The sequence below is a fragment of the Tenacibaculum mesophilum genome, assembly GCF_003867075.1.
Lineage (GTDB): Bacteria > Bacteroidota > Bacteroidia > Flavobacteriales > Flavobacteriaceae > Polaribacter > Polaribacter mesophilus.
Genome location: NZ_CP032544.1, coordinates 461,373 through 519,043, shown reverse-complemented (window position 1 = coordinate 519,043; position 57,671 = coordinate 461,373). Strand labels below are relative to the sequence as shown.

General features: G+C 31.5%; 49 protein-coding genes (1 of these 49 only partly in view). 28 read left to right on the top strand and 21 right to left on the bottom strand.

Annotated features, from left to right (window positions below; translation table 11 throughout):
- Positions 1–39 precede the first annotated feature (39 nt).
- The gene (locus D6200_RS02480) at positions 40–1,296 is read right to left on the bottom strand and encodes an MATE family efflux transporter (protein WP_073183559.1); all 1,257 of its coding nucleotides are present in this window, start codon (positions 1,294–1,296) and stop codon (positions 40–42) included.
- Between the two features lie 19 nt (positions 1,297–1,315).
- The gene (locus D6200_RS02475; protein ID WP_047788962.1) at positions 1,316–1,594 is read right to left on the bottom strand and encodes an STAS domain-containing protein; all 279 of its coding nucleotides are present in this window, start codon (positions 1,592–1,594) and stop codon (positions 1,316–1,318) included.
- Positions 1,595–1,734: 140 nt separating this feature from the next.
- Between D6200_RS02475 and D6200_RS02470 the strand changes: the two genes are divergently transcribed.
- Positions 1,735–3,807: a tetratricopeptide repeat protein gene (locus D6200_RS02470; RefSeq protein WP_073183561.1), complete on the top strand. Its 2,073-nt coding sequence runs from the start codon at positions 1,735–1,737 to the stop codon at positions 3,805–3,807.
- Between the two features lie 4 nt (positions 3,808–3,811).
- Here D6200_RS02470 and D6200_RS02465 read toward each other — a convergent pair whose 3' ends face one another.
- From D6200_RS02465 to D6200_RS02440, 6 genes are all read right to left on the bottom strand, one after another.
- Positions 3,812–6,406 (bottom strand): T9SS type A sorting domain-containing protein, encoded by a 2,595-nt coding sequence (locus D6200_RS02465; protein WP_073183563.1) that lies wholly within the window; start codon positions 6,404–6,406, stop codon positions 3,812–3,814.
- Positions 6,407–6,520: 114 nt separating this feature from the next.
- A complete protein-coding gene (locus D6200_RS02460) occupies positions 6,521–7,228 on the bottom strand; it encodes a LytR/AlgR family response regulator transcription factor (RefSeq protein ID WP_073183565.1) in 708 nt (235 codons plus the stop codon).
- Between the two features lie 5 nt (positions 7,229–7,233).
- The gene (locus D6200_RS02455; protein ID WP_047788966.1) at positions 7,234–7,551 is read right to left on the bottom strand and encodes an Hpt domain-containing protein; all 318 of its coding nucleotides are present in this window, start codon (positions 7,549–7,551) and stop codon (positions 7,234–7,236) included.
- A gap of 229 nt (positions 7,552–7,780) precedes the next feature.
- Positions 7,781–9,871 carry a PAS domain-containing sensor histidine kinase gene (locus tag D6200_RS02450; protein ID WP_073183568.1) on the bottom strand — a complete coding sequence of 697 codons (2,091 nt, stop codon included), beginning with the start codon at positions 9,869–9,871 and terminating at the stop codon, positions 7,781–7,783.
- Positions 9,871–10,410 (bottom strand): heme NO-binding domain-containing protein, encoded by a 540-nt coding sequence (locus tag D6200_RS02445; protein WP_047788968.1) that lies wholly within the window; start codon positions 10,408–10,410, stop codon positions 9,871–9,873. Before D6200_RS02445 ends, D6200_RS02450 begins: the two co-directional genes overlap by 1 nt.
- Positions 10,410–10,820, bottom strand: a complete 411-nt coding sequence (locus D6200_RS02440) for a response regulator (protein ID WP_047788969.1) — start codon at positions 10,818–10,820, stop codon at positions 10,410–10,412. Before D6200_RS02440 ends, D6200_RS02445 begins: the two co-directional genes overlap by 1 nt.
- A gap of 258 nt (positions 10,821–11,078) precedes the next feature.
- Between D6200_RS02440 and D6200_RS02435 the strand changes: the two genes are divergently transcribed.
- The 3 genes from D6200_RS02435 to D6200_RS02425 are packed head-to-tail and all read left to right on the top strand — an operon-like array spanning position 11,079 to position 14,206.
- The gene (locus D6200_RS02435) at positions 11,079–13,427 is read left to right on the top strand and encodes an FdhF/YdeP family oxidoreductase (RefSeq protein ID WP_073183570.1); all 2,349 of its coding nucleotides are present in this window, start codon (positions 11,079–11,081) and stop codon (positions 13,425–13,427) included.
- Positions 13,428–13,474: 47 nt separating this feature from the next.
- Positions 13,475–13,834, top strand: a complete 360-nt coding sequence (locus tag D6200_RS02430; protein WP_073183572.1) for a hypothetical protein — start codon at positions 13,475–13,477, stop codon at positions 13,832–13,834.
- A 6-nt stretch (positions 13,835–13,840) separates the two neighbouring features.
- Positions 13,841–14,206, top strand: coding sequence for a YchJ family protein (locus tag D6200_RS02425; protein WP_073183574.1), 366 nt, complete (start codon positions 13,841–13,843; stop codon positions 14,204–14,206).
- A gap of 115 nt (positions 14,207–14,321) precedes the next feature.
- Here the strand turns inward: D6200_RS02425 and ilvA are convergent, their stop codons facing one another.
- From ilvA to D6200_RS02395, 6 genes are all read right to left on the bottom strand, one after another.
- A complete protein-coding gene (gene ilvA / locus D6200_RS02420; protein WP_073183576.1) occupies positions 14,322–15,587 on the bottom strand; it encodes a threonine ammonia-lyase IlvA in 1,266 nt (421 codons plus the stop codon).
- Positions 15,588–15,591: 4 nt separating this feature from the next.
- The gene (ilvC, locus tag D6200_RS02415) at positions 15,592–17,094 is read right to left on the bottom strand and encodes a ketol-acid reductoisomerase (RefSeq protein WP_073183578.1); all 1,503 of its coding nucleotides are present in this window, start codon (positions 17,092–17,094) and stop codon (positions 15,592–15,594) included.
- Between the two features lie 24 nt (positions 17,095–17,118).
- On the bottom strand, positions 17,119–17,646 hold the full coding sequence (ilvN, locus tag D6200_RS02410) for an acetolactate synthase small subunit (RefSeq protein WP_047788975.1): 528 nt from the start codon (positions 17,644–17,646) through the stop codon (positions 17,119–17,121).
- A gap of 6 nt (positions 17,647–17,652) precedes the next feature.
- Entirely contained in the window at positions 17,653–19,386 is a 1,734-nt protein-coding gene (gene ilvB, locus D6200_RS02405) for a biosynthetic-type acetolactate synthase large subunit (protein WP_073183581.1), read from the bottom strand.
- Positions 19,387–19,553: 167 nt separating this feature from the next.
- The gene (gene ilvD, locus D6200_RS02400; protein ID WP_073183583.1) at positions 19,554–21,230 is read right to left on the bottom strand and encodes a dihydroxy-acid dehydratase; all 1,677 of its coding nucleotides are present in this window, start codon (positions 21,228–21,230) and stop codon (positions 19,554–19,556) included.
- Position 21,231: 1 nt separating this feature from the next.
- On the bottom strand, positions 21,232–22,119 hold the full coding sequence (locus tag D6200_RS02395; RefSeq protein ID WP_073183585.1) for a branched-chain amino acid transaminase: 888 nt from the start codon (positions 22,117–22,119) through the stop codon (positions 21,232–21,234).
- 903 nt (positions 22,120–23,022) lie between these two features.
- Between D6200_RS02395 and D6200_RS02390 the strand changes: the two genes are divergently transcribed.
- The 14 genes from D6200_RS02390 to D6200_RS02320 all read left to right on the top strand — a co-directional run bounded on the left by D6200_RS02390 (position 23,023) and on the right by D6200_RS02320 (position 38,058).
- The gene (locus tag D6200_RS02390; protein ID WP_073183588.1) at positions 23,023–23,634 is read left to right on the top strand and encodes a GNAT family N-acetyltransferase; all 612 of its coding nucleotides are present in this window, start codon (positions 23,023–23,025) and stop codon (positions 23,632–23,634) included.
- Positions 23,631–24,809: an argininosuccinate synthase gene (locus tag D6200_RS02385; protein WP_073183590.1), complete on the top strand. Its 1,179-nt coding sequence runs from the start codon at positions 23,631–23,633 to the stop codon at positions 24,807–24,809. The genes D6200_RS02390 and D6200_RS02385 overlap by 4 nt, the downstream gene beginning before the upstream one ends.
- 165 nt (positions 24,810–24,974) lie before the next feature.
- A complete protein-coding gene (gene argC / locus D6200_RS02380) occupies positions 24,975–25,952 on the top strand; it encodes an N-acetyl-gamma-glutamyl-phosphate reductase (RefSeq protein WP_073183593.1) in 978 nt (325 codons plus the stop codon).
- Between the two features lie 10 nt (positions 25,953–25,962).
- Entirely contained in the window at positions 25,963–26,760 is a 798-nt protein-coding gene (gene proC / locus D6200_RS02375) for a pyrroline-5-carboxylate reductase (protein WP_073183595.1), read from the top strand.
- The gene (locus D6200_RS02370) at positions 26,760–27,887 is read left to right on the top strand and encodes an aspartate aminotransferase family protein (RefSeq protein WP_073183597.1); all 1,128 of its coding nucleotides are present in this window, start codon (positions 26,760–26,762) and stop codon (positions 27,885–27,887) included. The genes proC and D6200_RS02370 overlap by 1 nt, the downstream gene beginning before the upstream one ends.
- A complete protein-coding gene (locus tag D6200_RS02365; protein WP_073183600.1) occupies positions 27,884–28,822 on the top strand; it encodes a Rossmann-fold NAD(P)-binding domain-containing protein in 939 nt (312 codons plus the stop codon). Before D6200_RS02370 ends, D6200_RS02365 begins: the two co-directional genes overlap by 4 nt.
- Before the next feature lie 317 nt (positions 28,823–29,139).
- Positions 29,140–29,919 carry an acetylglutamate kinase gene (gene argB, locus D6200_RS02360; protein ID WP_083574826.1) on the top strand — a complete coding sequence of 260 codons (780 nt, stop codon included), beginning with the start codon at positions 29,140–29,142 and terminating at the stop codon, positions 29,917–29,919.
- Complete coding sequence (locus tag D6200_RS02355) at positions 29,916–30,974, top strand: M20 family metallo-hydrolase (protein WP_073183605.1); 1,059 nt, start codon at positions 29,916–29,918, stop codon at positions 30,972–30,974. The genes argB and D6200_RS02355 overlap by 4 nt, the downstream gene beginning before the upstream one ends.
- A gap of 369 nt (positions 30,975–31,343) precedes the next feature.
- Entirely contained in the window at positions 31,344–32,615 is a 1,272-nt protein-coding gene (gene argH, locus D6200_RS02350; RefSeq protein WP_073183607.1) for an argininosuccinate lyase, read from the top strand.
- A gap of 207 nt (positions 32,616–32,822) precedes the next feature.
- Positions 32,823–33,278: a hypothetical protein gene (locus D6200_RS02345; protein WP_073183609.1), complete on the top strand. Its 456-nt coding sequence runs from the start codon at positions 32,823–32,825 to the stop codon at positions 33,276–33,278.
- Between the two features lie 216 nt (positions 33,279–33,494).
- Positions 33,495–34,472: a DUF6630 family protein gene (locus D6200_RS15250; protein ID WP_073183611.1), complete on the top strand. Its 978-nt coding sequence runs from the start codon at positions 33,495–33,497 to the stop codon at positions 34,470–34,472.
- Between the two features lie 163 nt (positions 34,473–34,635).
- A complete protein-coding gene (locus D6200_RS02330) occupies positions 34,636–35,679 on the top strand; it encodes a DKNYY domain-containing protein (protein WP_073183614.1) in 1,044 nt (347 codons plus the stop codon).
- A gap of 232 nt (positions 35,680–35,911) precedes the next feature.
- Positions 35,912–36,553 carry a type I methionyl aminopeptidase gene (map, locus tag D6200_RS02325; protein WP_394364655.1) on the top strand — a complete coding sequence of 214 codons (642 nt, stop codon included), beginning with the start codon at positions 35,912–35,914 and terminating at the stop codon, positions 36,551–36,553.
- A gap of 221 nt (positions 36,554–36,774) precedes the next feature.
- A complete protein-coding gene (locus tag D6200_RS02320; protein ID WP_073183616.1) occupies positions 36,775–38,058 on the top strand; it encodes an APC family permease in 1,284 nt (427 codons plus the stop codon).
- A 45-nt stretch (positions 38,059–38,103) separates the two neighbouring features.
- Here the strand turns inward: D6200_RS02320 and D6200_RS02315 are convergent, their stop codons facing one another.
- Together D6200_RS02315 and D6200_RS02310 are read right to left on the bottom strand one after the other, a co-directional pair.
- Complete coding sequence (locus D6200_RS02315; protein ID WP_073183618.1) at positions 38,104–39,138, bottom strand: RluA family pseudouridine synthase; 1,035 nt, start codon at positions 39,136–39,138, stop codon at positions 38,104–38,106.
- 17 nt (positions 39,139–39,155) lie between these two features.
- Complete coding sequence (locus D6200_RS02310; protein ID WP_073183621.1) at positions 39,156–39,737, bottom strand: PASTA domain-containing protein; 582 nt, start codon at positions 39,735–39,737, stop codon at positions 39,156–39,158.
- A 154-nt stretch (positions 39,738–39,891) separates the two neighbouring features.
- On the opposite strand from D6200_RS02310, the gene D6200_RS02305 reads away from it, so the two are divergent.
- The 6 genes from D6200_RS02305 (at position 39,892) to D6200_RS02280 (ending at position 47,046) form a co-directional block, all read left to right on the top strand.
- Entirely contained in the window at positions 39,892–40,875 is a 984-nt protein-coding gene (locus D6200_RS02305) for a D-alanine--D-alanine ligase (RefSeq protein ID WP_073183623.1), read from the top strand.
- Positions 40,875–41,327, top strand: a complete 453-nt coding sequence (coaD, locus tag D6200_RS02300; protein ID WP_047788995.1) for a pantetheine-phosphate adenylyltransferase — start codon at positions 40,875–40,877, stop codon at positions 41,325–41,327. Before D6200_RS02305 ends, coaD begins: the two co-directional genes overlap by 1 nt.
- Positions 41,311–43,095, top strand: a complete 1,785-nt coding sequence (locus D6200_RS02295; RefSeq protein WP_083574820.1) for a M14 family metallopeptidase — start codon at positions 41,311–41,313, stop codon at positions 43,093–43,095. Before coaD ends, D6200_RS02295 begins: the two co-directional genes overlap by 17 nt.
- A 62-nt stretch (positions 43,096–43,157) precedes the next feature.
- Entirely contained in the window at positions 43,158–43,676 is a 519-nt protein-coding gene (locus D6200_RS02290; RefSeq protein WP_073183625.1) for an RNA polymerase sigma factor, read from the top strand.
- 82 nt (positions 43,677–43,758) lie between these two features.
- Complete coding sequence (locus D6200_RS02285) at positions 43,759–44,673, top strand: FecR family protein (RefSeq protein ID WP_073183628.1); 915 nt, start codon at positions 43,759–43,761, stop codon at positions 44,671–44,673.
- Between the two features lie 42 nt (positions 44,674–44,715).
- The gene (locus D6200_RS02280) at positions 44,716–47,046 is read left to right on the top strand and encodes a TonB-dependent receptor plug domain-containing protein (protein ID WP_073183630.1); all 2,331 of its coding nucleotides are present in this window, start codon (positions 44,716–44,718) and stop codon (positions 47,044–47,046) included.
- Positions 47,047–47,087: 41 nt separating this feature from the next.
- Here the strand turns inward: D6200_RS02280 and D6200_RS02275 are convergent, their stop codons facing one another.
- A complete protein-coding gene (locus D6200_RS02275; protein WP_073183632.1) occupies positions 47,088–48,263 on the bottom strand; it encodes a GlmU family protein in 1,176 nt (391 codons plus the stop codon).
- Positions 48,264–48,367: 104 nt separating this feature from the next.
- Between D6200_RS02275 and D6200_RS02270 the strand changes: the two genes are divergently transcribed.
- Together D6200_RS02270 and D6200_RS02265 are read left to right on the top strand one after the other, a co-directional pair.
- A complete protein-coding gene (locus D6200_RS02270; RefSeq protein ID WP_073183634.1) occupies positions 48,368–48,754 on the top strand; it encodes a 6-phosphogluconate dehydrogenase in 387 nt (128 codons plus the stop codon).
- Positions 48,744–49,295, top strand: a complete 552-nt coding sequence (locus D6200_RS02265) for an acyl-CoA thioesterase (RefSeq protein ID WP_047789001.1) — start codon at positions 48,744–48,746, stop codon at positions 49,293–49,295. Before D6200_RS02270 ends, D6200_RS02265 begins: the two co-directional genes overlap by 11 nt.
- 22 nt (positions 49,296–49,317) lie before the next feature.
- Here the strand turns inward: D6200_RS02265 and D6200_RS02260 are convergent, their stop codons facing one another.
- The 3 genes from D6200_RS02260 to rpmH all read right to left on the bottom strand — a co-directional run bounded on the left by D6200_RS02260 (position 49,318) and on the right by rpmH (position 53,101).
- Positions 49,318–49,839: a flavodoxin gene (locus D6200_RS02260; RefSeq protein WP_073183636.1), complete on the bottom strand. Its 522-nt coding sequence runs from the start codon at positions 49,837–49,839 to the stop codon at positions 49,318–49,320.
- Between the two features lie 144 nt (positions 49,840–49,983).
- Positions 49,984–52,836, bottom strand: coding sequence for a carbamoyl-phosphate synthase large subunit (carB, locus tag D6200_RS02255; RefSeq protein ID WP_047789003.1), 2,853 nt, complete (start codon positions 52,834–52,836; stop codon positions 49,984–49,986).
- 103 nt (positions 52,837–52,939) lie between these two features.
- Positions 52,940–53,101, bottom strand: coding sequence for a 50S ribosomal protein L34 (gene rpmH, locus D6200_RS02250; RefSeq protein WP_028891113.1), 162 nt, complete (start codon positions 53,099–53,101; stop codon positions 52,940–52,942).
- A 229-nt stretch (positions 53,102–53,330) separates the two neighbouring features.
- Here rpmH and D6200_RS02245 point away from each other — a divergent pair, with 229 nt between their 5' ends.
- Positions 53,331–54,950 carry a CTP synthase gene (locus D6200_RS02245; RefSeq protein WP_073183637.1) on the top strand — a complete coding sequence of 540 codons (1,620 nt, stop codon included), beginning with the start codon at positions 53,331–53,333 and terminating at the stop codon, positions 54,948–54,950.
- 195 nt (positions 54,951–55,145) lie between these two features.
- A complete protein-coding gene (gene yidC / locus D6200_RS02240; protein ID WP_047789005.1) occupies positions 55,146–57,017 on the top strand; it encodes a membrane protein insertase YidC in 1,872 nt (623 codons plus the stop codon).
- Between the two features lie 250 nt (positions 57,018–57,267).
- On the opposite strand, the gene rocD is transcribed toward yidC, so the two are convergent.
- A protein-coding gene (gene rocD, locus D6200_RS02235; protein WP_073183638.1) for an ornithine--oxo-acid transaminase crosses the window boundary here: on the bottom strand, positions 57,268–57,671 show its 3' end. Its footprint extends 841 nt past the window's final position; only the last 404 of its 1,245 coding nucleotides appear in the window; its start codon lies off the right edge, out of view; its stop codon occupies positions 57,268–57,270.

Here is a 57,671-nt window from a genome sequence, read left to right as displayed (position 1 = left end):
TTTTTTAGTTGAAATACAGATATCTGTAGTTTAATGGTATTAATGTTTAGATGTTGTTGGTTTTTTAGTATCTCTTAAAAGAAAATAACTTAATTGTAAACTTAATAATAGTGTCATTGCTAAAATTTGCATATTTACCACTTGACCTAATGTGTTATGATACAAGACTATAAAGATAATTTGTAGTAACCCAAAAATACCAGATGCTACGACTGGTATGTATTTATCTAAAGATAGATAATAGTATGCAAAAACGTTAGATATTGCAAAAACTCCCGTAGCAAGTGCGTACTTCCATAATAAAGGAGCTATAGCTATATAATCTTTCCCAAATAATATTAATACAACTTCTTTAGGAAAAAGAGAGCATACAGCAACTAATACCACAATTAGCAATGAAATATAACCTACATTTTTTAATAAAATTGAACGTGTGGGTTTGCCTTCCTTTTTTAATTGTACTACTTTTGGTAACAATAACATTACAAACATCCACGTTACAAAATAAACCACCCTACCTATTAAAGCTAGTGAAGCATATAAACCTGCATCATAAGTCTCAAAATAATGTTTTACCAATAAAATATCACTATTGTTAATAATTATTTGAGTAAGCTCATAAAAAACAGTAATTAAAAAAAAGCTACGTATCATTTTTCTTTGAGATACACTTAATTTAATTTCTTTTATTGGTTTTATCTTTTGAATCTTGAAAGGTATTAACCCAAATAAAAAAGAGCAAAAAATACCTATTGCAATAAGTATTGATGAATCTATTTCTAAAAAATATAATAATATTAGTGTAAACACCAGTCTACTTATCATTTCTAATTGATAAGTAACTGCTAAAGCTCCAAATTTTTTTTTACCCTGAAAAAAACCTCTATTAATACTCATTAAAAAGTATAATGGAACCCCTACTCCAAAAATAACGAACATATTAGATGTTGTTGTTTTAAAAAAAAGTTGTAAGTCTTTAGAATAATAAACTATTGCTATACCTAAAACAACTCCAGATATGACAGCTATTCTATTCATCTTATAAATAAACGACTTAAGAATTTTTTGCTCAAATATCACAGAAAATTTTGCTGTAACTAATTGAAAAGTCATAGCGACAAAAGAAAACACTAATAAAAAAGTTATCATAATTGCTGCATCAGCAAACTTTTCTGGCCCAAGAATTCTACCTAGTAATAGGTTATAAATATAATTTCCTCCATTTACTAAAAGAGCACTTATCATAAATAAATGCTCTGAGTTAATTCTATAATTATTTTTTATTATTGCTATCATACTGATTGCTATTTTGTTGTTAAGCTACTTGTGAAGAATAAAAATGATCATAAACTTCTTTGCATCCATACCCTACTACAGAGAACATTTTATGCTGTTTTAATGCAATTGCCATTAATGTTTTAATAGCATTCAAGCCTGTTACTCCAATCTCATTTACGTTATCAATGTTAATTACAACATTTTTACACTTTTCTATACAGTACTCAAAATGAATTATAAAAGATCTAACTGTTGTATTGTTAATTTTTCCGTTTAAATAAAAAGTTCCGTTGTTTTCTGAAATTTGTAAAGCCATGATTTAAAGTTTTTATAGGTTATTAACACTACAAATATCTCCTTAATATCCTCAAAAAAAACAGTTTATCGACGAAAAACAATTTACTTTCGATGAAAGATTAAATACTAATGCTTAACTTGCATTAACAAAAAAATAATATGAAACTTAAATATATTGCCCCTCTAATATTTTTTTTTATTAGTCTACATAGCCTTGCTCAAGACATGCAACAAGGTTACACATATTTAGAGACAGGTAAATACGATAAAGCTCTTGCATTTTTTAAAGAAATTCTTAAAACATACCCAAACAATAAAACTGCAAACTTATGTTATGGAAGAGCCGTTGGATTAAACGGAAATCCAACAAAAGCTGTTTTATTATTTGAAAATTTATTAAAAAAATTTCCTAATGATTTTGAAATTAAGATAAATTATGCAGAATCATTATTATGGGATAACAATTATACCTTTGCTAAAAAATATTATGAACAATTATTAAGAGAAGCTCCAAAAAACTTTACAGTACTTTTAGGTTATGCCAACACCTTATCAAACTTAAAAAAATACAAAGAAGCATTAATTTACATTAACAAAGCATTAATCATTTCCCCAAAAAATAATAATGCTTTATTATCTAAAAAATATATTCATTTAGGTTATGCTAATTTCTTAAAAAATAACCATAAATACACTATTGCTGAAAACTACTTAAAGAAAAACTTACATTTTTTTCCTAATGATAAAGAAACATTACTCAATTTAGCAGAACTATATCTTATTTCCAAACAATTAAAAAAAGCTGAAGAAACATACCTCGCTATTGGTAATAATCCCCAAAATTATTTAATTTCTTTAAATGGTTTATCACTCACAAATCATTTAAATTTTAAAGAAAAGGAGTCCTTAAAAATTAGTGAAAAAGCTATTAAAAATATACATATAACTACCGATGCTAAAACTATAAATCAAACAAAAGAAAGATATATACAAGCTTTGATTTGGAATCAAAAGTATAGTTTGGCTGAAAAAGAAATAAATAAACTGTTAGCTACAAAAGAAACTCCAGAAAACTGGATGCTTTCTTTAAGGGCTACCTTAAATATTTATAAGAGTGATTTTAAAAAAAGTCTTACTGACTATAATACTATTTTAAAAAAAGACACTGCTTCTTTTGACGGTAACCTTGGTAAGGCTAACACATTAAAAACTCTTGGTTATTATAAAAAAGCTTACAATAGTGCATACAGAACTCTACAGATATATAACAACCAAAAAGATGCCTTAAATTTTATAAATAATTTAAATAAAACCTTTACTCCTTTTACAGAAACTAAAGTATTATACTCTTTTGATAATGGTAATAATAACGCTTATTCTTTTTTAACCAACGTTGAGTTTCCAGTAAATACTAAACTTAAATTTTCAGCTAATTATACCTACAGAACAACTAATAATTCTGATACCGAAGATGAGGCTACTTCCAATAACCTTTTACTAGGAGCTTCTTATCAACTTAAAAACAACATTACTCTCAATGGTAGTATTGGAATAACTTCTTCTACCACAAAGGTAAATTCTTACAAACAGTTACTTACAGATGTAAGCTTACACATAAAACCTTTTAAACTTCAAAATTTAAGTTTTGCTTACAAAAGAGAGGTTCAAAATTTTAATGCTGCTTTAATAGCAAAAGAAATTGTTCAAAATAATTTTGTTGTTAATTATAACTTAAATACTAACTTTAATTTGGGATGGTTTACACAATATTATTACACTTCACAAAATGATAATAATAAAAGAGATTTAATTTTTACATCTTTATACTACAATGTATTAAAGAGACCTTATTTAAAGATAGGTCTTAATTATCAATATATTTCTTTTAAAAATCAAGTTCCAATACTGTATTTTAGTCCAGAAGAGTTTAACGCTTCTGAGCTCTTCTTAAACATAATTAAAAATGAAAATGATACTAAAACACATAAATGGTTTTATGAATTAACAGCAGCTGTAGGTTATCAATTTATTGAAAATAACGAAAAACAAAGTACTTACCGTCTTCAAGGTAAAATAGGTTATAAGTTAAATAGAAGAAGTTTTTTGAACGTTTTTGGAAATCAAAGTAATATTGCATCTACTACAGCTGCTGGTTTTGTTTTTTCTGAGGTTGGAATTCGTTTTAAATGGTATTTATTCAAAAAACCTCTTTTTAACAGTCAATTATTTTAATTTTTTATTCTACTAATAATTTAACTGTTTTATACTTTTGTTTTGTTCCTATTATTTTACATAAATATATTCCTGTTTTAAGATCTCCTTTTATAAAAGAAACTATATTCTCTCCTATTTTTGCCTCAAAAGTTATAGTTTTTACTATCCTACCCATTGAGTTATATATATTAATATTAACCAATTCTTCATACTTTGAGTTAAAATAAATTTTAGATACTGTTTTTACAGGATTAGGTACTACTTTAACTTGATTAGTTTGTAAGTTAAAGTTTGACACCTCTAATTTACTATTTTTAGAAAAATAAACATCTTGTAAATTCATTTCTTTAACTACCATACTGCCATCATCTGAAGTCATTGTAAATGTTATTGTAGTTATATCGTTTAATAGTAGTTCTTCTCCATTTTTTGACTTAAATTCTGAAAAAGGAATTTTAAACTCATTTAACTCATCAGTCAATAATATTGTTGTTTTAAATTGATTTTCCCATGATGTTATACTTTTTTTCAATAAAACTATTTCTACATTACCATTACCTCTTGCTTTAAAGTTAAAACTATTGTAGTCAGATAAATCTACAGCGCTAAAACGTGGAGTTAATGCTCTATATGCAGCAAAATAACTTTCTGTTGTTGCCTTTAAGTATATATTCCTCTCTATAGGGAAATCATCTTCACTAAATTTATTTTTATTTTGAAATACGTTATAATCTACTATGGTTGTGTTTTCTTGTGAGTCATCAACCCCCCAAGGACCATCAGACATAAATAAATCATCTGGAGTAGCAATACCATCACCTATTCTAAAACCTATATCAAATAAATTTCCTGTTGGTACTTTTATATTTGTAATATAATTTTCTTCTAAATTTAATGGTTGACTTGCTTTATTAAAAACATCTGTTTCCGTTCTTCTAAACCCTGAGTCAAAAGTTACTTTATCACTCTTATTTGTATTAATTATTTCTAGATCAAGTATTCCATTAACATATTTACCTTTTCTAACAAAAACTGTTGGTGCAGACGATAAATAATAAGCTGAAATTGGTTTTACTACTTCTAATAAATTAATTACTTCATCAGCAAGAAGATATAAATCATCTAACGAGTTTGACCATATTTGAAAATTATAAAAAGTAATATCTTTTTCATATTTATCTAAATTCCAATGGCTTTCTATAGAAAAATGGGTTTCATTATTTGTTGCTTTAGCTGATAAGCTTAACACAAACTCAACTGTATTATCAGCATTTCTTATTAGTGATTTTATAAACTGTTTTCCTTTAATTTCAATTGTTGATACTGAAACTAACTCTGCCCCTAGTAAACGATCACAGATATATTTTGAATGTTCATAAACTCCATTTTCGGTTTTCATTGCTAATATAGAAGCTACAGGAACATCGTTTTTCATATAATCTACTGAATAAATTTCTGTAGCATTTGTAATAGCCAACAGGTCTATTGGTGTTGATTCTATTACATTATCTTCCTTTATTACTTCTAAAGGGATGAAACTTTCTAACATAATTTCTCCTTTTGACCTCTTGCTATACTTTGCTGACTTTTTTAATTTTCTTGCACTTGCTCTATTAAATTTATAATTTACCTTGGTCCTATTGTAGTTCCTCTTATTAATTAATTCAGATAATCTTCCATTACTTTCCAATCCTCCTTCATTACCTCCAGATGTAGGAGCTAACATTACTCCACATACTCCAAAACCTGAACATGACGGATCTTGACAATCTACTAATCCATCTCCATCATCATCAATCCCATTATCACATATTTCTTGTGGCACTGGTGCAGTTGGGCATCTAGCACCATCGTTACTAGCACTTGATGGTCCAAAAGCAAATAAATTTGACTCAATATCGGTAGGCAGCTTTATATCTTGTACATTTTGAATTACGTAAATTGTTCCTGTTTGATTTGCTGATACGTAAAAACGCCCTGATAAATCAAAATATACTGCTCCATAAGTGTAATTTAGCCCTGAAAGAATTGGTACTACTCCTAGTGCTTCAACTTCATAAGTTCTTGGATTTATTCTGTATAAAATATTTGTTTTCTTTTCTACTGCGTATAAATTTCCATCTACCGCATTGAAGGCCCAATCGTGAATGTTGATATTTTGAGATAATGTTTCGGTTTCTAGGTGTTTTTCATATGTTGGCGAGTTAGGGTTTAAATCTATTTTGTAAAAAGTAGTCCCTCCTCCTTTTAAAAAATATACTCCCTCTGAGCTAATATCACCCACATACCTATTATTTGTTGGTAATTCATTTATATATAAAGTTGTTGTTGAAAAATCTTTTCCAATACGAACAATAGTTTTTTCTGGACTAGTTAAAGACCCCCAAATATATCCATCAGTTGGATTATAGGCTGCTGCATTTATGTTTCCTTGGGTAATATCTTCTTTAACTAAATAAGAATTTCCTGATGCTAAATCAATAGAATAAACATCGTTATACTGAAATAAATATGCATCGTATACACAATTGAAAGGCTCTTGTGCTATGCTTGAAAAAGAAAGTAATATTATTTTAATGTATAATATTTTTTTTAATAGTATAGTTTTGTTTTTCATAATATTTTGTGTTTGATATATCACAAAACTATGACTATTAATACTTTAAAAAGTTTACAACACGTTGTATTAGTTATTAGTATAGACGAAATGCATTTTTATTTAGATGGAATGCTACAGTAAATCTAAACGCTTCATTAACTCAGGTCTTTTTGATCTACTTACAGGAACAACATCTTTTTTTATTAAAACACTATTATCTTCTATATCTATAATTTTTTTTAAGTTAATTATATAAGAACGATGTACTTTTAAAAACAATGTATCAGGCAACTTTTCTTCTATTTTTTTTAGTGTGGAGTGTACTATATAATTTTTTTCTTCTGTTTTTATATTTATATAATCTCCTTTAGCCTCTACTAAATATATTGAAGGTAAATCTATTTTAATAAGGCGCCTATCTATATTTATATAAAAATCATTTTTTACTTCAGTAGGTGAAGCTATTTTTTCTAATGGTTTTTCTATATTTTTCTTATGAGCTTTTTCTACTGATTTTTTCAAACGGTTAACATCCAATGGTTTCAATAGATAATCAATTATACATTCATACTCAAAAGCTTCAATTGCAAACTTAGGGTCAGATGTTGTAAGAATAACTAGGGGTGGTGATTTTAGGGTTTTTACAAAATCTAAACCAGTAAAATCAGGCATGTGAATATCTAAAAAAACAAGATCTACCTTGTGCCCTTCATTTAGAAATTTAATTGCTTGTAAAGCATTAGAGAACTCTCCTAACACATTTATAGTACTTATATCATCACACAAAGTTTTGATAATAGTTCTTGCTAACTTTTCATCATCAATAATAATACAATTCATAAAATTTAAATGGTTTTCAAATAATTTGTTATTATAACTAATATTTTTTCGAACTCATCAACTTTATCAATCTTATTATCTCTTAAATTATGTTCAAATTCATTAGCTAATTCATAACTTTTTTCAAGACCTAAAATACTAATTTTATGTTTAATTCTATGAACATTATCTTCTAATTTTTTACAATCTCTCTCCTCTAAGCTCTCGTAATAATCATTTTTTTCTTCTGGAAATTCAGTCTTTATTATATCTATCAATGTATTTTTTATTGACTCATCTCCTCTTGCTAACTCATTAACATAGTTTAAATTCGGGGTTTCCATACTTATTATTTTGGGGGCTTCTACTTTTTATAAAATCTAAAATAATAATTTTATATGAAAACTCATATTAATTTTCGTTTTATCGAAATACAAAAACCTGATTTAAAAACATATACATATATTTAAGTTAGCTACATCAGAGCAAGCTTATGAAGTATTTATAAAAAAAGTTCTTAATTTTCGACGCAAACATCGTAGTATTTACCCTAGTTGCGCTTAATGTAATATTTTATTTTTTTATGGTAAAGTAAAACGTTGTACCGATACCTAATTCACTTTCTAACCACATTGTTCCTCCATACAACTGTACTATTTTCTTTACAATAGAAAGTCCGATACCTGTTGACTCTTTACTTTCTTTTAAAGAATGAAATATTTTAAAAATACGATCATGGTATTTTTTTTCAATTCCAATTCCGTTATCTTGTACTGAAAACTGATAAAATGAAGGTTTTTCTGTAAAGCTTATGTTTATTACTCCTTTTTCTTTATCTGAAAATTTAATTGCATTACTTATTAAATTTTGAAAAAGTTGCTGGTATTTAATAGAGTCTCCTTTTACAGTAGGTAACTCTTCTAGGACATTTATAAAAATGTTTTCAGGTATATATAGTGTTTGAATTAAGTTATTTATGATTATATTTAAATTTACTTCTTCTTTTTCTCTTACCTCTGAGCCTGCGCTAGAATACTCTAGAATACTAGAAATTAAATTCTCCATTGTTTCTAAAGTGTCTCCTATCAAATTAAAGTTTTGAAGTGTAGTATCATCTAATTTACCCTCATTATCTGTTTTTATCCAAGAAACTAAAGCATCAATACTTCTTAATGGAGATTTTAAATCATGAGAAACAACATGTGCGTATTCATTTAGTTCATTATTACTTTTCTCTAATTGTTTTAAAAGTTGTAAATTTTCTTTTTCAGCTTTTTTTCTCTCTCTTAAGTTTATAGCACTCTTTAATTGCATAGATACAAGACTTGCTATATTTTCTAATGTATGTAAGTTTTCTTCTCTGTAATAATTTTTTTCTTCGTGTTCAGAATCAATAACACCTATCACCTTACCTTCACTAATTATAGGAACTGCTATCTCAGAATATCTAACCTTTTCACCAACAACGTATCTATCATCCAAAGAAGTATCGTTTATAATTTCGCCTTTTCCTGTTTTTGCAACACTTCCAATAATACCTTCTCCAATTGATAAAACATCTTTAATTATCTCTCCTCTATCTAGTCCAAAACTATATGAAGCAATCTGTTCTAATGTGTTATTATCATTGTTTAACAAATATATTACACAGTCTTGAGAGTCTAAATATTCAGCTATTTTTTCAGTTACTTCCCAGGCTATTTCATAAATATCATCTTTTCCTAAAATAGATTTAGCCAATTCATTAATCATATCAATAATTAATGCTCTTTCCCTTTGTAATGTTATATCCTCTATGATAGCAACTTGAAATTTTGTTTGTCCTAGAGCATCATTTACAGAGTTTACATTAACTCTAGCCCATAAAATAGAACCATCTTTTCTTTTATATCGTTTATCTATCACATAATTATCTATTTCGTTTCTTTCCATCTTACCTAAATGGTTCATAGACAACGAAACATCATCTTTAAAAGACACTTCTTTAATAGTTAATCCTGCAAACTCCTCTTTAGAATACCCTAAAAGTTCTTCTATAACTTTATTCGTTCTTATAACTTTACCGTCTTTGGCTAATGCTATTCCTAAAGATGAATTTTCAACAATTATATCTAACTCTCTCTTCTGCTCTTCAATTAACTCTGTTGCTCTCTTACTTTCTGAAATGTTTCTAATAATTCCTTGTGCAGCTATTTTTTCATTCTTTTTATTATAAATTATACTGGCATTAATTTGAACCCATTTTACCTTTTTATCCTTACTAATAATTCTGGAAGTGTAGTTTGAAAAAGTACCTGTTTCGTACAGTTTACCAAACGACTCAAAAGCATATACTGTGTCTTCAGGATGTAGTAAAGATTTTACATTTAAATCTTCTTTTGATATATCATAGCCAAAAAGTTCTTTAGCAGCATCGTTCATTGTTAAGACATTCCCCTCTAGATCCATAACTAGGTAAGAGTCGTTAATATTTTCAAAAACTCCTTTTAGTTGTGAAGACTTCTCATTTAATAATTCCTCTAACTTTTCGTTTGTTTTTTTTAGTTTTTCAGAAATTAAAAATAATTCTCTAGATTTATCTTCTAATATTTTTTCAGCTATTTTTCTTGCTGCCTTTTCTCTTTTTAAAGCTCTTTTTAATATCTCTATTTCATTTTGACTCATTAATTTTTATTGATAATAAATTTAACTTCTGTTCCGTCTTCTTTAATCTTTTCTAATATTATTGTTGCACTACTATTAAAATGTTCAAATGTTTTATTCATTAAACCTAATCCGAAATGATGCATTGCTCTATTGGACTTATAAATCATTACTAATGATGTGTCTGTTCTACTTTCAACTATAAAAGTGGGTAATTCTGCATCTGGATAAATTTTTCTCACCTCTACATGAATATGATTTTCTATTGAAGAAAGCATTTCTATGGGGTCATTAAAAGACTCTAAAAGTCCAGAATAACTTTCTTTCAAAACACTAAAAAAATGTTCCGCATAAATAAGTAACAAGTCATCTATAGAAACACCTGTATTCGAGCTTAGGTTTTCAAGTAATTGTAACATTTCAGAAAAACTATAAGTTCCTATAGAAGTATATATCCCATCAGATTCTAACTCTGATTGGGATATAATTTTATCTACCATTTCTAAACCAAATTTTTCTTCTACTAAATCTAAAAACTCTGTAAAAACAATTCCTTTCATTAATTATTTTTTAATTCATTAATAGCCCAATACGACAATGTTATATCTATTTTCGTAATATAATCTTCATACTTTAAAGGCTTTAAAATGTACCCTGAAATACCTATTTTATAACACTCTACAATGTCTTTTTTATTATTAGACGTTGTTAATACAATAACTGGTATGTGCCTAAAATCTTCATTTTTTTTAATTATTGACAAGAACTCAATACCACTTATTTTCGGCATATTCAAATCAAGCAAAATTATATCAGGATCAAATCCTTCATTTAACTTTTCCAGTGCTACATCGGCTGTCTTAGCCTCTATTATTTTATGCTTTAGCTTAAGTAATGAAACTGTCCTATCCATTTTCATTACTTCAATAGTATTATCTTCTATTAAAAGGACATTAAGATTTTTCTTCATTTTGTTTTCTGATATATTTATTAACTATACCAATATTAATGCAAATTCTTAACACTCCATCTAAAAATAGACTACTTATACCTAACTATCGATGAATGAACAAAAAGTATCGATGAACATTTTGAACAATTTTCATACAATATATAAAAAAAATAATACTGTTACAAATTAAGCATTTCTCTTTAGTCTTTTTTTGTTAGTTTTATAAAGACTTATAATGAAACGCTTTTTATTCATAACAACAGTCTATTTATAATTATGGAAAATCAAAATAAAAAAGACAAAAGCAAACAACCTTCTGCAGAACCTCCTTATAAACTATTAAGTTTAAGAACTGGTGCTCCGAAAGATTGGGCTGCGGGTATTCCTGGAGTTACTAACGCTATAAAAAGTTTAATTAAAGATAAAACTCTAACGCGAGGAGGAAAAGCTTTATTTAAAATGAATCAGTTTAATGGTTTTGACTGTCCTAGTTGTGGCTGGCCTGATCCAGATGATGAACGATCACCTATTGCTGAATATTGCGAAAACGGAGTTAAAGCTTTAGCAGAAGAAGCTACTAATAAAAAAATTACTGCTTCCTTCTTTAAACAAAACTCTATTGAAGAATTAACCAACTTGAGTGACTATGAAATAGGTGGTTTAGGGCGACTTTCTGAACCAATGTACTTGCCTAAAAATGGTACACATTATGAACCTATTAGCTGGGACAATGCTTTTGCTAAAATTGCTGAGCACTTAAATAAATTAGAATCTCCAAATAATGCTGCTTTTTATACTTCTGGAAGAACAAGTAACGAAGCTTCTTTTGTATATCAACTTTTTGTACGTGAATTTGGAACAAATAACTTTCCTGATTGTTCCAATATGTGTCACGAAACCTCTGGTTTCACCCTTGCCTCAGTTACAGGGATAGGAAAAGGAACAGCCACTTTAAAAGACTTCTACGATACTGATATCATTATTATTATTGGTCAAAATCCAGGAACGAATTCTCCACGAATGTTAAGCGCTTTAGAAAAAGGGAAAAAGAATGGAGCTAAAATTATTGCTGTTAATCCTCTTCCCGAAGCTGGTTTAATGGGCTTCCGAGATCCTCAAAAAATAAGTGGTATTTTAGGAAAAGGTATCCAACTTGCCGATTTACACCTTCCCGTTAAAATTAATGGAGATTTAGCACTGCTAAAAGCTATCGAACGCTTACTATTTCATTTTGAAAAAGAAACCCCAGGTAAAGTTTTCGATCAAGAATTTATCAAAAATAAAACAGTTGGTTATAACGATTTAATTAAGCAAATTGAAAATTATGACGTAGATGAATTAGCAAGTATATCTGGTGTTCTAAAAAAAGATATTCAAAAAGCTGCTGAAATGTTAGCTTATAAAAACCGAATTATCATTTGTTGGGGAATGGGGCTTACGCAACAACCTAACGGGGTTGATATTTTAAAAGAAGTTCTGAATCTCTTATTTTTAAAAGGAAGTATTGGTAAACCCGGAGCGGGTTCTTGTCCTGTAAGAGGTCATAGTAATGTACAAGGAAACAGAACAATGTTGATTAATAATCATCCTTCCCAAAAACAATTAGATAAACTTAACGAAGTTTTTGGTTTTAACCCGCCAAGAGAGAACGGTTACGATGTAGTTGATACTATAAAAGCAATGAATGAAGGAAAAGTTAAAGTACACTTTAGTATGGGAGGTAATTTCTTGTCTGCTACTCCTGACACCACCTATACTGCAAACGGATTAAGACAACTAGACTTATCTGTTTCTGTTTCTACTAAACTTAATAGAACCCATTTAATTCATGGAAAAGAAGCTTTAATTTTGCCTACTATTTCTAAAAGTGAAATTGATATGATTAATGGTGAGCATCAGTATACAAGTGCTGAAAATGCCATGGGAATCGTAGAGTGGTCTAAAGGAGTATTAAAACCAATATCTGACAAACTTATCAACGAAACTCATATTGTTTGCCGTATTGCAAAAGCTACTTTAGGAAGTAAAAGTGTGGTTGATTGGAATCGTTATATGAATAGTTATGATGCTGTGAGAGATGATATTGAAAAATGTATTCCAGGTTTTGACAATTACAATGTTCGTGTAAAACAAAAAGGCGGATTTTACTTACCTAATGCGGCTCGTGAAGGACGGTTTAAAACAAAAGAGTTTGGAGATCGTGTTCCATTTTCTATAACCACATTACCTAAAAACACATTGGCTGATGATGAGTATTTAATGGCTACGGTAAGAACTCATGACCAGTTCAATACTACTATTTATGGATTAGATGATCGTTATCGCGGAGTTTATAATGAGCGTCGTGTAATTTTTATGAATAAAAAAGATATTGAAAAAGCAGGATTTAATGCAGGTGATAAAGTAGACTTGTACAATTATGATGACAATACAGAGCGTATTGCTCCACTATTTATTATAGTTGAATATCCTATTCCTGAAAAAAACACGGTTACTTATTTTCCGGAAACTAATGTTTTAGTGTCAATTCACAATACTGTTAAAGGTAGTAATATGCCTGCCTCAAAGCATGTAAAAATTAAAATAAAAAAACACAATACTGCTCTTATTAACCAAGAAAAGTAGTTACTTATAATAAACTATCTTAATTTTGCTTAATTATTGAACATTAAATGACAGTAGAAGATTTAGTAGGAACTTATGATATTATAGGCAGTAATCAAGACGAAAGTGATAACACCTACAAAGGTACACTCTCTTTAACTCTTGATAAAGACAACAGAATTATTGCCAAATGGCTTATTAACAAGCAACAAGAACAATTTGGCACTGGTTTCTTTAAAAAAAACATTTTAGTTATTAACTTTAATTACAGAGGCGATGATAACACTATATATAAAGGAGTCGCTGTGTACTCTTGCCTTTCTAAAAATATCTTAGAAGGATTTTGGTCTGAAAAACACGGAAATCCCTTATTTCTAGGAGAAGAACGCTGTTTTAGAATACAAGAACAGCCCGAGTTAATCAATTAAATAAATATGCAGTGTCCATGTAACCCTAATAAAAAATACAGTGATTGCTGTCAAAAAGCACATCAAAATATTCATTCAGCTACCTCAGCTGAAGCTCTAATGCGTTCAAGATATAGTGCTTTTGTTTTAGCAGATATTAATTACCTACAAAAAAGTCACCACAGCAGTACCAGACCTTCTAAGCGAGAAAAGAAAGATATTTTAGCTTGGACAAAAGCTGTTAATTGGATAAAACTAGAAGTGCTACGTACAACAGAAACTACAGTTGAATTCAAAGCTTTTTTTATGGAAAATGGCAGTATCGATGTGATTCACGAAAACTCTGTTTTTTGTAAAGAAAATGACCATTGGGTATATCTTGGTCAAAAATAAGACTGTCAAAAACGTCATTTCAACCAAAGGGAGAAATCTTTTGTTTGTTACTCGTTTTTGAGAGATTCCTCCTCGTCCCTCGTTCGAAATGACACCTTAGACAGTTTTATCTATTTTACACCAAGAACTCAAATAAATTAGGTTTATCATTTAGGTATTCACCATAAAAATTTCGCTGTTTCATTCGATGAATTAATGGCTCTAAATCTTCTTTTTTCTCTAATTCTATACCAACAACAGCAGACCCGTTTTCTCTGTTGGTTTTTTTAGAGTATTCAAAAAAAGTAATATCATCATTCTCGCCTAACACCTCAGCAACAAACTCTTTTAGCGCTCCTGCACGTTGTGGAAAACGGACAATAAAATAGTGCTTTAATTTACTATATAATAACGCACGTTCTTTTATTTCGGCGGTACGGGTAATGTCGTTATTACTTCCGCTAACAACACACACTACATTTTTACCTTTTAATTCTTCTTTATAAAAATCAAGTGCACTAATAGTCAAAGCTCCAGCAGGCTCAACCACTATTGCTTCTTTATTGTACATTTCTAAAATGGTTTGACATACTTTTCCTTCAGGAACAGTAATCATATCCGATAAGTTCTCTCTACAAATTTTATAGGTCAACGCTCCTACTTGCTGTACTGCTGCTCCGTCGACAAACTTATCTATGTTTTCTAACACAACATTTTTGTTTGCTTCTAACGATTTTTTCATAGAAGGTGCTCCTGCTGGCTCTACTCCGATAATTTTTGTTCTTGGAGACAATAACTTAAAAACACTTGATAAACCGGAAGCCAATCCACCACCTCCAACAGGCACAAAAACATAGTCTATTGGTTGTTGTAATTGCTGTAAAATTTCTAGGCCAACGGTTGCTTGTCCTTCAATAATTTTTTCATCATCAAATGGATGTACAAATGTCTTTTGCAAACTATCACATAAAAGTTTTGCAGCCTTGTAAGCATCATCAAATGTATCTCCTATCAATCGAATATCCACAAAATCACCTCCGAACATTTTTACCTGCTCTACCTTCTGTTTGGGTGTAGGTGCAGGCATATAAATAGTTCCGTAGATTTCTTTTTTTCTACATGCTAAGGCTACTCCCTGTGCATGATTTCCTGCACTAGCACACACAATTCCGCTTACTAATTCATTTTTTGTTAAAGAGTTAATTTTATTGTAAGCTCCTCTAATTTTATACGAACGAACTTGCTGCAAATCTTCTCTCTTCAAAAAGATGTTTGCATTAAACTGTTGTGATAAATTAAAATTTTCTTGCAGCGGAGTAACTGCCACGACTTCTTGTAAAGTCGCAGCAGCTTGCTCTATATCTTCTAATTTAGGAAAATAGGTTTCTTTTTGAACTTCCATACGATTATGCTAAAACGGGTTCTTCTTGATTGACGCTTGTTTTGATTACTTTCATCGCAGTCATTGCCTCACGCAACTCTGCTCCAACTTTTTCAATAGGATGGTTGCGAATTACTTTATTCACTTTAATTAATTCAAGATTATCAACTTCGTTCGTGCTACTGTACGCTTTTCCAATAACATCAGTATGTACAGATTTCATAAAATCAGTCAATAATGGTTTTGCAGCATGGTCGAATAAGTAGCATCCGTATTCAGCTGTATCAGAAATAATACGGTTCATTTCAAACAATTTCTTACGTGCTACCGTATTGGCTATTAATGGTAATTCATGTAACGATTCGTAGTATGCCGATGCTGAAATAATTCCTGATTTCACCATCGTTTCAAAAGCTAGCTCAACTCCAGCTTTAACAAAAGCAACTAACAACGTTCCTTTATCAAAATAGACTTGTTCTGAAATTTCTTCAGAAGTCGCAGTAGTTTTTTCAAATTGTGTTTCTCCAGTAGCTGCTCTCCATGTTAATAAATTTACATCATCGTTTGCCCAGTCTTCCATCATGGTTTTTGAAAAATGTCCTGACATGATATCATCCATATGCTTGTTGAATAACGGAGCTAATACTTCTTTTAATTCTTCGGAAAGTTGATAAGCTTTAATTTTTGCAGGATTTGATAAACGATCCATCATATTGGTAATTCCTCCATGTTTTAATGCCTCAGTAATGGTTTCCCATCCGTATTGAATTAACTTAGATGCATAGGTAGGTTCTACTCCTTCTTCAACCATTTTGTTGAAAGATAAAATAGACCCTGTTTGTAACACACCACATAAAATGGTTTGCTCTCCCATTAAGTCCGATTTTACCTCAGCAACAAACGACGATTCCAATACTCCTGCTCTGTGTCCGCCTGTAGCATACGCATAAGCTTTAGCTTGGGCCAATCCTTTGTTTTCTGGGTCGTTTTCAGGGTGTACCGCAATTAAAGTTGGTACTCCAAAACCTCTTAAATATTCTTCTCTTACTTCTGTTCCGGGGCACTTTGGCGCCACCATAATTACGGTTAAATCTTTACGCACTTGCATGCCTTCTTCAACAATATTAAATCCGTGAGAATACGATAGAGTTGCTCCTGATTTCATCAATGGCATCACAGCGTTTACTACCTGTGTATGTTGCTTATCAGGCGTTAAATTACATACCAAATCGGCAGTAGGAATTAATTCTTCATACGTTCCTACTTTAAACCCATTTTCTGTTGCGTTTTTATACGATTGACGTTGCTCTTTAATGGCTGCTTCACGTAAAGCATACGAAATATCTAAACCAGAATCACGCATGTTTAATCCTTGGTTCAATCCTTGTGCTCCACACCCTACAATTACCACTTTTTTATCTTCTAATGCTTCAATTCCTTCTGAAAACTCTTCAGCATTCATAAATCTACATTTTCCTAATTGTTCTAACTGCTCTCTTAATGATAATTGGTTGAAATAATTTTTCATTTCTATTGTATTTGTGTTGTTTGTTTATTGCTGTATTAATTGTAATAGTTGCGATACTGGCATTTCTTCTTTAGTAACCGCAATTCTTCCTGAACGAACAAATTGCTTTATACCATGTTTATCTAATATGTGATAGAGTTCTTCTACTTCTTCTTTACGTCCTGATTTTTCCAAAACAAAAAAGCTTTTATTTACATTAATGACTCTTGATTTACTTTGGTTGATAATAGTTTGAATTTCATCATTATCCGTTAACAAATCGGTACTTAGTTTGAATAAACACGATTCTTGATAAATCGTTTCTTCATCGGTATGATAAAAAGCTTTGATTACCTCTACTTGCTTTTCTATTTGACCAATTATTTTTTTCATTTGTTCCTCTGTAATCTTAACCAAAAGTGTAATTCTCGACACACTTTTAATTTCTGAAGAAGAGCTGTTGATACTCTCAATATTGATATGTCTTCGTTGAAATATTGCTGATATTCTATTTAACAACCCTACGTTATTTTCAGTATATATTGAAATTGTATAAGTGTTTTTTGTACTCATATTTTCTTATTTTAATCGAACATCAGATACTGACGCTCCTGTTGGAATCATTGGAAATACATTATCTTCCTTTTCTACGCAAACCTCAAGGAAATAGGCTTCTTTAGATTGTATCATTTCTTGGACAGCATTCGCCAAATCTTCTCTTTTAGTCACTCTGTTAGCTGCCATATGATACCCTTTAGCAATTGCTATAAAATCAGGATTTGTCATTACTGTAGAAGCATATCTCTTGTCAAAAAATAACTGTTGCCACTGGCGTACCATTCCTAAAAACTCATTGTTAAGCACTACAATTTTTACCGCTGCTTTGGTTTGTAAAATAGTTCCAAGTTCTTGTATGGTCATTTGGTAACCGCCATCACCAATAACAGCAACTACCTCACGCTCTGGGGTTCCCATTTTTGCTCCAATTGCCGCAGGTAAAGCAAAACCCATAGTACCTAATCCACCAGAAGTAATGTTACTTTTCGTTTGATTGAATTCTGCATAACGACTTGCTATCATTTGATGTTGACCAACATCAGTAACTACAATGGCTTTTCCTTCAGAGGCTTCATTTATTTGCTTAATAACCTCTCCCATTGTTAAACCTTCTTTCGTTGGAAACAAATCATTTTTTATCACGTTATCAAACTCTACAGCATCAAGGTTTCTAAATTCTTGTAACCATTCTTTGTGTGAATTCTGTTCTAAAAGAGGAAGTGCTACCGTTAAGGTTTCTTTTACATTTCCTAAAACAGCTACGTCTGTCTTTACATTTTTGTCAACTTCCGCAGGATCTATTTCAAAATGCACCACTTTAGCTTGTTTCGCATAACGGCTTAAATCCCCAGTAACACGATCGTCAAAACGCATTCCAACAGCTATTAATACATCACACTCGTTGGTGAGTTTATTCGGACTGTAATTACCATGCATTCCTACCATTCCAACATGTAAAGGGTGTTTGGTTGGTAAAGCCGATAAGCCTAACAACGTACTTGCCGATGGAATTCCTGCTTTCTCTATAAAAGCTTTAAATTCTTCTTCTGCTTCTCCTAGTATTACTCCTTGTCCCCAAACTACAAATGGTCTTTCCGCATTATTTATCAACTCAACAGCTGCTTCAACACTTTGGATGTTCGTATTCGGAACAGGTTGATAACTTCGCACTGAAGTACATTTTTTATATTCAAAATCAAACTCTTCAAACTGCGCATTTTTAGTAATATCAACCAAAACAGGTCCTGGTCTTCCTGAACGGGCGATGTAAAATGCTTTTGCCATTACTTCGGGGATCTCACTTGCTTTGGTTATCTGATAATTCCACTTCGTTACTGGAGTTGAAATACCTACGATATCTGTTTCTTGAAAAGCATCAGACCCTAATAAGTGTGCTCCTACTTGTCCTGTAATACATACCATTGGCGTAGAATCTATCTGTGCATCGGCAATACCAGTAATTAGGTTAGTTGCCCCTGGACCCGAAGTTGCCATGGCAACTCCTACTTTACCTGTAGCTCGCGCATAGCCTTGTGCTGCATGAGTTGCTCCTTGCTCGTGACGTGTTAATACATGATGTAATTTATCTTGATATTTATACAGCTCATCATATACAGGCATAATAGCTCCTCCTGGATACCCATACAATAAATCGACTCCTTCTGCTAATAAACATCTTACTACAGCTTCTGCACCTGTAATGGTTACTTTTTGTGTGATTTCTTGTTCTGTTTGTTGTTTCGTTTTTGTTTCCATAAACTCAGCTTTATGCTTTTAGCTTTTAGCTATATGCTTAGTTATTTTTATTAAATTTTTAGTGCTACTATATGTAGTCTTGAATCTTAATTCTCTCGTCTTTATCTAAAAATCAAACACCTTTAGGCAAGCCTCAAGAAATTTATCTTCTGGCTATCGCCCTGCGATTAAAATTCGTCGGTTACACATCCGTCAGATGCTGATGCTACTGTTCTTGCATATTTATATAGCACTCCCCTTTTCACTTTTAAAGGTGGAGCTATCCATTCTTGTTTTCTTTTAGTTAACTCTTCTTCTGAAACTTCTAGATTAATCGTATTCGTTTCTGCATTAATGGTTATGGTATCTCCATCTTTTACCAAAGCGATTACACCACCTTCTTGTGCTTCTGGCGTGATATGCCCTACTACAAACCCGTGAGTTCCTCCAGAGAAACGACCATCTGTAATTAGAGCAACATCTTTACCTAACCCTACTCCCATAATAGCGGCTGTTGGCTTTAGCATTTCTGGCATCCCAGGTCCTCCTTTAGGTCCTTCATAACGAATTACGACTACATCTCCTTTTTCAACTTTTCCATCTCGTATCCCATCATTTGCTGCGTATTCGCCTTCAAAAACTTTTGCTTTTCCAGAGAAATACAATCCTTCCTTTCCTGTTATTTTTGCAACAGAACCTTCCTTAGCTAAATTTCCGTAGAGCATTCGTAAATGTCCCGTAGCTTTGATAGGTTGTTCTGTTGGCTTAATTACTTCCTGCCCATCCGTTAAACTTGGAACTGTTGCTAAGTTTTCTGCTACTGTTTTTCCTGTTACGGTTAAACAATCTCCATGTAACAACCCTTTTTCTAGTAAATACTTTAAAACTGCCGGTGTACCACCTACCTTATGCACATCCTCCATCAAGTATTTTCCACTAGGTTTTAAATCGGCTAAGAATGGAGTTTCATCTGAAATACGTTGGAAATCTTCCAAAGTAAATTGTACATCTGCCGCTTTTGCTATAGCTAAAAAGTGTAATACTGCATTGGTAGAACCTCCCATAACCGTTACCAATCGTACTGCGTTTTCCAGCGATTTTTTAGTAACGATGTCTGATGGTTTGATATCTTTTTCTAGTAATACGCGTAACGCTTCACCAGCCTTTACACATTCTTGTTCTTTATCGTTACTTATCGCAGGGTTAGACGAGTTGTAAGGTAAACTCATACCCAAGGCTTCAATTGCTGACGCCATCGTGTTTGCAGTATACATTCCTCCACAAGCTCCAGCTCCTGGACATGCTTTCTCAATAACACTTTGATATTCTTTTTGAGTAATAGTTCCTGCAACTTTCTCTCCCCAAGCTTCAAAAGCTGATACCACATCTAACTTTTTTCCTTCATGACATCCTGAGGCAATGGTTCCTCCATATACTAAAACTGATGGACGATTTAAACGCAACATTGCCATTAAGGCTCCTGGCATGTTCTTATCACAACCCACTACGGTTACCAATCCGTCATACGACATCGCTTGCACTACCGTTTCCATAGAGTCAGCAATTACATCACGAGATGGTAGAGAATAGCGCATCCCTGGAGTTCCCATAGAAATTCCGTCGGAAACGCCTATGGTATTAAATATTAATCCTACTAAATTAGCATTTTCAGTTCCTTCTTTTACCAATTTTGCTAAATCGTTTAGGTGCATATTACACGGATTCCCTTCATATCCTGTACTTGCAATTCCTACCAACGGTTTTTCTAAATCTGATTTCGACAAACCTATAGCATGCAACATAGCTTGTGCTGCTGGTTGCGTATCGTCTTGAGTTACTTGTTTACTAAATTTGTTTAGTTCCATGTTAGCTTGCTTTGCGTTTTTGACGTAAGCCTAATACTTCGTCTTTATATAATTTCATTAGTTTGTGCCCGTGTGATTTTTCCCACGCTAGTGGAAATTGATAGTCGTCTAGCGATTGTAAGCCAACTATCTCGGCTGCAGTTCCTGTAAAAAAACAAGCATCAGCATTTTTTAATTCTTCTAAAGTGAAATGCTTTTCTTCAACAGAGATTCCTTCTTCTTTACATAAATCGATAACCGTAGCACGAGTAATTCCTGCCATGATATGACCTCTAGGTGGCGTGTATAACTTCCCTTCTTTCTGCATAAAAACATTTGCTCCAGAACATTCAGCTACATTGCCGTTCATATCTAATAACAATGCTTCATCATACCCATTATTCTTTGCTTCGTTAGTTGATAATATTGAGTTTGTATAGTGCCCTGTTACTTTTGCTTCTACAAAACATGACTTCGGATTCGGACGCTGAAACGATGATGTTTTTACTCTAAGTAATTTATCTCCCATGTACTTGCCCCACTCCCAACATTGTATTACTAAATTCGTCTCTTTAGAAGTTAACAAACTCATATCTGATCCTGTAGTGACTAACGGACGGATGTATGCGTCTTTTAAACCATTACGTTCCAATAATTCATAAGTAATTTGCGTTAGTTGTTCTTCAGAATACTCCAATTGAATATTCATGACTTCTGCTCCATACTTAAGCCTTTTGTAATGCTCATATGACTTAAAAATTTTAGTTCCTTCGTTGGTATTGTATGCTCTTATACCTTCGAAAACCCCATTTCCATAGTGTAAACTTTGACTATACAAGTTAGCGCTTGCGTCTACGGCTTTGATAAACTCTCCGTTGTAATAGATTACTGTTTCTTCGTTGTAATACATTTTTTCAGTTGTTTTGCTGTTCAAAATTATTTTTCGCTTTTTAATTTACTTTCTTGTTTTGTAAGGCTTTGATGATTTTCACTGACTCCAAAAAACAAGCAAAAAACTCAAAACCAAGCACTTAAAACCAAATCATTATGATATTCACGGAATAAAAAAAGCCTGTATCTAGAGTTAGATACAGGCTTCCTTATAGGCAATAACTATCTGTATCAACTCGGTGGAGAGCTAATAATGACAATAATAATTACCACGATGTTAAAAATTTGATTCATGTTTTTTGCAACTAAAAAAGGCTTCCTAAATTTAGGAAGCCTTCTTGATTAATTTATATGTTAAATATTAAATACCGCTTCCCTATCCTTGTGAAATAATCACAATGACAATAATAATAGAAATGATATTTAATATTTGTTTTTTCATCTGATATCACAAATATTTGAAATTATTTTTTAGTTATCCTAATATTTTTTTGATTTTTTTATTTCTCCCCTTAAAAACACACCTCCTAACCCACTGTTTTACTTAACATTATAAAAGTTTTTATTTTTTATTTAGCATTTATCAAAATTTATTTTATAGATTTGTGCCGTTATGCAAACAAATAAAATATACAACTATATACCCAGTTTTTTAGTGCGGTCTTTCAACCGACGCTAGTCTTCCTTTTGTCCTAAACTGAGTATTGTATAATTTTATTTTCATTCTTTTGATTTCTATAATCTACATTTTTATATCGTTATTAACTCTTGTTATTGTTTTCAATAACATTACTGTTGTACGACCTATTTTTATCCGACGTCGCCCGTAAGGGTACTACTTCATTTTGGGAACCTAGGTGTGTCCGGTTCTTCTTTTTAAACCACCGATTTTTAACAAAATGTTTATCTAAAATCAATTTCAATGAGAGTTGTTATTGCTGATCAATCGCATAGTAAGTATGCTGAAATTATTTGTCAAACTATTGACGAAGCTGCTCTGGTTAGAGGCACAGGAATTGCCAAAAGAAAACCAGAATACATCATTACAAAACTAGAAAATGGTAACGCTGTTATTGCCTTAGATGGCGATCAATTTGCTGGTTTTTGTTATATCGAAGCCTGGAGTCATGGCAAATTTGTAGCCAATTCTGGGTTGATTGTTCACCCAAACTATAGAGGTATTGGTTTAGCCAAACAAATTAAGAAAGTAGTTTTTGAGCATTCTAAAGCTAAATTTCCTAATGCTAAGATATTTAGTATTACTACTGGTTTGGCGGTTATGAAACTCAACAGCGAATTAGGCTATCAACCTGTTACTTTTTCTGAACTTACAGAAGATCAGTCTTTTTGGAATGGTTGTCAGACTTGTAAAAATTACGATGTCTTGCAACGTACACAGCAAAAAATGTGTTTGTGTACCGGTATGTTATTCGATCCTAACAAAAAACCTCAAAACATAAAAGTAAAAGCCAAAGTCTTTCAAAGACTCAAAAGAATTAAGGAAACCATCTTCCTAAAAAAAGACAAAAAATGAAAAAATTAGTAATTGCTTATAGTGGCGGATTAGATACTTCGTACTGTGCGGTAAGCTTATCAAAACAAGGATATGAAGTTCATGCTGTTAGCGTTAATACTGGCGGATTTTCTTCCGAAGAAATTAAAAAGATTGAACACAACGCTTACACAATGGGTCTGACTACCTATAAAAATATCAATGCCGTAACTGATTATTACGATAAAGTAATTAAGTACTTAATTTTTGGTAACGTGTTAAAAAACAATACGTATCCACTTTCGGTAAGTGCTGAAAGAATTATACAAGCTATAGAAATAGTAAACTATGCTAAGAGTATTGGTGCTAGTTATATTGCTCATGGTAGTACAGGTGCTGGGAATGATCAAGTAAGGTTTGATATGATTTTTCAAACCATTGCTCCTGAAATTGAAATCATAACTCCTATAAGAGATTTACAACTTTCAAGACAAGAAGAAATTGAGTACTTAAAAAGTAACGGTATTGATTTGTCTTGGGAAAAAGCTAAATATTCTGTCAACAAAGGTTTATGGGGAACCAGTGTAGGAGGTGAAGAAACCTTAACCTCAGAACATCCGTTACCAGAACACGCCTACCCTTCTCAAGTAACAAAGACAGTACCTGAACAAGTAAAACTCTCTTTTGTAAAAGGTGAATTAATGGCTATCAATGATGACGAAAAAACTCCTGTACAAAACATTGAGCAATTAAATACCATGGCGTCTAAATTCGGAATTGGTAGAGATATTCACGTGGGCGATACTATTGTAGGAATTAAAGGAAGAGTTGGTTTTGAAGCTGCTGCGGCATTAATCACTATTAAAGCACATCACTTACTTGAGAAACACACCTTAACCAAGTGGCAATTACAACACAAAGAGTATTTAGCTAGCTTTTATGGCATGCATTTGCATGAAGGTCAGTATTTAGATCCTGTAATGAGAGATATGGAAGCCTTCTTTACAAATAGCCAAGCAAAGGTAACTGGCGATGTTTTTGTAACGCTGAAACTCTATCATTTTACACTTGATGGAATTGATTCTCCACATGATTTAATGAATGCCAAATTTGGTAGTTACGGTGAACTAAACAAAGGATGGACTGCTGAAGATGCGAAAGGTTTTATCAAAATCTTAGGAAATCAGAATAAAATATACCAACAAGTTAATCAGTAGACAGTAAACAGTGAGTGATTAACAATAAACAGATTGCCACTCTTGAGCTTGTCTTGAGCGACAGTCGAAAGGCTCGCAATGACAAAAACGTCATCATGAGGAGTGATAACGACGTGATGATCTCATGAATGAAAACTCATTCTACTATTTAAAACAACAAACAATATGATACAAGTAGGAATCATCGGAGGTGCTGGTTATACAGCAGGAGAGTTAATTAGACTTTTATTACAACATCCAAAAGCGACTATTAATTTTGTGTATAGCACTTCTAATGCCGGTAATAAAATAGCGAATGTCCATCAGGATTTGGTGGGGAGTACCGATTTAGTATTCACCAATAAAATCAATGCTTCTGTAGACGTACTGTTTTTATGTTTAGGACACGGAAACTCTAAAAAGTTTTTAGAAACACATACCTTTTCAAATCATACTAAGATTATTGATTTAGGAAATGATTTTAGACTAGAAGCTGATAGTACTTTTCAAGGAAAGCAATTTGTATATGGTTTACCTGAGTTTCAAAAGGAAGCTATACAAAACGCTTCTTATATTGCAAATCCAGGGTGTTTTGCTACAGCTATTCAATTAGGGTTGCTTCCACTGGCAGATGCAGGTTTATTACAAAATGATGTACATGTCAATGCGGTTACTGGTGCTACTGGAGCAGGTACTTCATTATCAGCAACCACGCATTTTACATGGAGAGATAATAATTTTTCCTATTACAAACCTTTTACCCATCAGCATTTAGGAGAAATCAGTCAGACCTTGCATACGCTTCAATCTAGTTTTGATTCAGAAGTATTATTTCTCCCTAACAGAGGAGATTTTTCCAGAGGTATTTATGCAACATTATACACAGATTTTGAAGGAAGTTTAGAAGAAGCACAACAACTGTATTCAGGCTACTATAAAGAGGCTCTTTTTACACACGTAGCTGATAATGAATTACACTTAAAACAGGTAGTAAACACCAACAAGTGTTTAATTCATTTGCATAAACACGGAGATAAGCTCCTCATAACAAGCATTATTGATAATTTATTAAAAGGAGCTTCTGGGCAAGCAGTCCAGAATATGAACCTAATGTTTCGTTTTCAAGAGAATACAGGATTACAACTAAAAGCAACATATTTTTAAAATAAAAGACATGAAAATAGCAATTATAGGTACAGGTAACTTAGGAAAATCAATCGCTAAAGGATTGATACAAAACAATTCGTTTTCTCAACTTCTCTTAACCAAGAGAAACATTGAAAAACTTAATGAATTTAAAGAAGTTCCCAACGTTTTCATTAGTTCTAATAACAAGGAAGCAATCACAGCATCTGATGTACTAATTTTTGTAGTACAACCAACACATTTAGAAGCTCTTTTAAAAGAAACTGCTCCCCTATTATCAGACAACCATATAGTAATTTCTACAGTTGCTGGTTTTTCTATTGAAAAAATGGAAGCGCTTATTGGTTCAGATACTACTATTATCAGAGCCATGCCTAATACTGCTATTGCCGTTGGAAAATCGATGACTTGTCTTAGTGGTAATACTCAAAAGAAGGAAGATTTAAAAATAGCTACAACTATTTTCAATCAACTAGGAACTTCTATGATTATTCATGAAGATCAAATGCAAGCAGCCACCGTAATATGTGCTAGTGGAATTGCTTTTTGGATGCGCTTAATACGGGCAACTACACAAGCCGCTATTCAGTTAGGTTTCGATGCAAAAGAAGCACAAGAACTTGCGATGTATACCAGCGAAGGTGCTGCCAACCTACTCATAGCTACAGGAAATCATCCTGAAGAAGAAATCGATAAAGTTACCACTCCAAAAGGCTGTACCATTGAAGGTTTGAATGAAATGGAACACAAAGGTTTAAGTGCCGCCTTAATACAGGGAATGGTAGCCTCTTTTAACAAAATTAATACCATAAAAAAAGAAAACTAATGAGTTTATTTAACGTATATCCTCTATTTGATATTACCCCAGTAACCGCCAACGATGTATATGTGTACGATGATAAAGGCACAGAGTATTTAGATTTATATGGCGGACATGCCGTAATTTCTATTGGGCACTCACACCCTACCTATGTAAAAAACATTAGCCAGCAGGTAGCTAAACTAGGTTTTTATAGCAACGCTATTCAGAATCCGTTACAAGTGGAGTTAGCCTCACAACTAGAAGACATATCGGGTTGTAAAGACTATCAACTATTCTTATGTAATTCTGGAGCTGAAGCCAATGAAAATGCTTTAAAACTAGCTTCTTTTCACACTGGTAAGCAGAAAATAATTGCTTTTAAGAATTCATTTCACGGACGTACTTCAGCTGCAGTAGCAGCAACTGACAATCCTAAGATTGTAGCGCCTATCAATGCGCAGCAAGAGGTTATTTTTTTAGAGTTTGAAGACTTGGAAGGTGTTGAAAAGGCTTTAAAGAACAATGATGTTTGTGCCATTATTATTGAAACCATTCAAGGTATTGGTGGATTAGACGAAGCATCAACTACTTTTTACCAAGGGTTAGAAAAACTATGCAAGCAATACAACACGCTATTAATTGCTGATGAAATTCAGTGTGGTTTTGGTAGAACGGGTGATTTCTTTGCTTTTCAAAAACACGGCATTACTCCGCATATTATTTCCATGGCAAAAGGAATGGGAAACGGATTCCCTGTTGGGGGAATCTTAATTCATCCAAGCATCAAAGCTTCTTATGGTTTGTTAGGAACTACCTTTGGTGGTAATCACTTAGCTTGTGCAGCTTCCTTAGCAGTAATTGAAACCATCAAAAAAGAGCATTTGATGGAAAATGCACAGCAAATTGCTGAGTATTTTATGGAACAAGCAGCTTCTATTCCGCAGATAACAACTGTAAAAGGAAGAGGTCTCATGTTAGGGTTAGAATTCGATTTTCCTATTGCTGAATTAAGAAAGAATCTAATATTCAATCATCACATTTTCACAGGGAGCGCTAAGAATCCTAACTTATTAAGAATTCTTCCGCCATTAACCATTCAGAAGCAACATATCGATGTGTTTTTTGATGCTTTAAAAAAGGAACTGTCATGAAAAAATACACCAGCTTAAACGACATTGAAAACCTTTCAGAAACTATTCAAAAGGCAATTCAATTAAAAGAAAACCCCTATCAGTTTGCTGATTTAGGGCAACATAAAACCTTAGTCATGCTGTTCTTTAATGCTAGTTTGCGTACAAGATTAAGTACCGAAAAAGCGGCTAAAAACTTAGGGATGGAGGTAAGCGTATTAAACATTACCAACGCTTGGAATATGGAGTTTGAAGACGGTACTGTAATGAATTTAAGTACTTCAGAACATATTAAAGAGGCTGCCATGGTAATTTCTCAGTATGCTGATATCATTGCGGTAAGAGCTTTTCCTACGTTGAAAGACAAAGAAAAAGACACCTCTGAAATTGTACTCAACAGTTTTACAAAATACGCTACGGTGCCTATTGTCAATATGGAAAGTGCTACTGACCATCCGTTACAAGCCTTGGCAGATGCGATTACTATTACGGAAACCAAAAAAGTTGATAAACCTAAAGTAGTGTTGTCTTGGGCACCGCACCCAAAAGCATTACCACATTCGGTTGCCAATGCTTTTGTACACCTCATGCACAACATGGAGGTAGAATTTGTTATAACGCATCCCGAAGGTTATGAGCTAGATCCTGAAATCACACAACAGTTTCCTATAGAATACGATCAACAGAAAGCTTTTGAAAATGCCGACTTTATCTATGCTAAAAACTGGAGTTCTTTTAATGAGTATGGTAAAATACTAAATGAAGACCCCAACTGGATGATTACTCAGGAAAAAATAGGCGCTGCTAAATTTATGCACTGCTTACCTATCAGAAGAAATGTGGTAGCGGAAGATGCTGTTTTAGATGGTGAAAATTCTCTTGTGATTGAACAAGCCAACAACAGAACCTTTGCAGCACAGATAGTATTAAAAGAGATTTTAAATCATTTAAGTTGAATTTAAATTTTGACTTGTCAGTTCGAGTGTCGACCGCAGGGAGATGTATCGAGAACTACTTGAAAACGTCTCGATACAATTTTTCTCCCTTTCAGTACTAAAAATCACTCGACGTGACATTTAATTAAAAGAGAATTAAAATATGAAAACTGTCTGTAAAAAAAATAATGAATGAAAAAGCGGAAGTGCTAAGCGTAGCTTTAAGCATGAAGCTTTGAAAATGAGTGGTGCGTAGCAATTTCCTCTTTACAGACTTGATTTTTTGGTTCGTTTTTTATCAAGAAAAAATGAACAATAAATTAAACTTAAAACTAAAAATGAAAACTATAAAGATTGTAAAAATAGGTGGAAACATCATTAATGATGAGAAAGCCTTACATAGTTTCTTAGCTGATTTCGCTCAGTTAAAAGGTCCGAAAATATTGGTACATGGTGGTGGAAAACTAGCTTCTGAATTGGCTAAACAGTTGAATATTCCTGTGACGATGATTGATGGCAGACGTGTAACTGATACACAAACTTTAGATTTAATTACTATGGTATATGCAGGTAAAATCAACAAGCAAATTGTTGCGCAGTTACAAGCAAACAATGCAAATGCTGTGGGATTTACAGGGGCTGACGGAAATACCATTGTATCAACCAAACGTCCTGCTGAACCTATAGATTACGGATTTGCAGGCGACGTTGTTACCGTGAACCCGCAAGTACTAACCGTATTAATTAATAACGAAGTAACGCCTGTGTTTTGTGCCATTACGCACGATGCTAACGGACAGTTATTGAACACAAATGCAGACACCATAGCCTCAGAAATTGCTATAGGTCTCTCTGCTCATTTTAGTACAGAACTATATTACTGTTTTGAAAAATCAGGAGTGCTAAGTGATGTAACCGATGACAACTCTATTATCGAACAAATCACTTCAGAATCCTACACGCAATTAAAAGCTGACGGAGTCATATTTGAAGGAATGCTTCCTAAGTTAGACAATTGCTTTCATGCCCTAAAAAACAATGTTCAAAAAGTACACATAGGTAATACAGCTATGGTATTTAACTCAAAAAACAAACACACCTCATTACAACTATCATGATACAAAGACTTACCACAAAAGCCATCAATCTGTTAAAAAACCTAATAGAAACACCATCTTTTTCTTCGGAAGAAGATGCTACTGCCCTACTGCTAGAAAACTGGTTTAAAGAGTATGATATTCCATACACTAGAACTCAGAATAACGTGTGGTCAGTAAATAAACATTTTGATGCTAACAAACCTACGTTATTACTCAACTCGCACCACGATACCGTAAAACCTAATAACGGCTATACCAAAGAGCCTTTTAAAGCGATTGTAGAAGATGGTAAACTCTACGGATTAGGAAGTAACGATGCTGGCGGATGTTTAGTTTCGTTGTTGGCAACCTACACCCATTTCTACCAGAAAGAAAACTTGACTTATAACCTTGTTTTTGCAGGAACTGCCGAGGAAGAAAGCAGTGGTCCTAACGGTTTAAACGGATTACTAAAAACCTTACCAAAGATTGATGTAGCCATCGTAGGAGAGCCTACTTTAATGAATTTAGCTATTGCTGAAAAAGGTCTAGTCGTTTTTGACGCTGAGGTAAGCGGAACCCCTAGTCATGCAGCACATCCGAACCATGATAATGCTATTTATAACGCTATTGAAATATTACAGTGGTTTAAAGATGTTGAATTTGAAAAAACCTCGGAAACCTTGGGAGACGTAAAACTCACGGTAACACAAATCAATGCAGGGAAACAACACAATGCTGTCCCTTCCGAAGTAAAATTGGTAGTAGATGTTCGTGTAAACGATCAATATACCAATCAGGAAATCAGTGATTTTTTACAAGAACATGCACCTTGTAACATACAACCAAGAAGTTTGAATTTGAATTCATCATCAATACCAAAAGAACACCCTTTGGTACAAGCAGGGTTGGCTTTAGGAAGAACAACCTATGGTTCTCCTACCCTATCTGACCAAGCTGTATTGAGTTGTCCGTCATTAAAATTAGGACCTGGAGACAGCACACGTTCACACACCGCTAATGAGTTTATTTATCTTCAAGAGATTGAGGAAGGAATTGAGTTGTATATAGAATTATTGAATAAAGTATTATAAGTAAGAATTTAAAACATAGAAAAGAGATACAAGACATCTTTTTCTAAAATAACCGTCATTCCGAACGAGGTACGAGGAGGAATCTCAAAAAAATGAGTAACAAACATTCTTGAGATTTCTCCCTCTGGTCGAAATGACAACAAACAATAAAAAGGAACATAGAAAAAAGAGTCAAGAACAAAGACCTATAAACAAGTCTTTGCTCTAACAGCGAAGCGGTCTATTCTCTTGGTTCTAAAATAACCGTCATTCCGAACGATAGAGAGAAACCGTAAGGTTCAGCATAGCTAAATCTCATTAAAAAGAGTAACTCATAACCTTGAGACCTCTCACATACGTTCGAGGTGACACATAAAAAACACTAAGATTATGAAACTTTGGGACAAAGGATTATCCATAGATAAAAAAATAGAACATTTCACTGTTGGAAACGATAGAGAAATAGACATACACATTGCACCGTACGACTTGCAAGCATCATTAGCACATGCAAAAATGCTGGCTTCCATCGGTATTATTACTTCGGAAGAATTAGCACAAGTAACTGCTGGAATTACTACGCTACAACAACAAGTGGCAGAAGGTACTTTTATAATAGATGCTCAATTTGAAGATGTACATTCTAAAATTGAGTTTGAATTAACCAACATGTGCGGTGAAGTTGGTAAGAAAAATCATACCGCACGTTCAAGAAACGATCAGGTTTTAGTAGCGTTACAATTGTATTATAAAGACAATTTACAGTTGATTTCTGATAAAACGAAAACGTTATTCAATACATTATTACAGTTAGCAGAAGAACATAAAACCAAGTTATTACCAGGCTACACCCACTTACAAGTGGCAATGCCTTCTTCTTTCGGATTATGGTTTTCTGCGTATGCTGAATTACTAATTGACGATTTGTACATGGTTAATGCAGCGCTAAAAACGGTAGATCAAAATCCGTTAGGTTCTGCTGCAGGATATGGAAGTTCTTTCCCAATCGATAGAGAATTCACCACCAAAGAACTAGGGTTTGAAACCTTAAAATACAATGCGGTGGCAGCACAAATGAGTAGAGGAAAAAGTGAACGTACACTAACTATGGCATTAGGAAGTGTAAGTAATACATTAGCACGTTTTGCGATGGATATTTGCTTATATATGAGTCAGAATTTTGATTTTATTTCTTTTCCTGATGAATTGACTACAGGTAGTAGCATTATGCCGCATAAAAAGAATCCTGATGTGTTTGAATTGATTAGAGGTAAGTGTAATAAGATTCAAGCGTTGTATACTGAAACTTTGTTAATCACTAACAATTTACCAAGTGGATATCATAGAGATTATCAGTTATTAAAAGAAAATATCATCAATGCTTTTGAAGAGTTAAAAGATGTGTTAGATATTTTTGACTATGCTATTCAGCAAGTTATTGTGAAGGATATTGACCTACAGGATGAAAAGTATAAATACTTATTTACAGTAGATAATATGAATACCTTGGTTGAAAATGGTATGAGTTTTAGAGAGGCTTACCAAAAAATTGGTGACGAAGTTGTCAACGGTACGTATACTCCTGATACTTCTAAAAAACATACGCATGTGGGTAGTATTGATAATTTGTGTTTGGATAAAATACGTGAGAAGCTTGGTTAATGATTAATACTAAAAAGTTGTCACTCCAAACGAGGCTCGAGGAGGAATCTTTACAACTAGATTTGAGTTAATAGTTTTTCATGCAATAATCAGCTTAAAAAACGAAACTAAAATATAAATTCATCTCTATTAAAGAACATATATAAAAAATTATTAGTTTTAGACTAAAAAAATCGTTGCACGTTTGCTACTTCTGAAAACTAATAAATGAATAAAACATTAAAAATAAATTTAATAATTGTACTACTAATAGGTGCGGTACTCTCATTTTTATTATGGCGATTTCTTGGAAAACCTTATTATAAAATAAACCTTATTGGAACTGAATATATAGAGAACTCTGAGGAACTGAGATATGTTAATGAACAACTTAAAGATAACCTATATTTAATTAAAAAATATAAACATTCAAAAGATGCCATGTTAATTGGTTTTGGTGGCGGTGGAAGTAAAACTGAGGATTATTATTCTTACGGTATTGCCGATAAAAACAAAAACATTCTATTGAAACCAAAATATCAATTTCTATATACTAAAACAAATTCACATAAAGAATTAATTATATATGGACTTCCGTATGTAGAAAAAGGAAATGAAAAAATGATGTTTTATAAAATTGTAAACGGACAACTAGAACTGATTAAAGAAGAAAGTAGTTGGTAACAATGTATAGTTTAATTATACTTTTTTAACCCTATATTTTTGTATGTTTTTTATTTAATTTCACCTTGGTTAACGCTTAATAAAAGAGAGAAACAATTAGTTTGGAAAATAAACAACCTTTGTTTTTTCGTTGTACAAAATAAAAACACTTACAAATATCTTAAGAATCATTGTTAATCAACCAAATAAAACTCCTAATAAATAATAAATAGAAATATGGCAAGAATATATTACGATGAAAAAAAACTATACGGAAAACCATTTAAATCAACTACTCTTAACATCAATTCTTTCAAATACATATTTGAAAATACAATTATTGAAAAAAACTTTCCAAAAAAAATAGAGTTTACTAATTCAAAAAAAGAGATTTTTAAAACGTTACTTTTATATACAGACGATATTGAATATGATTCAAGTAAACGTAAAGTTTATATTCCAAATTCAATTATATTTTATGATTATGAAGATTATAACTTCCCTACAGAGTTTTATTTTATTGTTAGAATTGAAAACCAAATTGAAATAAGAAAATGCAATGGTGGTGAAGATATAAAATGGTTTCATATTCCAGATATGCATAAACCTGTATATGATTTAAGAATTATAACTAAAATAGAAGCTACTTTCTCAGAACTCATTAAACTCGTAGAAGAAAATTTAAAAAGAGAAAAAAACTCTAACAAAAAAGTAAACATAAAAAAAGAGCGTCCATCTATAAATAGTATTCAGCGAGAAGCATACAAAGAACTGACTGAAATATGTGTTTTAAACAAAAAAGAATGCGTTTTAAATCATATAAAAAACCTTAAAAACTATGATAATGACAGTGAATATTTTACAACACTTAACTATTTAATAGACCTTTTAGAAGAGGATGATATTTCGTTTATTATAAGATTAGACTGGAAAGCTGATATTAAAGATTTAGAATGGTTTTTAAAATCAACATTAAAAGATAATTTTAACTTATCTATTGACTTACCCAGTCCTAATAATTACAAAAAAAATGCATCTGTTTCTTTTGATAACGTTTTTGAGGATTTCGATAAACCTTTAAGACAAAATAATCTTCAATTAGGGTTTATAGATACTCAATCAGACGAATATGTTTTTATTTTACATAAAATTACAGATAAAAAAAGAATACAAAAACTTATTAAACTTATTGGATACAACTATTACGAAAAATAAAAGTTATTTAAGTTACAAACACTAATTATATAGTTATTTAATGAACTTAATTACAAACTACCCTTATATATCAATAATCATAATTATACTTATTTTGAATTTTATAATTAAAAAAATTACACGAGCTAAACATTCTCCTCTTCTAAAGGCATTCTTATTTATAATGGCAATTATCTCTCAAGCCTGTAGTCCTTTTGCAGGTCCTGTAGATAAATCTATTTCAGATTCCTATTACTATTCAAAATCAAAAAGTAACATCTGTTATTCTCCTATGGGAAATTGGTTTGAATTGGGTAACACTAAAATAAATGCAGATGTTGAGAGCTTCAAAGTCTTAGGAAGAGATTTTGGAAAAGACAAAAATCACCTATATTTTAAAACTCATATTATAGATAATGAAGTAGATGTTTCTACCTTTTATGTCCACAAAGACAATTACATCTGTTTTGATAAAGACCATGTATATTTAGCTGTCAACTATTTACCCCAAGATATTCAAGAGGAAAGTCAAGGAAAAAAACACTTGTGGAAAATAGCTAAAGCTAATCCAAACACATTCCAAAAAATTGATAATGATTGGTCTAAAGACGACAAATTTTATTTTTACAACTATCAGCCTGTAAATGTAGATTATAATTCATTTACAATTATAAATAGTAACTTTGTTAAAGATAAAAATAACGTATACTCATTAAAAAGTTATAAGTTACTAGCTTCTACAATAGATCCAGCTACAACTAAAAAAATCAACAATAGATATATTGCTGATAAAAACAATATTTATGATTTCCAAGAGTATCAAAATGGTAAAATGGTAGACTCTCTAATATCGATACCTTACCAAAACATCAACAATTTAACTGTTTTAAAAGATAAGTTTCTATTATTTGACAATAAGGTTGTTTATGATGGAGTAAAAATTGAGAATGCTAATCCTGCTTCTTTTGAAATAATTCAATTCCCGTATTCTAAAGATAAAAACAACGTGTTCTATCACGGAGATATAATTGAAAAAGCTGACCCAAATACGTTCAGTATATTTAAAACCTCTTTTTATTCAAAAGATAAAAACCATGTATTTGTTTATGGAAAACTATTAAAAGACGCTGATGTGGCTACTTTTGGACCAGTAAATAAAAAACATTCTTTACTGTATAAGGATAAAAATCATACTTATCGAGGAGACCAAATTGTAGAAAACAATTAAACCTACTTCCTTAATAGTAACTATTTGAAAACAAACATAAAATACGAATACACTATACTTTATATTGAGAATATAAAAAAACGGTTAGTTTTAATAAAAAATTGACTTTATCTAAAAGACCATCATAAACCTAATCTACTAAAACCTTATACTTTTTGGTACTTTTATTACTTTATAAAGTTTGCTTATACTTCTTGAAAAGAGGAAGAAGCATAAATTTAAAAAAAATAAAATGTCAATAACAAAAGAATCAGAGCTTATTGGAATGAAAAAAATTAGTAAAGTGGTTGGATTAACACTTAAACTAATGAGAGAATATGCTAAAGTTGGAATGTCTACCATAGAGCTAGACGAATATGGTGGTGAAATTTTAAAAAGCTTTGGCGCTAAATCTGCTCCTTATGTAACTTATGGTTTTCCTGGTTATACCTGTATTAGTGTAAATGAAGAAGCGGTTCATGGAATTCCTTCTGATAAAAAAATTCTAAAAGAAGGAGACTTAATTAACATTGATGTATCTGCTGAGTTAAATGGCTTTTGGTCAGATAATGGAGGTTCATTTGTACTGGGTAAAGACATTTACAATCATCAACCTCTTGTAGATGCTTCTAAAAACATCTTAAAAAAAGCTATAAATAATATAAAAGGAAGTGTTAAAATGGTTGATATTGGATATTTAATAGAAACTGAAGCTAAAAAAGTTGGATTTAAAGTAATTAAAAACTTAGCTGGACATGGAGTTGGAAGAAGTTTGCACGAAGAACCAGAAAATATTTTAAACTACAGAGTAAAAACCAACCAAGAACGATTTAGAAAAAATACTACTGTAGCAATTGAAACTTTTATCTCTACAAGCTCAACTATAGCTGTTTAGTTGCAAAATGAATGGCCTTTGGTTGGAAATAAAGGAGGATATATAACACAACACGAACAAACAATATTAGTAACAGGTAAAACAAACTCCTATTGTTCTATCAAAATCTAATGAAATTGGGGTTTAAATAACTCATTGCACCATCACTTTTACTTAAAAAAAACACTTTCAAAAGAAATAACTACTTTAGTGACTGTTACACTAACTAACAGTCACTAAATATGTCTAAAAAAATAGGGTTAAAAGAAGCCATTTCAATAGGAATTGGAGGTATGGTGGGTGGTGGTATTTTTGCCGTTTTAGGTCTTGCTGTTTTACTTGCCAAAGGTGGAACTCCAATTGCTTTCTTACTTGCAGGTATATTAACTTTACTAACCTCATACAGCTATGTACATCTTTCCAAAAAATATCCAGATAGAGGGGGAACCGTAAAGTTTATTAATCAAGGTTTTGGAAGAACTATTTTTAGTGGAGCAATTAACAATCTTTTATGGATAAGCTATATTGTAATGCTTTCTTTATATGCTTCTGCTTTTGGTTCATATGCTCCTAACCTATGGGAAATTACTCAAAACAAAACAATCAACTTCCATATATATGCTAGTGCTATTATTATTATAGCTACAGCAATTAACTACTACAGTATTGCTGTAGTAGGAAAAATTGAATCGTACGCAGTAGCTATTAAACTTATAATTCTTATTGGTTTTATTGCCTTCGGTGCTTATGGACTAATAGGAAATCCTAATATGGCACAACTATCTATTAGTAACTGGGAGAATCCTATCAAATTATTTGCTGGAGGTATGGTCATTTTTGTTGCTTATGAAGGTTTTGAGCTAATTGCTAATGCTGCTCCCGATATTTTAAATCCTGAAAAAAACATAGCAAAAGCTTATTACTATTCTGTAATATTTGTAATTATATTGTACATTATCATAGCTCTTGTTACTGTAGGTTCCCTTCCTTTTAATCAAATTGCCAAAGCACAAGATTATGTACTAGCTGAAGCCGCTAAACCAATGTTAGGACAGGTAGGTTTTACTGTCATAACTATAGCAGCATTAATTTCTACTTTCTCTGCCATTAATGCTTCATTATACGGAGGTAGTAAAGTGAACTATGAAATTGCAGAAGATGATGAATTACCACATCACTTTCTAGCTAAATTTTGGAATCAACCTATCGGATTACTAATTACAGCTATAGTAACTTTGATATTAGTTAACACCTTGAATTTAGAAAGTATTTCTACCGCTGGTAGTGTTGGTTTTATCCTTATTTTCGGAATTGTAAATTATGTAGGTTTTAAGCTTTCAAAAGAAACAAACTCTAATAAAGGAATTTCTTTATTCGGTTGCATTTTATGTGCTGTTGCCCTAATTATTCTTATAAGACAACAATTAGAATCAAATCTTATTGGTGTATTTGTTTCTCTTGGTATTATTACTCTATGTTTTATTATTGAGTGGATCTACAAGAAAAATGAAACAAAGGCTATATAAAATGAATTCATTTTATATAGCCTTTGCCTTTGAATAAGTAAGTTTTTATTCTTCCAATTTTGAATGTTCTGAATAAGTTCGCCATTTTTCTAAACAAGCGGTAATATCTTCTGGTACTTCAGAGTTAAATTGTAAAAACTCTCCTGTTGTTGGATGTGTAAAACCTAAAGTTTTTGCATGCAAAGCTTGTCTTGGCAACACTTTAAAGCAATTATCTACAAATTGTTTGTATTTAGTAAACGTAGTTCCCTTTAAAATAGCATTCCCACCATAACGTTCATCGTTAAAAAGTGTATGTCCAATGTGTTTAAAGTGAGCTCTAATTTGATGCGTTCTACCCGTTTCTAACTTACATTGTACCAAGGTTACATACGTAAGTCTTTCAAGTACTTTATAATGAGTAACAGCATGCTTACCATGCTCACCATCAGGAAAGACATCCATTTGTAAGCGATTTTTAAAACTACGTCCTATATTTCCTTCAATAGTTCCTTCATCCTCTTCAATATTTCCCCAAACTAAAGCATAATACAACCGTTCAGTAGTACGATCAAAAAACTGCTTAGACAAATGTGCCATTGCGTATTCTGTTTTTGCAACTACCAATAATCCACTTGTATCTTTATCAATACGATGTACTAAACCAGGACGTTCATTAGAGTTGGTTGGTAAGTTTTCTATGTGATGAATTAGTCCGTTCACTAATGTTCCAGAGTAATTTCCATGGCCAGGATGAACTACCATACCTGCTGGCTTGTTCACCACTATTACTTCATCATCCTCATATACTATATCAATAGGAATATCTTCTGCTACTAATAAGTTTTCGTGAGGTGGATATGTTAATACCACCCTAACAATATCCTTAGGCTTTACTTTGTAGTTTGGTTTTACTGCTACATCATTTACTAAAACATTTCCTGCTTTAGCTGCTTGCTGTATTTTATTTCGAGTTGCATTTTCAATAAAGTTCATTAAAAACTTATCTACTCGCAATGGTACTTGACCATCTGTTGCTACAAACCTATGGTGCTCGAATAAATCATCATTTTCTATCTCTGGAGTGTTATCTTCCTGCATCAATCAATTTATAAAAATTAGTATCCGTTACCATCCCCTAAAATCAAGTCGATGGTTGTTTGTTTTGGTAATTTAGTTCCCGGTTCAATTTTTTGTCCGTTATACTTTAATCCACGAACTACATCTTTTCCTATATCGTGTACCCAAGTAACCTTAGTTCCTACTTTAAACCCTATTGAACGTAGGTGTGTTGTTGCCTGACGTCTGGTACGTCCATTTAAATTAGGCACCTCTATATCTCTATACTTTGACGGATTTAAGGTTAAATATATTTTACGCTTTTCTTTTACAAAATCACCTGCTTCCGGATCTTGCTCAATAATTGACTTCTTAGGATAATCTGGATTATAACTTGCACTGTCAATTACCACAAAATCTAAATTTAATTCACTTAATTTTTGCTCAACATCAGCTAACGACATTTTATGTAGGTCAGGTACTTGTATTTTTTGATTATGGTTTGTTGTAACTCCTAACCACCATTGTAGAACAAATACAAAAACTAGTATTGAAACAACTGCTATAATTATATTTTTTAAAAAAGATTTACTTTTAATAAATTCAAATAAACCTCCAGATTTTCCTGTTAAATTACTCATATCATTTTTTTGTAAGATCGCACAAATTTACAGTAAAAATATTACTATTTTAAATTCAACAAGTCTTAAACGAGTTTTTTTGGTAAGTTTGTATAATCCAACGATTGGATTTTAGATAAACAATGATAAAAACAGTAATTGAAATACATTTGAAGTGAAAAAAAACATCGCTATTATTATGGGAGGTTATTCCTCTGAAGTAGGAATTTCTCTAAAAAGTGGTAATGTAGTTTACAAACATATTAATACAGAAAAATATAACGCGTACAAAGTTCATATTTTAGAAAATAAATGGGTGTATGTTGATGATAACGAAGAAGAATATCCAATAAATAAAGAAGATTTTTCAATTGAAATTAAAGGTCAAAAAATTACATTTGATTGTGTTTTTAACGCTATTCATGGTACACCAGGAGAAAACGGTATTATCTTAGCTTACTTTGATCTTATTGGTTTAAAACACACCTCTGCCCCATTCTACCAAATGGCTTTAACCTTTAATAAGCGTGATACCTTAAGTGTAGTGAAACAATACGGAATAGCAACAGCTGTTTCTATATATCTAAACAAAGGTGATGAGATTGATTGTGATGCTTTTATTAAAAAAGTAGGACTTCCTTGCTTTGTAAAACCAAACGGAGCAGGTTCTAGTTTTGGCATATCTAAAGTGTATACTAAAGAAGAATTAATTCCTGCTATAGAAAAAGCATACGAAGAAGATACTGAAATATTAATTGAAAGCTTTTTAGATGGAACTGAGGTTTCTGTTGGAGTAATTCAATACAAAGGAGAAACAAAAGTACTTCCAATAACAGAAATTGTTTCTGAAAATGATTTCTTCGATTATAAAGCTAAATATGAAGGTCAATCTCAAGAAATCACTCCTGCACGTTTAATTGATTCTCAAAGAAAGAGAGTTAAAGAAGTAGCCAAACGTGTGTATGAAATTTTAAATATGCGTGGTTTTTCTCGCTCTGAATATATTTTAGTTAACGATGAACCACATTTTATAGAAATGAATACTGTTCCTGGATTAACAGAAGCAAGTATTTTACCACAGCAAGCCAATCATGCGGGTATTTCTTTAACTGAATTATTTGGAAACGCTATTGAAATGGCTTTAAATGACAAGATATAATGAAAAGAGCAATTTTTCCTGGATCTTTCGATCCAATTACTTTAGGACACTTAGATATTATTGAACGTGGTGTTACCCTTTTTGATGAATTAATTATTGCAATTGGGGTGAATGCCGATAAAAAATATATGTTTTCTCTAGAGGAGCGTCAACGTTTTATTGAAGAAACTTTTAAGCATGAGCCAAAAATAAAAGTACTTACTTATAGTGGACTTACTGTAAACTTTTGTAAAGAACAAGACGCTCAATTTATTTTAAGAGGTTTACGTAATCCTGCCGATTTTGAGTTTGAAAAAGCCATCGCACATACTAATAGAAAACTTTCTGAAATTGAAACTGTGTTTTTACTAACCTCTTCAGGTAAAAGCTATATTTCTTCATCTATTGTAAGAGATGTTATCAGAAACGATGGAGACTACACAGGCTTGGTTCCAGATGCAGTTAGAATTTAAACTTTTTAAAACTATTCTTTTGAAAAAACTATTTGTATTACTCCTAATATTAGTTACCGCTTGTAAACAAAAACCTACAAAAAAAAACATCGAATTCACCACCCTGTTTGAAACATCAAACGGAACGGAGACTCCTACTTATAAAGAGGTTATTTCTTTTTATGAAGAGTTGGCTAACACTTACCCTGAAATTTCATTGTTTGAAATAGGCACTACAGATATTGGAAAACCTTTACATTTAGTTGTTTTTAATACTGATGGAAAAACCAATATTGAAGAACTTAAAAATTCTTCAAAAAATAGAGTTTTAATCAATAACGGTATTCATCCGGGGGAATCTGACGGAATAGATGCTTCGATGCTATTATTACGAGACATCGTTCAAAATGATTCTTTAAAAAACAAGTACAAAAATTCTTTAATTTGTGTTATTCCCGTATACAATATTGGTGGCTCCCTAAACAGAAACTCACACACAAGAGCCAATCAAAATGGTCCAAAAGAATACGGTTTTAGAGGAAATGCTCGTAACTACGACTTAAATCGTGATTTTATTAAACAAGATACTAAAAATGCCGCTACATTTGCTGAGATTTTTCACACTGTAAATCCAGATGTTTTTATAGATAATCATGTAAGCAATGGAGCAGATTATCAGTACGCAATTACACATCTATTTACACAACACAATAAATTGGGAGGAAATTTAGGTGAGTTTATTGAAACAAAAATGCGTCCTGAAATAGAACATTCTTTGGCTGAGAAAGGAATTATTATTACTCCTTATGTAAATGTTTGGGGAACAACTCCAGAAAGTGGTTGGTCACAGTTTTTCGATTCACCTAGATATTCTACTGGGTACACTACCCTCTTCAATACCTTAGGATTAATGGTTGAAACTCATATGTTGAAACCGTATAAAATTAGAGTAGAACAAACCTATGAATTGTTGTTTTCTGCTTTAGATTTTTCCAAAGAAAACAGTAACAAAATAAAAGATTTACGAAAAAATGCTGTTGAAGAAATAATAAACAAAAAAACATATCCTATTCTATTTACAGTTGATAAGAACAATCCTACAGCTCTTCATTTTAAAGGATACGAAGGAACTTTTATAGACAGTAAAGTTACCAATGGAAAACGTTTGTTTTATGATAGAACAAAACCTTACATTAAAAAAGTTTCTTATTATAACTACTTTGTTCCTACCAAAGAAATCGCCATACCCAAGGCCTATATATTAGAACAAGGTTGGCATGACGTTGTAGAACGATTAGAAAATAATAAAATTGAATTTACTCGTTTTGAAAAAGATACCTTATTAACTGTAGAAGTTCAGCACATCAAAGAATTTGAAACTCGAAAAACGGCATACGAAGGTCATTATTTACACTACAATACTGAAGTTACCCAAACAAGAGGTCTACAAGTTAAATTTAATAATGGAGATATTTATATTCCTACAAACCAAACAGGAATACGTTATATTATAGAGACCTTGGAAGCTGAAGCTATTGATTCTTTCTTCAACTGGAATTTCTTTGATACTATTTTACAACAAAAAGAAGGATACTCTTCTTACGTTTTTGAAGATATTGCTGAAGAGTTTTTAAATAACAATCCCTCATTAAAACAAGAGTTTCTTCAAAAAGTAAAAACAGAAGAAGATTTTGCAAAAAATGCACAAACACAATTATATTGGGTTTATAAAAAAACACCTCATTATGAAAAAGCTCATAAGAAATTACCAATTTATAAGTTATATTGATAATTTTTTAACCTCTTAGTTACATTTTCATACATTTGTCACCGATTAGGAACTTGATTTAAATGAATAAAGACCCATTAAAATCTGTTTGTGAGCAAAAAAATTTTGAAGAAGTTTTTAACCAACATTCGCAAACATTGAGAAATTATATATATTACAAATGCGGCGATCTCCAGCAAGCTGAAGATATCGTACAAGAAGCGTATATAAAACTATGGAATAATTGTGCTAAAGTTGTTTTCGAAAAAGCTAAATCTTATCTATATACAGTAGCCAACAATCATTTTTTAAACGATGTTGCTCACAAAAAAGTTGTTTTGGAACATCAAAAGAAAAATGTTTCTTCTGGTAAAACTAATGAAACTCCTCATTTTATTTTAGAAGAAGAAGAATTTCATACTAAGCTTAAAAAAGCAATAGCCAACTTGCCTGAAAAACAACGAGAAGTTTTTTTGCTTAGTAGAATAGATAAGAAAAAGTATGTTGAAATTGCAGATATTGTTGGAGTTTCTGTAAAAGCTGTAGAAAAAAGAATGAGTAAAGCATTACTTACTTTAAAAGAACAGATAGGTAAAGTATAACAAAAGTAATATTTGTATTAATTAGGTAGGGTAATTAATCTTTTACTTGTTTTTAATACAAATAGCACGAATAGATTAGAAAATGAATATAAATTATAAAGAAGAAACCTTTTTAGCAAGATGGATAGCCAATGAGCTAACAGCGGAAGAATTAAAAGAGTTTCAAAAAACAGATGTTTATCATCAATTTAAAGCTATTGATGATGCTTCTCTAAATTTAAAAACACCTTTTTATGATAAGGAAGAGGCTTTTAATAAACTCAAAACAGACATCAAACAATCTAAAGCTAATAAAAAAGTAGTGCAATTAGTTCCTAAATGGATGTATGGGGCGGTTGCTTCTGTTATATTATTAATTAGCTTCTTGTACTTTAATAATAATACTGTTGATTTTTCTACAAAATACGGAGAGCAATTAACTATTACATTACCTGATAATTCTATAGTATATTTATCACCTAAGTCTGAAATTAGCTATGATAAACAAAACTGGAATAATAAAAGAGAGCTTTTTTTGACAGGAAAAGCTTTTTTTGAAGTCGAAAAAGGAAAGTCTTTTACTGTAAAATCTAATGAAGGTAATGTAACTGTACTAGGAACAAAGTTTACAGTAAATACATCAAAAAATTATTTTGAAATTGAATGTTACGAAGGTAAAGTTAAAGTTACGTCAAAAAGTAAAGAAGAAATTATACTAACTAAAGGGAAAGCTTATAGAAATTATAATAACTCTGGTGAAAATTGGGAATTTGTAGGCTCTGTTCCCTCTTGGATAGAAGGAGAAAGCTCTTTTAATAATACTCCTTTACATCAAGTTATAAAAGCTTTAGAAAATCAATTTAAGTTAAAGTTCGATACTTCTAACGTTGACACTTCTAAACGTTTTACAGGTACTTTTACACATAAAAATGTTGATGTAGCGTTACAAACTGTTTTTGCTCCTATGAAAATTTCTTATAAATTAGCAGAAAATAGTTCAGTTATATTGACGTATTAATAAATGAAGATAAAATTAAGTATACTTTTTTTATGCTTAACTATGTCTATTTTTTCTCAGGAAAAGGTAGACATTTCTTTTATTGATGCTCCTTTATTAAACGTTTTAAAAGAAACAGAAACTCTTTTTAAAGTAAAATTTTCTTTTAGTACAGAAGTCATTAATGATAAAAATATTTCTTTTAAAAAAAAGAAATGTGAACTTGTTTATCTTATCAATGAAATTCAACGTCAAACATCATTAATTTTTAATAAAATTAATGAGCGATATTATTATATAACAATAAATTCAACATTTAAATCAAATGAATATAATCTTTTAAAAGAAGTTCTTGTAACTAATTATATTACTTCTGGTATTAATAAAAAAAGAAATGGAACTATATCTATTATTCCAAAACAATTAGGTGTTTTACCTGGTTTAACTGAACCAGATATACTAGAAAGTTTAAAAATTATTCCTGGTGTTCAAAGTCCTAATGAAACAGCTGCAGGAATATATATAAGGGGCGGAACTCCCAATCAAAACTTGGTTTTATGGGACGGTATAAAAATGTATTATTCTGGTCATTTCTTTGGAATGATTTCAGCATTTAACCCTTATACAACCAAAGAGATTAACCTTTCTAAAAGCGGTACAGGAGCTAGGTATGGTAATAGAGTATCTGGTGTAATAGATATTAAAACTACAAATAAAATACCGCAGAAAATAACTGGAAGTTTCGGATTGAACATGACGCATGCTGATGCACTTCTTACTATTCCTTTTTCAAAAAAAACTGCTTTTTCTATTTCTGCAAGAAGGTCTTTTTCTGATGTTTTAAAAACTTTCACCTTTGATAAATTGTCTATGCGTGTTTTTCAAACATTTGATGATAATCAAGAAAGTCAAATAATAGATAAAAACATTAAATTTAGTAGAGATAATAAATTTAATTTTTCAGATTATACCACAAAATTTATATACACCCCTAGTAAAGACGAATCTTTAAACATTAGTTTCTTATACACAAATAATCAAATGCTTAACAATTTTGTAATTCCTAGGTATAAAGACAAATATAATGATGAGTTAGAAATCCATAATACCGGTGTAAGTGTAAATTGGAATAAACAATCTTCGGAAAAAAAGACTCATAATATAAAAAGTTATTTTTCTAACTTTAAATTAAAATATAAAGGAAACTATAACTATATAGATGATTATTTAATTTTATTATCAACTAAAAATAATTCTTTAACCGATTTTGGGCTTTCCTACAATATGAATTATTCTTTTAACGATAAAACAGATTTATTTTGGGGTTATGATTTTACATCTACGAAAGCTGCTTACGAATTAAAATATCTCATAGACTTAGAAGGAAATAGGAACTCTTCGATACAAAAAGATAAAGTTACAAACAATACACATTCAATTTTTACGGAATATATATATGATAACAATAACTGGAATATAAATTCTGGCATACGATTGAATTACTTTTCAAAAATCGATAAATTTGTTTTTGAACCTAGATTATATTTGGAGAAAAAACTTACATCAAGCTTAAGTTTTAAAGCTTCTTTTGAACAAAAACACCAAACATTGAGTCAAATTATAGAGTTTCAAACTTCCAGATTAGGTTTTGATTTAGAAAATCAGATATGGGCTCAAGTAAATGATAATAATATTCCTCTACAAAAAAGCTTACAAGTTTCAGCGGGAATACTTTTTAATAAAAATAATTGGAAAATTGATATTGAACCTTACTATAAAAAAGTTAGTGGTATGACGTCTCAAACAAGTGGTTATAACGACCAAACCAATGACTTTTCTAATGGTAAAGGTAAAATACATGGTATTGATATACTTATAAATAAAAAATTTAATAATTATAGAACTTGGGTTAATTATTCATATACAAAAAATAAATTTAAATTTTTAGACTTAGAAAACAAGTTTTTTCCTGCAAATCATGATATAACTAATTATCTTTCTTGGTCTCATGCTTACAAATTAAACAGCTATGAGTTCTCTCTTGGGTGGATATTTAGAACAGGAAATCCCTATACTGCCGTTAAAAGATTTTATACAGATGATGAAGGAATTCCTCGTATTATTATAGATTCAGACAATATAAATGGGCTTCGACTTCCTAATTATAGTAGATTGGATGCATCTATGACGTATTCTTTTAATTTTTCTAAAAACTGGAAAGGTAAATTGGGCTTCTCTTTACTTAATCTTTTTAATAACAAAAATATTTTAAGTAGAACTTACAATGCTATTCCAATTAGAAATTCTGATAATGAAATTGAATATAAGTTAAAAGAGGTTAACAAAATATCTCTAGGAATTACACCTAACTTTGTTTTTAGAGTTAATTTTTAATAAAAAAAGACTTTACATTTTGTAAAGTCCTTCCTTTTGGTTTAATAATTTCTGTATTGTTTTGTTTCTTCAAAAACGTGATCTAGAATTTGTTTTTCTCTTTCATCAAATTCAATACCTCGTCTTTTCATTACCACATCTGCAACTTCAAAGACTTTATTTGTTTTGTATTCAGTAAAACCTGATGCTCCTCCCCAACTAAATGAAGGAACAAAATTTCTTGGAAATCCACTTCCAAAAATATTCGCAGAAACACCAACAACTGTTCCTGTATTAAACATTGTGTTAATTCCACATTTTGAATGATCTCCCATCATCAAACCACAGAATTGTAATCCAGTTTTAGCGAAACGTCCTGTTTCATAATTCCACAACTTAACTTCTGCATAATTATTTTTAAGGTTAGAATTATTACTATCAGCTCCAATATTACACCATTCGCCTAATACTGAATTTCCTAAAAACCCATCGTGTCCTTTATTTGAATACCCAAATAATACTGAGTTGTTCACCTCTCCTCCTACTTTACAATAAGGTCCTAAAGTAGTAGCTCCATAAATTTTAGCTCCCAATTTTAATACTGAATTTTCACACATAGCTAAAGCACCTCGTACAACTACACCTTCCATTATTTCAGCTTTTTTACCAATATAAATTGGTCCAGTTGAAGCGTTTAACGTTGCAAAAGTTAGTTTAGCTCCTTTCTCAACAAAAATATCGTTTCTATTAACACAATTAACAGTTTCTGGAATTGGTTCCGATTTTCTACCTTCGGTTATTAAATCAAAGTCAGCTCTAATTGCTTTGTCATTTAACGAAAAAATATCCCAAGTATTTTTTATTTGAATTATATCATCTTCAAACTCTATATGTTCATAAGAAGAAAAATCTACTTCTTCCTGAGTATCTGTCGTATAAAAAGCAATAACATCTTCACCTTTAAAAATAGCTTGATTGTTTTGTAGATTTTTAACCATTTCAACCAAAGGTTTAGTTGGCAAGAAAGAGGCATTTAATAATACATTTTCTTCCATTTCAACCATAGGATATTTTTCCTCTAAATACTCCTCTGTTACGGTAGTTGTTGTTAAGCCTAAATATTTTTCCCACTTTTCTCTAATAGTTAAAATACCTACTCTAATATCAGCTACTGGTCGTGTATATGTAAATGGTAGTAGAGCTGTACGTACATCACCATCAAATAAAATATAGTTCATATTAATCATTTTTTGAAGCAACACAAACTTACCACTTTCAATTCATTTTACAAGTCAAAATATAAACCTTACTTTTGTTATTATACATTCTTCAATATCTTACTATGAAAAAAATTTTAGGATTAATTTTAATTGGTATTGCTCTTATAGCAGCACTATACTATACTTTTATTTATTTTGTTCCTTATAGTGAAGGGGTTCGCTCTGGTGAACTTATTAAAATTAGCTACAAAGGTGTGGTAGTAAAAACATGGGAGGGTGAAATTAGCCAAGGTATTTCTGGAGCGCAAATTTTTGCCTTTTCTGTAGAGGACAATCAAAAGGAAGTCATAAAAAAACTTCAAGAATATCAAGGTCGTTATGTAAAAGTTACTTACAAAGAACGTTTTGGAACTTTCTTTTGGTTAGGTGATACAAAGTATTTTATAACCCATGTTGAAGAAGAACAATCTCCTCATTTTAGAGGAATAAGAAAAGATAATGAACAATAATATTTATAGAAATATAGAAGATACTCGCATTACTATTTCTGAGTTAATGCTTCCTTCTCATGCCAATTTTAGTGGCAAAATTCACGGAGGTTACATTTTAAAACTAATGGATCAAATAGCTTTTGCATGCGCCTCTAAACATTCAGGTACCTATTGCGTAACAGCATCTGTAGATACCGTTAACTTTATAAACCCTATTGAAGTAGGCGAATTAGTTACCATGAAAGCGTCAATTAACTATGTAGGTAAAACTTCGATGGTAGTTGGTATACGCGTAGAAGCACAAAATATACAAACAGGAAAGACCAAACATTGTAATTCTTCTTATTTTACAATGGTAGCAAAAAAAGACAATGGTGATAATGCTGAAGTACCAGGAATTATTATTAATGATGACAATGAAATGCGTCGATTTTTAGAAGCCATCCATAGAATTAAAATGAAAAAGAATAGACAAGAAAAATTTGATAATAATAATTTTACTGCTCAAAACTACATTGAAGAATTAAAAAATTATAATGTTAAGATTGATTTAAAATAAAATTTAAACACAAAAAGAAAGCTTACAAGTCAAACTCTTTTTCTATTTGATTAAGCCAATTCGCTAATCTATCTGGTGTTTTTTCAGGTTCATTATCCTCGTCAAGAGCTAAACCATAAAAATAGTCTTTATCTTCTTCTATTTGAGCTTTTGACTCTTCAAAATCATACTCCTTGCACGACCATTTTCCAATAAGTTCGCCTCCATTTTTAACCACATTTTTAGCTAAAATTCCTACACCATCAACAAAATATTCACCATAACCATATTGATCTCCTAATCCAAAAATAGCCACTTTCTTTCCTGTAAAATCAATAGTTTGAAACTCATTTTCATAATAGGTCTCCCAATCGCTTTGTAAATCGCCATCGTACCAAGTTGATAAACCTAAAATAAATTTATCAAACCGATTATAATCTTCCTTCTTCATGTTAGAAACTTCAATAACTTCTATTTCAGATGCCTGCCAATCATCAACTATTGAACTTACAATTTCTTCAGTCATTCCTGTATCAGAACCATAAATTAATCCTATTCTGTTCATTTTATTTAGATTTGTTTTAAATAACAAATATACAGTAAGAAATTATACTTAGAAAGTAAATAAGTTTAATATTGTCATATATAAAATATAAAAATCCGAAGCATATTTACTTCGGATTTTCTATATTATTATTCTAAAATGCTTTTATTTACTTAAATACATTTTACGTCTTGCATATAAATCGTAAAAGGCATCATCTCTAAGCGAATCTATAAATAAAATACTTTCTCCTGTTGATTTCATCTCAGGTCCTAAGTTCTTATTTACATTTGGGAACTTGTTAAAAGAGAATACTGGTTGTTTAATTGCAAAACCTTCTAACTGAGGATTGAATTCAAAATCAGTTACTTTCTTCTCTCCTAACATTACCTTTGTAGCATAGTTTACATAAGGTTCTTTATAAGCTTTTGCTATAAATGGAACTGTACGAGAAGCACGTGGATTTGCTTCAATAATATATACTTTATCATCTTTAATCGCAAACTGAATGTTAATCAACCCAACAGTATCAAGCGCTAAAGCAATTGTTTTAGTGTACTCTCTAATTTGCTCTAATACTAATTCTCCTAAGTTGAACGCTGGTAAAGTTGCATTTGAATCTCCTGAGTGAATTCCACAAGGCTCAATATGCTCCATAATTCCTATGATATATACATTTTCACCATCACAAATCGCATCTGCTTCTGCTTCAATTGCTCCTTCTAAGTAATGATCTAATAATAATTTGTTATTAGGAATTTTACGTAATAAATCTACTACATGCTCTAATAACTCTTCTTTATTAATCACTATCTTCATTCCTTGCCCTCCAAGTACATATGATGGACGTACTAAAATTGGAAAGTCTAACTCGTCAGCTAAAGCTAAAGCTTCATCTGCATTTTCTGCAACTCCAAATTCTGGATAAGGAATGTTATTTTCTTTTAATAAAGTTGAAAAACTTCCTCTATCTTCAGCTAAATCTAATGCTTTATAGCTTGTTCCTAAAATTGGAATCCCGTAACGCTCTAGTTTCTCTGCTAACTTTAAAGCTGTTTGTCCACCTAATTGAACAATAACTCCTTCTGGCTTTTCATGCTTGATTATATCGTAGATATGTTCCCAAAAAACTGGCTCAAAGTATAATTTATCTGCCGTATCAAAATCAGTAGAAACAGTTTCAGGATTACAGTTAATCATTATGGTTTCGTAACCACATTCTTTTGCAGCATAAACCCCATGAACACAACAGTAATCAAACTCGATTCCCTGACCTATTCTGTTTGGTCCAGAACCTAATACTATTACTTTTTTCTTATCAGACACCACACTTTCATTTGACACAGAAACTTCACCTTCAGAAGTTTCTATTTCACTTTCAAATGTTGAATAATAGTAAGGAGTTTGTGCTTTAAACTCTGCAGCACAAGTATCTACCAACTTGTATACACGCTTTATTTTTAATTCTTCACGCTTTTTATACACTTCACTTTCTAAACATCCTAACATATGAGCGATTTGACGATCTCCATATCCTTTTTGTTTAGCTTCTAGTAAAAGCTCTCTGTCAAGGGTATCAATAGTATAGGTAGAAATTTCTTTTTCTAACATATACAACTCTTCATATTGACGTAAATACCACATATCAATCTTAGTGATTTCATGGATTTTACTCAGCGGCATTCCTATTTGAATAGCGTCATAGATAGCAAATACACGATCCCAAGAAGCATATTTTAACTTGTCTTTAATTTGGTTATAATCTGTATAACTTTTACCATCAGCTCCAATTCCGTTACGTTTAATTTCTAACGATTGCGTTGCTTTGTGTAATGCTTCTTGGAACGAACGTCCGATCCCCATTACTTCACCAACCGCTTTCATTTGTAAACCTAAAGTTCTATCAGAACCTTCAAACTTATCAAAGTTCCAACGAGGTATTTTTACAATTACATAGTCTAATGTTGGTTCAAATAAAGCTGAAGTAGACTTAGTAATTTGGTTATCTAACTCATCTAATGTATAACCTGTTGCTAATTTAGCAGCAATCTTTGCAATTGGGTATCCAGTTGCTTTTGATGCTAATGCTGATGAACGAGATACACGTGGATTAATCTCAATTGCAATAATATCTTCTTTCTCATCTGGTGAAACCGCAAACTGAACGTTACATCCTCCTGCAAACTCACCAATAGAGCGCATCATTTTAATTGCCATGTCACGCATTTTTTGGAACGTTTTGTCCGATAACGTCATGGCTGGAGCTACTGTAATAGAATCTCCTGTGTGGATTCCCATTGGATCCATGTTTTCAATAGAACAGATAATTACAACATTATCATTATCATCACGTAATAATTCTAACTCGTATTCTTTCCATCCCATCATTGCTTTATCAATCATTACTTCGTGAATCGGAGAAATTTCTAATCCTCTAGATAATGATTCTTCAAACTCTTTCTCATCATATACGATAGATGCTCCCGCTCCTCCTAAAGTAAACGACGCTCTAATACATAATGGAAATCCGAATTCTTGTGCTATTTCTTTTCCTTTTAAGAATGATGTTGCAGTAGCTTGAGGAGCCATAGGCACCCCTATTTCTTCCATTAATAAGCGAAACTTATCTCTATCCTCTGTAATATTAATAGCGTCAATATCTACTCCTATAATTTCAACATCAAAATCTTCCCAAATTCCTTTTTCATCAGCTTCAATACAAAGGTTTAGTGCTGTTTGCCCTCCCATTGTTGGTAGAACAGCATCAATTTGTGGGTGTTCTTTTAAAATTTGAACAATAGACTTTGTGTTAAGTGGCAACAAGTATACATGGTCAGCCATCGAAGGATCTGTCATAATTGTTGCAGGGTTAGAATTAATTAAGATGGTTTCAATTCCATCTTCTCTCAAAGATCTTAACGCTTGAGATCCTGAATAATCAAATTCACATGCTTGACCAATAACAATTGGTCCTGATCCAATAATTAAAATCGATTTAAGGTCTTGTCTTTTAGGCATTTTAGTCTGTGTTGTGTTGTGATGTAAAAATAAAAATTGTTTGGTTATAAAAAAAGGCGATACTTAATAGTAACGCCTTTAAAATATTAACAATAGTTAATCATTATTTCTTTGGTCTAGATTCAGATGAAACAGACAACTTTTTTCTTCCTTTTGCTCTTCTTCTAGCTAATACTTTACGTCCATTAGCAGAAGCCATTCTTTCGCGGAAACCGTGTTTGTTTCTTCTTTTTCTTTTCGATGGTTGGTACGTTCTTTTACTCATTACAGTATATCTTAAATATCTTCTTTAAAAATGTTTTGCTTTTGTGAAATTCCGTCTGCTAAAAGCGTGGGCAAATATACAACAGTTTTTCAGTCTGACAAACCCTTATTTTATTTTTTTTCAAAAAAAGTTTGTTTGACAAACATACATAATTTTTCTGCACGTTTTTTATCTTTTTTATTTGTTCTAATTGCCAGACTTCTTACTTTTGCGCAAACCTAACAGTACCATGAACAACACAAAATACGTTTTTGTAACCGGAGGCGTAACTTCATCACTAGGGAAAGGAATTATTGCCGCTTCTCTAGCCAAATTATTACAAGAAAGAGGATACTCTGTAACCATTCAGAAGTTAGATCCATATATTAATATAGATCCAGGAACATTAAACCCATACGAACATGGAGAATGTTATGTAACTGATGATGGAGCTGAAACCGACTTAGATTTAGGACACTACGAACGTTATTTAAACATTCCTACCTCACAAGCTAACAATGTTACTACAGGAAGAATATATCAATCTGTAATTAACAAAGAACGTAAAGGAGAGTTTTTAGGAAAAACCGTTCAAGTTATTCCTCATATTACTGATGAAATTAAAAACAGAATCCAAATTTTAGGAAATACTGGCGATTATGATATTGTTATAACTGAAATTGGAGGAACGGTTGGTGATATTGAATCATTACCATACATAGAAGCTGTTCGTCAATTACAATGGGATTTAGGAGAAGATAATGCAATTGTTATACACCTAACCCTAGTACCTTACTTAGCAGCCGCTGGTGAATTAAAAACAAAACCTACACAACATTCTGTAAAAACATTAATGCAAAGTGGTGTGAGTCCTGACATATTAGTATGCCGTTCGGAACACGAAATTTCTGATGATATTAAACGTAAATTAGCATTATTTTGTAATGTTAAAAAACAAAATGTAATACAGTCATTAGATGCTGAAACTATCTACGATGTTCCTAACCTTATGTTTAAAGAAGGGTTAGATTATGTTGTTTTAGATAAATTAAACCTATCTACACGTAAACAGCCTAACTTAAAAACTTGGAATAAGTTTTTAGAGCGTCATAAAAACCCTACCTCTAGTATTGAAATTGGTTTGGTTGGAAAATATGTTGAATTACACGATTCGTATAAATCAATTACAGAAGCATTTATTCATGCAGGAGCTGCAACTACTAATAAAACAAAGGTTAACGTTCGTTGGATTCATTCTGAAGAACTAACTCCCGAGAATGCTGCTAAACAACTAGAAGGATTAAACGGTGTATTGGTTGCTCCTGGATTTGGTGATAGAGGTATTGAAGGTAAAATAGCAGCAGTACAATATGTACGTGAAAACAATATACCTTTCTTAGGTATTTGTTTAGGAATGCAAATGGCTGTTATTGAGTTTGCTCGCAACGTGTTAAATTTAAAAGACGCTAACTCTACCGAAATGAATCCTGATGTAGCACACCCAGTAATTAATTTAATGGAAGAGCAAAAAGATGTTACTGAAAAAGGTGGTACTATGCGTTTAGGAGCTTGGGACTGTCAATTAACACAAGATTCTAAGGTTTTTCAAGCTTACAAAGAAGAATTAATAAGTGAGCGCCATCGTCATAGATACGAATACAATAACGACTACAAAGAACGATTAGAAAATGCTGGTATGAAAACAGCAGGTGTTAACCCTAAAACAGGGTTAGTAGAAATTGTTGAGATTGACTCTCACCCTTGGTTTGTTGGAGTTCAATATCACCCAGAATACAAGAGTACGGTGTTGAATCCGCATCCACTGTTTGTTAGCTTTATTAAAGCGGCTTTAAAACAATCAAAGAAATAAATTTTAAAATCCTGTAATTAAGTTTACAGGATTTTTTATTGTTTATAAAAATTGGAATACTGTTTGAACTACCATTACTAACAAAATTATTCACCGTAAAACCTCAAAAAAACTATAGGGTTTTACTACCTTTGTCGGGTTTTTCAGCTTTTAAGAAAAACTTTAAATGACAAGTTGACATTTTAACATATATCAATGGAACAAAAAAAATTTGATTTAAATTCCTTTATAGGAATGCTTTTATTAGGAGGAATTATGCTTTGGTGGATGAATACTCAAAAGCCAGAAGAAACTCCTGAAGCTACTACCCAGACAGAGCAAACTGCTAATGCTACTAACACTGAAAACAATTTAACCGATAATGTAATTGTAAACGACTCGTTACAGCAAATTGCTTTACGAAATAAGTTTGGTGCTTTTGCATACGGAGCTTCAAAAAGCCAAGAAGGAAACACAACATTAGAAAATGACGTTGTTAAGTTAACTATTGATAACAAAGGGGGGCAAATCATCGAAGCTTTAGTTAAAAACTACAAAACATACGATTCTTTACCTCTATACTTGGTTAAAGATAATAATGCTTCTTTCAATATCAACTTCGGAACTACTGATAACCGAATTTTAAATACTAAAGATTTACTATTTACTCCTACTCTAACCAAAAATGGAGATACGCAAGTACTTTCTATGAAGTTAAAGGTTTCTGAATCTAAGTTTTTAGAATACCGCTACGAAATGAAAAAAGGTGATTACCGTGTAGGTTTTGCCGTTCGTTCACAAGGGTTGAGTAATACAATTAATAGTTCTCAAGAAATAAATTTAGATTGGAGTTTAAAAGGTTTTAGACACGAAAAGAGTTTGAAAACCGAAAACATGTACTCTTACTACTATTACAAAGCCGATGATGAAGTAGATTACTTACAAATGAATGATGATGATGTTGTGAGTGATATTGATTGGGTTGCTTATAAACAACACTTCTTCTCTTCTATTTTAACATCTGATACACCGTTTAGTAATGCCACTTTGAAATCTGTTGATTTTGCAGGTGAAGATAAAGATAGTGTGTACACTAAAACTTACGGATTAAAAACTCCATTAGCTTTAACAAATGGAGAATTAAATTATAATATGCAATGGTTTTACGGGCCTACAGATTATAATTTATTAAAATCTTATAAAGGGACTAGCTTAGACGAAATTGCTGATTTAGGTTGGGGAATTTTTGGTTTCTTAAACCGTACTATATTCTACCCTGTATTTAATATGTTAAAAGGATTTATTGGGAACTACGGATTAATTATCATTTTAATGACAATCGTAGTACGTATTATAATGTCTCCTGTATTATACAAATCGTACCTATCAAGTGCTAAAATGAAAGTGATTCGTCCAGAAATGGAAGAAATCAACAAAAAGTATCCTGGGAAAGAAAACGCTATGAAGCGTCAGCAAGAAATTATGGCTGTACAGCGAAAAGCAGGAGTGAGCATGATGTCTGGTTGTATACCCGCATTAATGCAAATGCCTGTGTTCTTTGCTTTATTCAAATTTTTCCCTACCAATATTGATTTTAGACAAGAAGGTTTCTTATGGGCTAATGACTTATCTTCATATGATACTATTTTTAAATTACCATTTAAAATTCCTTTCTATGGAGACCACGTAAGTTTATTTCCAATTTTAGCTTCTGTAGCTATTTTCTTCTACATGAAAATGAACCAAAGCCAGCAAGCTAATATGCAAGCTCCTACTCAAGAAGGAATGCCTGACATGAGTAAGATGATGAAATGGATGATTTACTTCTCTCCTATTATGATGTTATTCTTCTTTAATAACTATGCTAGTGGATTAAGTTTGTACTATTTTATCTCAAACTTATTAACCATCATAATCATGTTTGTTATTAAGAACTATGTTATTGATGAAGCTAAGATTCATGCTAAGATTGAAGAAAACAAAAAGAAGCCCGTTAAAAAGAGTAAATTCCGTGAGCGTTTAGATGCTGCCATGAAACAAGCTCAAGAGCAACAAGCCGCACAACAACGTGCTAAAAATAAAAAATAAGTTTTCAGCATATATTTTAACTGAAAACACACTTTAAAAAATCCCTCAAATAGTTAGATACTATTTGAGGGATTTTAAGATAAAAGTTAAATATACACTCTACCATTAACTTTTAAACTAATTAAATTAACCATAGAACACTTTTAATATTAAATGGAATGAGCTCGATAAAAATCGAGCTCATTCCATAAAGTATATAATGTGATTAAGAGTAGTTTATAACTCATACCTTATAAATCAAGGCTATAAACTATTTTTTAAACTCAGTAATAGTATTCTTAATAATATTAATACAGTCTCTTAATTGCTCTTCATTCATTACTAATGGTGGTGCGAAACGAATAATGTTTCCATGCGTTGGTTTTGCTAACAATCCGTTATCGCGTAACTTCATACAAATATCCCAAGCTGTTGAGCTATCTTCAGTATCATTAATTACAACAGCATTTAATAACCCTTTACCACGTACTAACGTTACTAACTCGTTTTCTTTAGCAAACTCAGCTAACTCCTCTCTAAAGATTTTACCTAAACGCTCAGCATTCTCAGCTAATTTTTCTTCTTTAACTACTTCTAAAGCCGCTATAGCTACTGCTGCTGCAACTGGGTTTCCTCCGAAAGTAGAACCGTGGTTTCCAGGTCTAATAACATTCA

Bases quoted from the DNA above. Each gene is read 5' to 3' on its own strand.
- D6200_RS02315 (WP_073183618.1), bottom strand. From the start codon at position 39,138: ATGCAGGAAGATAACACTCCAGAGATAGAAAATGATGATTTATTCGAG.
- D6200_RS02450 (WP_073183568.1), bottom strand. From the start codon at position 9,871: ATGAGTCAAAATGAAATAGAGATATTAAAAAGAGCTTTAAAAAGAGAA.
- D6200_RS02445 (WP_047788968.1), bottom strand. From the start codon at position 10,410: ATGAAAGGAATTGTTTTTACAGAGTTTTTAGATTTAGTAGAAGAAAAA.
- D6200_RS02370 (WP_073183597.1), top strand. From the start codon at position 26,760: ATGAGTTTATTTAACGTATATCCTCTATTTGATATTACCCCAGTAACC.
- D6200_RS02330 (WP_073183614.1), top strand. From the start codon at position 34,636: ATGGCAATTATCTCTCAAGCCTGTAGTCCTTTTGCAGGTCCTGTAGAT.
- D6200_RS02280 (WP_073183630.1), top strand. From the start codon at position 44,716: ATGTCTATTTTTTCTCAGGAAAAGGTAGACATTTCTTTTATTGATGCT.
- map (WP_394364655.1), top strand. From the start codon at position 35,912: ATGTCAATAACAAAAGAATCAGAGCTTATTGGAATGAAAAAAATTAGT.
- D6200_RS02435 (WP_073183570.1), top strand. From the start codon at position 11,079: ATGGAAAATCAAAATAAAAAAGACAAAAGCAAACAACCTTCTGCAGAA.
- D6200_RS02455 (WP_047788966.1), bottom strand. From the start codon at position 7,551: ATGGAAACCCCGAATTTAAACTATGTTAATGAGTTAGCAAGAGGAGAT.
- D6200_RS02430 (WP_073183572.1), top strand. From the start codon at position 13,475: ATGACAGTAGAAGATTTAGTAGGAACTTATGATATTATAGGCAGTAAT.
- carB (WP_047789003.1), bottom strand. From the start codon at position 52,836: ATGCCTAAAAGACAAGACCTTAAATCGATTTTAATTATTGGATCAGGA.
- argB (WP_083574826.1), top strand. From the start codon at position 29,140: ATGAAAACTATAAAGATTGTAAAAATAGGTGGAAACATCATTAATGAT.
- D6200_RS02480 (WP_073183559.1), bottom strand. From the start codon at position 1,296: ATGATAGCAATAATAAAAAATAATTATAGAATTAACTCAGAGCATTTA.
- D6200_RS02390 (WP_073183588.1), top strand. From the start codon at position 23,023: ATGAGAGTTGTTATTGCTGATCAATCGCATAGTAAGTATGCTGAAATT.
- argH (WP_073183607.1), top strand. From the start codon at position 31,344: ATGAAACTTTGGGACAAAGGATTATCCATAGATAAAAAAATAGAACAT.
- ilvD (WP_073183583.1), bottom strand. From the start codon at position 21,230: ATGGAACTAAACAAATTTAGTAAACAAGTAACTCAAGACGATACGCAA.
- argC (WP_073183593.1), top strand. From the start codon at position 24,975: ATGATACAAGTAGGAATCATCGGAGGTGCTGGTTATACAGCAGGAGAG.
- D6200_RS02460 (WP_073183565.1), bottom strand. From the start codon at position 7,228: ATGAATTGTATTATTATTGATGATGAAAAGTTAGCAAGAACTATTATC.
- D6200_RS02345 (WP_073183609.1), top strand. From the start codon at position 32,823: ATGAATAAAACATTAAAAATAAATTTAATAATTGTACTACTAATAGGT.
- ilvC (WP_073183578.1), bottom strand. From the start codon at position 17,094: ATGAAAAATTATTTCAACCAATTATCATTAAGAGAGCAGTTAGAACAA.
- D6200_RS02290 (WP_073183625.1), top strand. From the start codon at position 43,158: ATGAATAAAGACCCATTAAAATCTGTTTGTGAGCAAAAAAATTTTGAA.
- D6200_RS02395 (WP_073183585.1), bottom strand. From the start codon at position 22,119: ATGTATTACAACGAAGAAACAGTAATCTATTACAACGGAGAGTTTATC.
- ilvB (WP_073183581.1), bottom strand. From the start codon at position 19,386: ATGGAAACAAAAACGAAACAACAAACAGAACAAGAAATCACACAAAAA.
- D6200_RS02265 (WP_047789001.1), top strand. From the start codon at position 48,744: ATGAACAATAATATTTATAGAAATATAGAAGATACTCGCATTACTATT.
- rpmH (WP_028891113.1), bottom strand. From the start codon at position 53,101: ATGAGTAAAAGAACGTACCAACCATCGAAAAGAAAAAGAAGAAACAAA.
- D6200_RS02310 (WP_073183621.1), bottom strand. From the start codon at position 39,737: ATGAGTAATTTAACAGGAAAATCTGGAGGTTTATTTGAATTTATTAAA.
- D6200_RS02295 (WP_083574820.1), top strand. From the start codon at position 41,311: ATGCAGTTAGAATTTAAACTTTTTAAAACTATTCTTTTGAAAAAACTA.
- D6200_RS02355 (WP_073183605.1), top strand. From the start codon at position 29,916: ATGATACAAAGACTTACCACAAAAGCCATCAATCTGTTAAAAAACCTA.
- ilvN (WP_047788975.1), bottom strand. From the start codon at position 17,646: ATGAGTACAAAAAACACTTATACAATTTCAATATATACTGAAAATAAC.
- D6200_RS02475 (WP_047788962.1), bottom strand. From the start codon at position 1,594: ATGGCTTTACAAATTTCAGAAAACAACGGAACTTTTTATTTAAACGGA.
- D6200_RS02425 (WP_073183574.1), top strand. From the start codon at position 13,841: ATGCAGTGTCCATGTAACCCTAATAAAAAATACAGTGATTGCTGTCAA.
- D6200_RS02285 (WP_073183628.1), top strand. From the start codon at position 43,759: ATGAATATAAATTATAAAGAAGAAACCTTTTTAGCAAGATGGATAGCC.
- D6200_RS02320 (WP_073183616.1), top strand. From the start codon at position 36,775: ATGTCTAAAAAAATAGGGTTAAAAGAAGCCATTTCAATAGGAATTGGA.
- D6200_RS02470 (WP_073183561.1), top strand. From the start codon at position 1,735: ATGAAACTTAAATATATTGCCCCTCTAATATTTTTTTTTATTAGTCTA.
- D6200_RS02465 (WP_073183563.1), bottom strand. From the start codon at position 6,406: ATGAAAAACAAAACTATACTATTAAAAAAAATATTATACATTAAAATA.
- D6200_RS02385 (WP_073183590.1), top strand. From the start codon at position 23,631: ATGAAAAAATTAGTAATTGCTTATAGTGGCGGATTAGATACTTCGTAC.
- D6200_RS02260 (WP_073183636.1), bottom strand. From the start codon at position 49,839: ATGAACAGAATAGGATTAATTTATGGTTCTGATACAGGAATGACTGAA.
- D6200_RS02245 (WP_073183637.1), top strand. From the start codon at position 53,331: ATGAACAACACAAAATACGTTTTTGTAACCGGAGGCGTAACTTCATCA.
- D6200_RS02275 (WP_073183632.1), bottom strand. From the start codon at position 48,263: ATGAACTATATTTTATTTGATGGTGATGTACGTACAGCTCTACTACCA.
- D6200_RS02365 (WP_073183600.1), top strand. From the start codon at position 27,884: ATGAAAAAATACACCAGCTTAAACGACATTGAAAACCTTTCAGAAACT.
- ilvA (WP_073183576.1), bottom strand. From the start codon at position 15,587: ATGGAAGTTCAAAAAGAAACCTATTTTCCTAAATTAGAAGATATAGAG.
- D6200_RS15250 (WP_073183611.1), top strand. From the start codon at position 33,495: ATGGCAAGAATATATTACGATGAAAAAAAACTATACGGAAAACCATTT.
- yidC (WP_047789005.1), top strand. From the start codon at position 55,146: ATGGAACAAAAAAAATTTGATTTAAATTCCTTTATAGGAATGCTTTTA.
- D6200_RS02440 (WP_047788969.1), bottom strand. From the start codon at position 10,820: ATGAAGAAAAATCTTAATGTCCTTTTAATAGAAGATAATACTATTGAA.
- proC (WP_073183595.1), top strand. From the start codon at position 25,963: ATGAAAATAGCAATTATAGGTACAGGTAACTTAGGAAAATCAATCGCT.
- D6200_RS02270 (WP_073183634.1), top strand. From the start codon at position 48,368: ATGAAAAAAATTTTAGGATTAATTTTAATTGGTATTGCTCTTATAGCA.
- coaD (WP_047788995.1), top strand. From the start codon at position 40,875: ATGAAAAGAGCAATTTTTCCTGGATCTTTCGATCCAATTACTTTAGGA.